The sequence below is a fragment of the Aeromonas sp. s9 genome (assembly GCF_040907765.1).
Taxonomy (GTDB): Bacteria; Pseudomonadota; Gammaproteobacteria; order Enterobacterales; family Aeromonadaceae; genus Aeromonas; species Aeromonas caviae.
In genome coordinates, this window is the sequence record NZ_JBFOCK010000012.1 from 1 (window position 1) to 56,746 (window position 56,746).

At 61.9% G+C, this 56,746-nt stretch carries 47 protein-coding genes, 4 tRNA genes and 3 pseudogenes (1 of these 54 cut by a window edge); 33 read left to right on the forward strand and 21 right to left on the reverse strand.

Translation table 11 applies throughout. The features are described from left to right. Both AB5Y54_RS01190 and AB5Y54_RS01195 read left to right on the forward strand, forming a co-directional pair. Positions 1-757, forward strand: a pseudogene (locus tag AB5Y54_RS01190) (hypothetical protein); the annotation flags it as partial. Positions 758-771: 14 nt separating this feature from the next. Continuing rightward, a complete protein-coding gene (locus AB5Y54_RS01195) occupies positions 772-1,446 on the forward strand; it encodes a fimbria/pilus periplasmic chaperone (protein ID WP_233759738.1) in 675 nt (224 codons plus the stop codon). Between the two features lie 34 nt (positions 1,447-1,480). On the opposite strand, the gene leuE is transcribed toward AB5Y54_RS01195, so the two are convergent. Continuing rightward, on the reverse strand, positions 1,481-2,119 hold the full coding sequence (leuE, locus tag AB5Y54_RS01200; RefSeq protein WP_010672336.1) for a leucine efflux protein LeuE: 639 nt from the start codon (positions 2,117-2,119) through the stop codon (positions 1,481-1,483). Between the two features lie 211 nt (positions 2,120-2,330). Between leuE and AB5Y54_RS01205 the strand changes: the two genes are divergently transcribed. Next, on the forward strand, positions 2,331-3,551 hold the full coding sequence (locus AB5Y54_RS01205; protein WP_053287976.1) for an MFS transporter: 1,221 nt from the start codon (positions 2,331-2,333) through the stop codon (positions 3,549-3,551). A 225-nt stretch (positions 3,552-3,776) separates the two neighbouring features. On the opposite strand, the gene AB5Y54_RS01210 is transcribed toward AB5Y54_RS01205, so the two are convergent. Continuing rightward, positions 3,777-4,961, reverse strand: coding sequence for an NAD(P)/FAD-dependent oxidoreductase (locus AB5Y54_RS01210; RefSeq protein ID WP_368153124.1), 1,185 nt, complete (start codon positions 4,959-4,961; stop codon positions 3,777-3,779). Positions 4,962-5,123: 162 nt separating this feature from the next. Beyond that, positions 5,124-5,648, reverse strand: a complete 525-nt coding sequence (gene ftnA / locus AB5Y54_RS01215; protein WP_010672333.1) for a non-heme ferritin — start codon at positions 5,646-5,648, stop codon at positions 5,124-5,126. A 209-nt stretch (positions 5,649-5,857) separates the two neighbouring features. On the opposite strand from ftnA, the gene AB5Y54_RS01220 reads away from it, so the two are divergent. After that, positions 5,858-7,642 (forward strand): diguanylate cyclase, encoded by a 1,785-nt coding sequence (locus AB5Y54_RS01220; protein WP_368153142.1) that lies wholly within the window; start codon positions 5,858-5,860, stop codon positions 7,640-7,642. 18 nt (positions 7,643-7,660) lie between these two features. Here AB5Y54_RS01220 and fabV read toward each other — a convergent pair whose 3' ends face one another. Continuing rightward, positions 7,661-8,848 carry an enoyl-ACP reductase FabV gene (gene fabV / locus AB5Y54_RS01225; protein WP_368153125.1) on the reverse strand — a complete coding sequence of 396 codons (1,188 nt, stop codon included), beginning with the start codon at positions 8,846-8,848 and terminating at the stop codon, positions 7,661-7,663. A 452-nt stretch (positions 8,849-9,300) separates the two neighbouring features. On the opposite strand from fabV, the gene AB5Y54_RS01230 reads away from it, so the two are divergent. Continuing rightward, positions 9,301-9,735 carry a universal stress protein gene (locus tag AB5Y54_RS01230; protein WP_010672329.1) on the forward strand — a complete coding sequence of 145 codons (435 nt, stop codon included), beginning with the start codon at positions 9,301-9,303 and terminating at the stop codon, positions 9,733-9,735. A 191-nt stretch (positions 9,736-9,926) separates the two neighbouring features. Next, positions 9,927-10,940 (forward strand): tryptophan--tRNA ligase, encoded by a 1,014-nt coding sequence (gene trpS, locus AB5Y54_RS01235; protein ID WP_053287972.1) that lies wholly within the window; start codon positions 9,927-9,929, stop codon positions 10,938-10,940. Here the strand turns inward: trpS and AB5Y54_RS01240 are convergent. Then, positions 10,919-11,893 (reverse strand): LysR family transcriptional regulator, encoded by a 975-nt coding sequence (locus tag AB5Y54_RS01240; protein WP_039040672.1) that lies wholly within the window; start codon positions 11,891-11,893, stop codon positions 10,919-10,921. The two genes, trpS and AB5Y54_RS01240, sit on opposite strands and share 22 nt — an antisense overlap. A 91-nt stretch (positions 11,894-11,984) precedes the next feature. Here AB5Y54_RS01240 and AB5Y54_RS01245 point away from each other — a divergent pair, with 91 nt between their 5' ends. Beyond that, positions 11,985-12,884, forward strand: a complete 900-nt coding sequence (locus tag AB5Y54_RS01245; protein ID WP_042882104.1) for a DMT family transporter — start codon at positions 11,985-11,987, stop codon at positions 12,882-12,884. Next, a complete protein-coding gene (locus AB5Y54_RS01250; RefSeq protein ID WP_010672325.1) occupies positions 12,869-13,030 on the forward strand; it encodes a hypothetical protein in 162 nt (53 codons plus the stop codon). Before AB5Y54_RS01245 ends, AB5Y54_RS01250 begins: the two co-directional genes overlap by 16 nt. Positions 13,031-13,135: 105 nt before the next feature. On the opposite strand, the gene AB5Y54_RS01255 is transcribed toward AB5Y54_RS01250, so the two are convergent. After that, positions 13,136-13,606 carry a DUF6314 family protein gene (locus tag AB5Y54_RS01255; RefSeq protein WP_039040696.1) on the reverse strand — a complete coding sequence of 157 codons (471 nt, stop codon included), beginning with the start codon at positions 13,604-13,606 and terminating at the stop codon, positions 13,136-13,138. A gap of 42 nt (positions 13,607-13,648) precedes the next feature. On the opposite strand from AB5Y54_RS01255, the gene AB5Y54_RS01260 reads away from it, so the two are divergent. Continuing rightward, positions 13,649-14,503, forward strand: a complete 855-nt coding sequence (locus AB5Y54_RS01260; protein ID WP_053287971.1) for a carboxylate/amino acid/amine transporter — start codon at positions 13,649-13,651, stop codon at positions 14,501-14,503. Between the two features lie 63 nt (positions 14,504-14,566). Here the strand turns inward: AB5Y54_RS01260 and AB5Y54_RS01265 are convergent, their stop codons facing one another. Next, positions 14,567-15,430 carry a sensor domain-containing diguanylate cyclase gene (locus AB5Y54_RS01265; protein WP_053287970.1) on the reverse strand — a complete coding sequence of 288 codons (864 nt, stop codon included), beginning with the start codon at positions 15,428-15,430 and terminating at the stop codon, positions 14,567-14,569. 169 nt (positions 15,431-15,599) lie between these two features. After that, the gene (locus AB5Y54_RS01270) at positions 15,600-16,313 is read right to left on the reverse strand and encodes a 3-deoxy-D-manno-octulosonic acid kinase (RefSeq protein ID WP_010672321.1); all 714 of its coding nucleotides are present in this window, start codon (positions 16,311-16,313) and stop codon (positions 15,600-15,602) included. A 138-nt stretch (positions 16,314-16,451) separates the two neighbouring features. Here AB5Y54_RS01270 and AB5Y54_RS01275 point away from each other — a divergent pair, with 138 nt between their 5' ends. The 7 genes from AB5Y54_RS01275 to AB5Y54_RS01305 all read left to right on the forward strand — a co-directional run bounded on the left by AB5Y54_RS01275 (position 16,452) and on the right by AB5Y54_RS01305 (position 23,831). Beyond that, positions 16,452-17,552 (forward strand): glycosyltransferase family 9 protein, encoded by a 1,101-nt coding sequence (locus AB5Y54_RS01275; protein ID WP_102949269.1) that lies wholly within the window; start codon positions 16,452-16,454, stop codon positions 17,550-17,552. Between the two features lie 256 nt (positions 17,553-17,808). After that, entirely contained in the window at positions 17,809-18,435 is a 627-nt protein-coding gene (gmk, locus tag AB5Y54_RS01280; protein ID WP_039040668.1) for a guanylate kinase, read from the forward strand. A gap of 79 nt (positions 18,436-18,514) precedes the next feature. Then, a complete protein-coding gene (gene rpoZ / locus AB5Y54_RS01285; protein ID WP_005307060.1) occupies positions 18,515-18,790 on the forward strand; it encodes a DNA-directed RNA polymerase subunit omega in 276 nt (91 codons plus the stop codon). A gap of 135 nt (positions 18,791-18,925) precedes the next feature. Then, a complete protein-coding gene (gene spoT / locus AB5Y54_RS01290; RefSeq protein WP_053287968.1) occupies positions 18,926-21,043 on the forward strand; it encodes a bifunctional GTP diphosphokinase/guanosine-3',5'-bis pyrophosphate 3'-pyrophosphohydrolase in 2,118 nt (705 codons plus the stop codon). Positions 21,044-21,150: 107 nt separating this feature from the next. Continuing rightward, positions 21,151-21,894, forward strand: coding sequence for a tRNA (guanosine(18)-2'-O)-methyltransferase TrmH (gene trmH / locus AB5Y54_RS01295; RefSeq protein ID WP_053287967.1), 744 nt, complete (start codon positions 21,151-21,153; stop codon positions 21,892-21,894). Further along, on the forward strand, positions 21,884-22,924 hold the full coding sequence (locus AB5Y54_RS01300; RefSeq protein WP_368153126.1) for an alpha/beta fold hydrolase: 1,041 nt from the start codon (positions 21,884-21,886) through the stop codon (positions 22,922-22,924). Before trmH ends, AB5Y54_RS01300 begins: the two co-directional genes overlap by 11 nt. A gap of 103 nt (positions 22,925-23,027) precedes the next feature. Next, a complete protein-coding gene (locus AB5Y54_RS01305; RefSeq protein ID WP_049637091.1) occupies positions 23,028-23,831 on the forward strand; it encodes a Cof-type HAD-IIB family hydrolase in 804 nt (267 codons plus the stop codon). Between the two features lie 70 nt (positions 23,832-23,901). Here the strand turns inward: AB5Y54_RS01305 and AB5Y54_RS01310 are convergent, their stop codons facing one another. The 5 genes from AB5Y54_RS01310 to AB5Y54_RS01330 form a co-directional block, all read right to left on the reverse strand. Then, positions 23,902-24,420 carry a ricin-type beta-trefoil lectin domain protein gene (locus AB5Y54_RS01310; protein WP_053287965.1) on the reverse strand — a complete coding sequence of 173 codons (519 nt, stop codon included), beginning with the start codon at positions 24,418-24,420 and terminating at the stop codon, positions 23,902-23,904. Positions 24,421-24,591: 171 nt separating this feature from the next. Further along, positions 24,592-24,668, reverse strand: a tRNA-Pro gene (locus tag AB5Y54_RS01315). 58 nt (positions 24,669-24,726) lie between these two features. Continuing rightward, a tRNA-Leu gene (locus AB5Y54_RS01320) sits at positions 24,727-24,812 on the reverse strand. 20 nt (positions 24,813-24,832) lie between these two features. Continuing rightward, positions 24,833-24,908 (reverse strand) — tRNA-His (locus tag AB5Y54_RS01325). 50 nt (positions 24,909-24,958) lie between these two features. Further along, a tRNA-Arg gene (locus AB5Y54_RS01330) sits at positions 24,959-25,035 on the reverse strand. Between the two features lie 263 nt (positions 25,036-25,298). Between AB5Y54_RS01330 and AB5Y54_RS01335 the strand changes: the two genes are divergently transcribed. The 10 genes and pseudogenes from AB5Y54_RS01335 to AB5Y54_RS01380 all read left to right on the forward strand — a co-directional run bounded on the left by AB5Y54_RS01335 (position 25,299) and on the right by AB5Y54_RS01380 (position 41,729). Next, entirely contained in the window at positions 25,299-25,889 is a 591-nt protein-coding gene (locus AB5Y54_RS01335; RefSeq protein ID WP_128296627.1) for a TetR/AcrR family transcriptional regulator, read from the forward strand. Continuing rightward, on the forward strand, positions 25,886-26,992 hold the full coding sequence (locus AB5Y54_RS01340) for an efflux RND transporter periplasmic adaptor subunit (protein WP_041212081.1): 1,107 nt from the start codon (positions 25,886-25,888) through the stop codon (positions 26,990-26,992). The genes AB5Y54_RS01335 and AB5Y54_RS01340 overlap by 4 nt, the downstream gene beginning before the upstream one ends. Before the next feature lie 15 nt (positions 26,993-27,007). After that, a complete protein-coding gene (locus tag AB5Y54_RS01345) occupies positions 27,008-30,088 on the forward strand; it encodes a multidrug efflux RND transporter permease subunit (protein ID WP_039040660.1) in 3,081 nt (1,026 codons plus the stop codon). 120 nt (positions 30,089-30,208) lie between these two features. Continuing rightward, the gene (locus tag AB5Y54_RS01350; RefSeq protein WP_039040659.1) at positions 30,209-32,167 is read left to right on the forward strand and encodes an ATP-binding protein; all 1,959 of its coding nucleotides are present in this window, start codon (positions 30,209-30,211) and stop codon (positions 32,165-32,167) included. A 76-nt stretch (positions 32,168-32,243) separates the two neighbouring features. Then, the gene (gorA, locus tag AB5Y54_RS01355) at positions 32,244-33,593 is read left to right on the forward strand and encodes a glutathione-disulfide reductase (RefSeq protein ID WP_368153127.1); all 1,350 of its coding nucleotides are present in this window, start codon (positions 32,244-32,246) and stop codon (positions 33,591-33,593) included. Positions 33,594-33,942: 349 nt separating this feature from the next. Further along, positions 33,943-35,625, forward strand: a complete 1,683-nt coding sequence (gene kdpA / locus AB5Y54_RS01360; protein ID WP_368153128.1) for a potassium-transporting ATPase subunit KdpA — start codon at positions 33,943-33,945, stop codon at positions 35,623-35,625. 55 nt (positions 35,626-35,680) lie between these two features. Then, positions 35,681-37,737 (forward strand): annotated as a pseudogene (gene kdpB, locus AB5Y54_RS01365) (potassium-transporting ATPase subunit KdpB). A 58-nt stretch (positions 37,738-37,795) separates the two neighbouring features. After that, positions 37,796-38,323, forward strand: coding sequence for a potassium-transporting ATPase subunit C (locus AB5Y54_RS01370; protein WP_368153129.1), 528 nt, complete (start codon positions 37,796-37,798; stop codon positions 38,321-38,323). A 102-nt stretch (positions 38,324-38,425) separates the two neighbouring features. Beyond that, positions 38,426-41,015 (forward strand): annotated as a pseudogene (locus AB5Y54_RS01375) (DUF4118 domain-containing protein). A gap of 30 nt (positions 41,016-41,045) precedes the next feature. Then, on the forward strand, positions 41,046-41,729 hold the full coding sequence (locus AB5Y54_RS01380) for a response regulator (RefSeq protein ID WP_368153130.1): 684 nt from the start codon (positions 41,046-41,048) through the stop codon (positions 41,727-41,729). 4 nt (positions 41,730-41,733) lie between these two features. Here the strand turns inward: AB5Y54_RS01380 and AB5Y54_RS01385 are convergent, their stop codons facing one another. After that, on the reverse strand, positions 41,734-42,861 hold the full coding sequence (locus AB5Y54_RS01385; RefSeq protein ID WP_048209386.1) for an MFS transporter: 1,128 nt from the start codon (positions 42,859-42,861) through the stop codon (positions 41,734-41,736). 92 nt (positions 42,862-42,953) lie between these two features. Here AB5Y54_RS01385 and AB5Y54_RS01390 point away from each other — a divergent pair, with 92 nt between their 5' ends. Further along, entirely contained in the window at positions 42,954-43,778 is an 825-nt protein-coding gene (locus AB5Y54_RS01390) for a helix-turn-helix transcriptional regulator (protein WP_368153131.1), read from the forward strand. Here the strand turns inward: AB5Y54_RS01390 and AB5Y54_RS01395 are convergent. Continuing rightward, a complete protein-coding gene (locus AB5Y54_RS01395; RefSeq protein WP_041214189.1) occupies positions 43,708-43,941 on the reverse strand; it encodes a hypothetical protein in 234 nt (77 codons plus the stop codon). The genes AB5Y54_RS01390 and AB5Y54_RS01395 overlap by 71 nt on opposite strands. Positions 43,942-44,224: 283 nt before the next feature. Between AB5Y54_RS01395 and AB5Y54_RS01400 the strand changes: the two genes are divergently transcribed. Beyond that, the gene (locus AB5Y54_RS01400) at positions 44,225-45,475 is read left to right on the forward strand and encodes a valine--pyruvate transaminase (protein WP_041214188.1); all 1,251 of its coding nucleotides are present in this window, start codon (positions 44,225-44,227) and stop codon (positions 45,473-45,475) included. 73 nt (positions 45,476-45,548) lie between these two features. Here the strand turns inward: AB5Y54_RS01400 and AB5Y54_RS01405 are convergent, their stop codons facing one another. Continuing rightward, complete coding sequence (locus AB5Y54_RS01405) at positions 45,549-45,989, reverse strand: Hsp20 family protein (RefSeq protein ID WP_201997302.1); 441 nt, start codon at positions 45,987-45,989, stop codon at positions 45,549-45,551. A gap of 93 nt (positions 45,990-46,082) precedes the next feature. After that, positions 46,083-46,496: an Hsp20 family protein gene (locus AB5Y54_RS01410; RefSeq protein ID WP_043808971.1), complete on the reverse strand. Its 414-nt coding sequence runs from the start codon at positions 46,494-46,496 to the stop codon at positions 46,083-46,085. A gap of 256 nt (positions 46,497-46,752) precedes the next feature. Here AB5Y54_RS01410 and AB5Y54_RS01415 point away from each other — a divergent pair, with 256 nt between their 5' ends. Next, positions 46,753-47,523: an MBL fold metallo-hydrolase gene (locus tag AB5Y54_RS01415; protein WP_053287952.1), complete on the forward strand. Its 771-nt coding sequence runs from the start codon at positions 46,753-46,755 to the stop codon at positions 47,521-47,523. Between the two features lie 85 nt (positions 47,524-47,608). Then, positions 47,609-48,574 (forward strand): GlxA family transcriptional regulator, encoded by a 966-nt coding sequence (locus AB5Y54_RS01420; RefSeq protein WP_201922084.1) that lies wholly within the window; start codon positions 47,609-47,611, stop codon positions 48,572-48,574. Between the two features lie 98 nt (positions 48,575-48,672). Here the strand turns inward: AB5Y54_RS01420 and gyrB are convergent, their stop codons facing one another. The 4 genes from gyrB to dnaA all read right to left on the reverse strand — a co-directional run bounded on the left by gyrB (position 48,673) and on the right by dnaA (position 54,744). Beyond that, positions 48,673-51,084 (reverse strand): DNA topoisomerase (ATP-hydrolyzing) subunit B, encoded by a 2,412-nt coding sequence (gene gyrB, locus AB5Y54_RS01425; RefSeq protein ID WP_053287950.1) that lies wholly within the window; start codon positions 51,082-51,084, stop codon positions 48,673-48,675. Then, positions 51,081-52,184, reverse strand: coding sequence for a DNA replication/repair protein RecF (gene recF / locus AB5Y54_RS01430; RefSeq protein ID WP_010672287.1), 1,104 nt, complete (start codon positions 52,182-52,184; stop codon positions 51,081-51,083). The genes gyrB and recF overlap by 4 nt, the downstream gene beginning before the upstream one ends. Before the next feature lie 2 nt (positions 52,185-52,186). Then, the gene (dnaN, locus tag AB5Y54_RS01435; RefSeq protein WP_039040646.1) at positions 52,187-53,290 is read right to left on the reverse strand and encodes a DNA polymerase III subunit beta; all 1,104 of its coding nucleotides are present in this window, start codon (positions 53,288-53,290) and stop codon (positions 52,187-52,189) included. An 83-nt stretch (positions 53,291-53,373) separates the two neighbouring features. After that, positions 53,374-54,744 (reverse strand): chromosomal replication initiator protein DnaA, encoded by a 1,371-nt coding sequence (gene dnaA, locus AB5Y54_RS01440; RefSeq protein WP_010672285.1) that lies wholly within the window; start codon positions 54,742-54,744, stop codon positions 53,374-53,376. A 310-nt stretch (positions 54,745-55,054) separates the two neighbouring features. Here dnaA and AB5Y54_RS01445 point away from each other — a divergent pair, with 310 nt between their 5' ends. The 3 genes in view from AB5Y54_RS01445 to AB5Y54_RS01455 are tightly spaced (at most 12 nt apart) and all read left to right on the forward strand, a layout consistent with a single transcriptional unit that may run on beyond the window. Further along, positions 55,055-55,813 carry an amino acid ABC transporter substrate-binding protein gene (locus tag AB5Y54_RS01445; protein WP_039040644.1) on the forward strand — a complete coding sequence of 253 codons (759 nt, stop codon included), beginning with the start codon at positions 55,055-55,057 and terminating at the stop codon, positions 55,811-55,813. Then, positions 55,814-56,482 (forward strand): amino acid ABC transporter permease, encoded by a 669-nt coding sequence (locus AB5Y54_RS01450; protein WP_081843996.1) that lies wholly within the window; start codon positions 55,814-55,816, stop codon positions 56,480-56,482. Between the two features lie 12 nt (positions 56,483-56,494). Continuing rightward, positions 56,495-56,746 carry the start of an amino acid ABC transporter ATP-binding protein gene (locus tag AB5Y54_RS01455; protein WP_368153132.1) on the forward strand. Its footprint extends 483 nt past the window's final position, so only the first 252 of its 735 coding nucleotides appear in the window; it begins with the start codon at positions 56,495-56,497; its stop codon lies off the right edge, out of view.

Genomic DNA, 56,746 nt, shown 5'->3' on the forward strand with positions numbered 1-56,746 from the left:
CGGCGAAGGTAAGTTGATGACTCATGATGAACCCTGTTCCATGGCTCCAGATGACAAACATGATCTCATATCAGGGACTTGTTCGCACCTTCCCTTGTCCAGCAATTTCTTCAAACAAGTTGTAAGGCTGGGACTGCAAGATCAACTGACTCGCAGTCTGATCAACTTCAATATGAAGAATGGATATGCTCCCGAGAGTGGATACTATGAATTCAGCGGCACAACCGAAATTCATATAAAGCCACGGGACTTCAGCGTATCCATCTTGTCTTCGGAGGGCGTCAGCAATCCTTACAGGGAGGGGCAGGTCGGAAAAGACATTCTGAGCTTCTCATACAATATCTCTGATAGCGGCCCCATCAGTGCCGATATGCTGGAAATTTCTATTTCACAGGACAGGGGGTCGCCTTATCGGGGATATTGCACTTTCTATCCGGCAGGCACCTTCGCACCTGAACAGGCCGTCCCCATCCCTACCAGGCTGGTATTCGATTCGGTGGCTCATGGAGCGGGTTCACGGCACGCCATTCGCTGCGATCGCACACCGGTGGATATTCGCACCCTCGGAATACAGGACAATCAACCACCACAGGAGTGGAATGATCCCGTCAACGGCCAGGGCATCACCCGGTTTTACAAGCTGGCGCTGGAATTCGACCTGACCGATCCCATGGTGCAGCGCACCATGGGCGACGAGATGTGGGAAGGCGAGGTGGAACAAAGCGGCACCATCACCATCAAGGGGACCTGGCGCTGACCATGGAGTACAACATGCATCGTCTACTTTGGCCCTTGCTGGGCGGCTTGCTGGCCTCACAGGCCGCCGCCCTCGACATCGGCGCCATGACTCTTGCCATGGCGCCAGAGCAGGAGTTCATTACCAGAACCCTGACCAATAACAGTGCTTCACCCAAGCTGTACGACATACAGATGGAAAAAATCAGCGACCCCACGGCCAGAGGCAGGACACTGCCCACCGTCCCCGGTGAGCTGCTGTTTGCCCCCAGGCGCTTCACCCTGCACGCCAGACATGCCCAGAACGTCAAGTTCTACTACAAGGGGCCCGCCGATGACCATGAGCGTTACTACCGCATCACCTTCACCGAGTCACCGGCAGCCCAGGTGGATGAAGGCAGCCAGACGCAGCACCGGGGAACCGTCGAGGTGAAACTGGCCCTGCAGTCCATCCTGGTGGTGCGCCCGCGTCAGTCACGTTTTGCATACCAGCTGGACCCGGTACAGAGCGCCATCACCAATACCGGCAACACCTATTTCGAGTTCATGGTGAAACGGGGCTGCCAGCAGGCGGACAGCGAGGCGGACAGCAAGTACCTGCTGCCCGGGGAGACCTACCACAATCCCGGGATCAATCAACCGGGCAACCAGAAGCTCATCGTCTACCAGTCCCGCTTCATCCCCGTGGGCAAGGATTGCTGGCCAGACTAGGTGCCCGACACGGGACGGTCAGCAATCCCCAGGGTCAGGAGGAGAGCGTCGCCAGCCTGGCCGCAAACCCCATGAAGAAGAGGCCGATAAGGCCGTTGCCAAGACGGGCCGCCGTCTGGCGCTGACGGAAAAAGCGGGCCATCAGGGTACCGCCGAAGATCAGCAGGGTCAGGTAGACGAAGCTCATCGCTTCCAGCATGCCAGCCAGCACCAGGTAGGAGATCCAGGTGTGGGCATAGCTGAAGTCGATGAACTGCACGAAGAAAGAGACGTAGAACAGGATCGCCTTGGGATTGGTGAGGCTCAGGGTGAGGGCCTTGGTAAAATAGCGCTCACCGGGATCCATCTCGGACGCCGGTCCCGCCTTTTTGGCGATGAAGTTCGCGTGCAGGATCTTCACCCCCAGATAAAGCAGGTAGATGGCGCCCAGATAGCGCACCAGGGTAAAGAGCAATGGGGTGGTGCGAATGAGGGACGCGATCCCCAGATAGGCGCAGAAAATGAGAATGGCATCGCCGACGAAGACGCCGAGAGCGGCGCGATAACCCGGGCCTATGCCGCGCACGGCACCGGTTCGCAGCACGTAGAGGGAGTTCGGGCCCGGGGCGATGATGATGAAGAAGAGACCGACCAGATAGGTCCAGACGTTGATGACACCCAGGCTTTCGAACATGTTCCCTCCATGGCGGGTGATGGGCCGGATAACGGCGGCAGGCCTTCTATACTAATCCGCCCTGCGCCAAGCACAAGATCTGACCAGCCATCCACACGCCGTCAGCATGAACGGCCTGCGCGCCACGCGAACGCAATCCGGGCGTTCGCCCACTTTGGTTATGTCCAGATGCGCCGGGATAGGGCATGGTAGAGGGAGTGATACCCCAGCCATGGACAAGACCTTGAGTACCGACACCCCGATCACCGCCCCGCCCGCGGTGGACAACCCGACTACCACCGCTTATCCGGTGATCGCCGCCATCAGCTTCTCGCACCTGTTGAACGACATGATGCAGTCGGTACTGCTGGCCATCTATCCCCTCCTGAAGCTGGGGCTCGATCTGTCGTTCACCCAGATAGGTCTCATCACCCTCACCTACCAGTTCACGGCCTCGCTGCTGCAACCCCTGATCGGCCTCTATACCGACCGCAGACCCATGCCCTACTCCCTGCCTCTGGGCATGGGCTTCACTCTGGTGGGGCTGCTCTACCTGTCGCAGGCAGGCAGCTTTGGCGCCGTGCTGTTGTCGGCCATGCTGATCGGCATGGGCTCCTCCGTCTTCCACCCGGAATCCTCCCGGGTCGCCCGCATGGCGGCCGGCAACCAGCCTGGTCTGGCCCAGTCTCTGTTCCAGATCGGCGGCAATCTGGGATCGGCCATCGGCCCCCTGCTCGCGGCGCTCATCATCGTGCCGAAGGGACAGGGCAGTGCGGCCTGGTTCTCGTTGTTCGCACTCATCGGGGTCATCCTGCTCAGCTTCGTCGGCCGCTGGTCCAGCCACCATGCCGCCAGCTTCCATCGGCGGATGAAGGCCCATGCCGGCACCGGCCTGAGCCGCCGCCAGATTGGCTGGTCACTGGCCATCCTCGGTCTGCTGATGTTCTCCAAGTTCTTCTACATGGCCAGCCTGAGCAGCTATTACACCTTCTACCTGATGGACAAGTTCCACCTGTCGCTGGAGAGCGCCCAGCTCTATCTGTTCGCCTTCCTGTTTGCCGTCGCGGCGGGGACAGTGCTCGGCGGGCCGCTCGGCGATCGCATCGGTCGCAAGCGGGTGATCTGGATCTCCATCCTCGGCGTCGCTCCCTTCACCCTGCTGCTGCCCCACGTCGACCTGTTCTGGACCTCGGTGCTGTCGATCGTCATCGGCTTCATCCTGGCGTCGGCCTTCTCCGCCATCCTGGTCTACGCCCAGGATCTGGTACCCGGCAAGGTCGGCACCATTTCCGGCCTCTTCTTCGGCTTCGCCTTCGGCATGGGAGGGATAGGGGCCGCCCTGCTGGGCAAATTGGCCGATGCCACCAGCATCGAAACCGTCTATCAGGTCTGCGCCTATCTGCCCCTTATTGGCCTGCTGACCGCCTTCCTGCCCAATATCAGGAGAGGCTAGAGGCCAAGCGGCAGCCAGCGACCGACCATAAAAAACGCGGCCTGAGCAGGCCGCGTCTGGTTCCATCACTCGGGCCGCCTGACACGGCCCGATCCGCTCGGACTCATCCGCTGAGCCTCTTTGTCAGCAGTACGGCCTCTCCCCCAGCCCGACGACCGGGCCCACTGGAAGTTGTCACCCGAGAGGCCGCTGACGGGACTATTCACAGCAAGGATGCGGCATCCCTCAGCAGTACTGGCCTGCCACCCAGCCCGACGACCAGGCCCACTGGAAGTTGTAACCACCGAGCCAGCCGGTCACATCGACCACTTCGCCGATGAAGTAGAGGCCGGGCACGGTGCGCGCCTCCATGGTCTTGGAGGAGAGCTCGTTGGTATCCACTCCCCCCAGGGTCACTTCGGCGGTGCGATACCCTTCGGTGCCGTTGGGCAGGATCTGCCAATCCCCCAGCAGGGTGGCCACCGCCTCCAGCTCCCGTTCGTTGTACTGGCGCATCGGCTTGCTCACCAGCCATCCCAGCTCCACCAGCTTGTCGACGAAGCGCTTGGGCAGCTCGCGCCCCAGCACGGTTTTCAGCTCCTGGGCAGGATGGGCCTGGGCCCAGGTCTTGAGGGTCTCTGGAATGTCGAGATCCGGCAGCAGGTTGATGTGAATCTTCTCCCCCGCCAGCCAAAAAGAGGAGATCTGCAGGATGGCGGGGCCGGAGAGGCCGCGATGGGTGAACAGCATGGCCTCCTTGAAGCGGGTGCCGTCCTCGGCGGTCACCGCCACCGGCAGGCTGACCCCCGCCAGATCGGCGAAGGCCTCCTTGTCGGCCTGATGCAGGGTAAAGGGCACCAGCCCGGCGCGAGTCGGCAGCACGGTGAGGCCGAACTGCTCCGCCAGCTTGAAGCCATAAGGGGTAGCACCGAGTTTCGGCATGGAGAGGCCGCCGGTGGCGACCACCAGCGACGAGCAGGCGATCTCCCCCTTGCTGGTGTCGAGCACGAAGCCTTCATCTGTCTTGCTGACGGTGAGGATCTCGGTCTGGAACTGCAGGGTCACGCCAGCCCAGTCGCACTCGGTCAGCAGGATGTCGACGATCTCCTTGGCGCTGTCGTCGCAGAAGAGCTGGCCCAGCGTCTTCTCGTGGTAGTTCAGGCCATGCCTGTCCACCAGATCGATGAAATCCTGCTGGGTATAGCGCGCCAGCGCCGATTTGCAGAAGTGGGGGTTGGCCGAAAGGAAGGCATGGGGACCCGCCTGATGATTGGTGAAGTTGCAGCGACCGCCGCCGCTGATGAGGATCTTGCGGCCCGGCTTCTTGGCGTTGTCGAGCACCAGCACGGAGCGACCCCGGTAGCCAGCCTGGGCCGCACACATCAATCCGGCCGCCCCGGCACCGATCACCACCACATCCACCTGTTTCATCGTCACTCACCCATCAAAAGAAAAACGGCCCCTTTACCTTAAAGGACCGTCATTGTACCCGGCAGACACCAGCACAGCGGTACAAGGACACCTGCAAATAGAAAACGGCCCCTTTACAAGGGGCCGTCATTGTACTGACTGAACACTAAGTGTCCACGACTATCAGGCGTTGCCGTCCATGATGCTGGCCGGGGCGCCCTTGGCCAGCTCGGCCAGCTCCTTGTCGATGAAATAGAGGCCCTTGCCATCCTCGCCCACCAGGCTCAGACGGTCGACGATGCTCTTGAACAGCTTCTCCTCTTCGTGCTGCTCGGCCACGTACCACTGCAGGAAGTTGAAGGTGGAGTAATCCTGGGTGGTGAAGGCGACGTGGGCCAGACCGTTGATGCACTTGGTGATGTGATACTCGTGCTCCAGGGTGGTGCGGAAGATGTCACCCAGGGACTTGAATTCGTGGGGAGGCGCTTCGATGGCCCCCAGCACCGGCATGGCGCCGGTCTCGCTCACGTAGGTGAACAGGCGCTCCATGTGCTGGCGCTCCTCGACCGCATGCTGGCGCAGGAAGGTGGCGGCCCCCTCGAAGCCCTTGTCCTCGCACCAGGCGCTCATCTGCAGGTAGAGGTTGGAGGAATAGAATTCAAGATTAATCTGCTCGTTCAACTTCTCGATCATGGCTTTGGCCAACATGATGATTCTCCACTGTGATTTGCCCACGATTGTCGCCACTGTTGCATCCTGACGCAACCAGAGACAACCGACGCACCCCGCAGTTGCGACGACTTTTCACCTCATCCTCTCCCCCATACGGTTATAGAGAAGCAAAGAAACATGGTGTAGGTGACATCAGCCATTATGATGGCGCCATTGGTCGGGGAAAGGATTCAATGAGATTCATAATGGCACTGGCGCTGCTCTGGATGACCCAGTTGCAGGCAGCTCCCTACTTGCTGAAAGAGGCTGAATTGCAGGCGGCGCGCGATCCCGTCGGCTATCTGCAGCGCCTCGACGCCAGTCCCCAGCAGGATATGGAACTGTTCTACGCCAGGTCCCTGGCCCAGGCAGCCCTTGGCCGCTATCCCCAGGCACAGCGCGACAATGCCCGCGCCCGCGGTCTGGCCAATGCCCAGCAGGAGACCCTTCGCCTGCTCGACTTCCGGTTGCAGCAGATTGCCCTGACCCTGGATGCCGATACGCCGGATCAGGCGCTCGAGCTGCTCACCCAGCTCTGGCCAGCGGTCCGGCATCACCCCAGGCAGGTCTCGGAGTGGCATGCCCTCAACGGGCTCGCCCTCTACCGTACCCAGCAGATGAAAGAGGCGATCCTCGAGCTCAAGACCGCCTATCACCTCAAGCAGAAAGAGCCGGGTTCCATCCTCTCCACCTTGCAGTGCGGCCGTCTGCTGATGACCCTCGGCAACCTCTATGCGGACCTCAATCTCTACCGTGAGGCCGAGACCTACTATCAGGATGCCCTCGGCCAGATGGTGCAGCTCAACGAACCCAACAGCCAGGCCATCATCCGGGCCAACATGGCCAGGCTCTACATCGACATGGGCCAGCCTGCCAGAGCCAGCCAGTTGCTCGATACCCTGCTGGCCACGCCGAGCCTGTCACCCCACTATCGCGCCATCGTCCTCGGCTACCAGGCCATGGTGTTCAACGCACGGGCGGACTGGCACGCCGCCTGGCGCAGCCTGGAGGAGGCACAAGCCATCTATGACAGGCTGGATAGCCCGCAGGCGGCCTCCCGTCTGACCGAGATCAGGGCAAGAACCCTGCTGGGTCGTGGCGAGAAGCAGCTGGCCCTGCAACTGCTGATGGAGCACACCGCCCCTCTCTCCATGGATGGTCGGGCGATGCAGGCCAGGTTACTGGCCGATCTGGGCCGCTACCCCGAGGCCTACGGGGCCATGACCCGCTACATGCAGTACTACAAGCAGCACTTCAACCAGACCCTGAGCCAGCACGCGGCCGCCTTCCAGGTCGAGATGGATCTGGCTCGCAGCGAGGCCAGCAATCGCGCGTTGCAGCAGGAGAACGAGAGCAAGCGCCAGCAACTGCTCTACCAGCAGAGTGCCCGCTACTACCAATTGCTGCTGCTGGTGCTGCTGGCCGTCGCCCTGATCCTGCTCGGGCTCACCACCCGCAGGCTCCACCGCAGCTCGCGCCACCTCTACAAGCTCGCCACCTTCGATCAGCTGACCGGGCTGCCCAACCGGCGCGCCCTGCTGGAGAGACTGGGTCAGCAATGGCTGCACGAAACGCCCCTGACCCTGCTCATCATCGACATCGATCACTTCAAGCAGATCAACGACAGGCACGGTCACCAGGCCGGGGACCAGGCCATCCGGCAGTTGGCCAGGGAGCTCAAGAGCTGGGCGCCGGACCAGCAGTTGATCGGGCGCTGGGGCGGGGAAGAATTTCTGGTGGCCATGACCCAGGACGGGGCCACCTGCTGGCGGCTGGCGGAGCAGCTGAGAAGCCGGATCGCCTACCTGGCCGCCCCCCACATGACCATCAGCATCGGGGTGGCGGAACGCTCGACGCAGGATGACAGCCTGAGCCAGCTCATCCATCGGGCCGACATGGCCATGTATCAGGCGAAGCGCCAGGGGCGCAACCAGACCGTGCTGGCCCAGTCTCTCCACCTTTCCCCTGAACTGGCCTGCAACGTCGCCTGATGCCCCCTCGTGCGGGTGTCAGGGCGTCAGCTCAGTGAGTGACGCCACGTTCACCGGCGCACCGTAATCCACCCCCGGCAGCTCAAAGCCGTTGAGCTGCATGAACTCCTGGCGCAACCCGGCAAAATCCCCCAGGATGCGGAAGTTCTCCGGCGTCACCTTGGGCCAGAGTGCCGAGACGGCGGCCTGCACCGCTGGCTCAAGCTCGTGGTCATCCATCCGGATCAGCCGGTTGCCATCGGCGACGACTCCTCTGGGCCCGTACATCTTGTCGGCAAACAGCCGCTGCATCTGCTCGATGCAGCCCTCGTGGACACCACGCTCCTTCATCACCCCCATCAACAGGCCCAGATAGACAGGCAGCACCGGAATAAACACGCTCGCCTTGGTCACCAGCGCCTTGCAGACCGACACCCAGGCATGACCGCCAATCCCGGCAAGTTGCAGGTTGATGGTCTCGGCGGTGGCGTGCAGGTGCTCCTTGGCATAGCCGATGGTGCCGTCCCGATAGAGGGGATAGGTGGACTCGGGGCCGATATAGGAGTAGGCAACGGTCCGGGCGCCGGGGGCCAGGCAATCCGCCTGCTGCAATGCCTGCATCCAGCGCTGCCAGTCCTCGCCCCCCATCACGGTGACGGTGTCGCGGATCTCCTCCGGGGTGGCTGGCACCAGCGACTGCTGCACCAGCGCATCGTGCTCCAGATCCAGCCCCCAGCCTTGCAGCGGCTGGCCTGTGGTCTTGAGCACCGAGCGTACCTGTGTGCCATCCGGCATCACCCTGACTCCGCTCGCCAGCGAATAGACCACCAGATCCACCTGCCCGAGTCGCTGGCGGATGACGTCGATGGCCTGCTGGCGCATGGTGTCGGAGAAGGCATCCCCGATCAGGTTGGCGGCGATGCGACCGGCTTGCTCCGCCGCCTGACGAAACCAGATGTTGTTGTACCAGCCAGCACTGCCGAGCCCCTTGTCGGAGGGACCCCGCTCGAACGAGACGCCCAGGGTATCGGCCCCGGCGCCGAAGGTGAGCGCGATCCGGGACGCCAGCCCGAAACCGGACGATGCCCCCAGCACCAGCACCCGTTTCGGCCCGTTGAACGGCCCCGCCGCCCGCACCTGTTCGATCTGTTGCAGCACGGCGGCGCGACAACCCATGGGGTGGCAATTGCGGGCAACACAACCCTGGATCTGGGGATGAATGATCATGAAGGACTCTCCGGTGCATCGGTGGGACATGAGAAACGGCCATGACAGCGTCACCCGGTTGCAGGTGAGGAGCCCTGGCCGTTTTGCCAAGGGAACTGGCTACAGCATAACCAAGGGGGGCGGGATTACCTTGATGTCGGACGGGATATGGGCTGGAAGAGGGCAGAAAAACAAAAGGGAGCGCGAGGCTCCCCAAAGCGGTATTCAGATGCTTTTTGTTGTTTTGTGTTCATTGCGAAGCACGGGCACATCCTATTCCCCCACCTTCCCGGGGGCAATAGCACGCCTGTGACCGGCGTCAAACTCCTGTTCAAAATATGCACTCCCCGGCCACCTGCACCTCTACGCCTTCCGGTTCGGGGTCAGGCAAATCCTGAAACTGTGGCGACGATGCCGTTTTAGTTTCAGCAGACATTGGTATAGTGGACCCAGGATCAGTGAGGAGAACTCCCATGAATGGAACCTATTACAAACACGTACTGGCCGCGATCGACCTGTCGGAAGACAACCGCAAGGTGATCGAGAAGGCGGTCGACCGGGCCCGCTCCAACGGCGCCAAGCTGTCGGTGATCCATGTGGATGTGGACCTCAAGGATCTCTACACCGAGATGATCGACATCGACATCGACAACGTGCAGGACCAGGTGATCGCCGAAGCGAAGGAGAAGCTGGAAGCCTTCCTCGCCTCGGTGGACTACCCCATCGAGAAGAAATTGGTGATCTGCGGCGATCTGAGCGAGCGGGTCAACCAGGCGGTCAAGGACTACCAGATCGACCTGCTGGTGTGCGGCCATCGCCAGAGCTTCTGGAGCCTGCTCACCTCGAGCGCACGCCAGCTGATGAATACCGTGCCCTGCGACATGCTGGTCGTGCCCTTGCAGAAGTGATCGAACTGGCGTAGTGTGATTTGCCATGAATATGACCTCATTCAATCACAACTACTGGTGGTGCTGCTTCTAAACAGGCGGCACTGCTTTTCTATGTAAAATTTCCCAAAGAAAACACCGTGACCGCCGAGAGGCGGTCATTGTTTTCATCCCTTTGTCGCCTCCCGGCTCACCCAACTGGAGAGAGTGACATGCACAACCCCGTGATCCTGACCGGCGACCGCCCCACCGGCAAACTGCACATCGGCCACTACGTCGGCTCCCTGCTCCAGCGCGTGGCCGCCCAGCACCATTACCGCCAGTTCGTCATGATCGCCGATCTGCAGGCGCTGACCGACAACGGCCACAACCCGGCCAAGGTGACCGATCACGTGCTGGAGGTAATGGCCGACTACCTGGCCGCCGGCCTCGACCCGGCCAAGACCACCTTCTGCCTGCAGAGCGCCCTGCCCGCCCTCGCCGAACTCACGACCTACTACCTCAACCTGGTCAGCGTCGCACGGCTGGAGCGCAACCCCACCGTCAAGGCCGAAATCCAGCAGAAAGGGTTCGAGCGCAGCCTGCCCGCCGGCTTCCTCGTCTATCCGGTCAGCCAGGCCGCCGACATCACCGCCTTTCGTGCCACTCACGTGCCGGTGGGCGAGGATCAGCTGCCCATGCTGGAGCAGACCAACGAGATAGTGCGCCGCTTCAACACCCTGGTGGGCAAAGAGGTGCTGACCGAGTGCCAGCCCATCCTGAGCGACACCGGCCGCCTGCCCGGCATCGACGGCAAGGCCAAGATGTCAAAGTCCCTTGGCAACACCATCGAACTCGGCATGTCGAGCGGCGAGATCAAGCAGGCGGTGTTCGCCATGTATACCGACCCCAATCACCTCAAGGTGAGCGATCCGGGTCAGGTGGAGGGCAATACGGTGTTCGCCTATCTGGATGCCTTCCACCCCGACAAGGCACTGGTGGCCGAGATGAAGGCCCATTACCAGCGCGGTGGTCTGGGGGACATGCGCTGCAAGCAGGTACTCAACGACTGCCTGCAGACCCTGCTCGCTCCGATGCGGGAGCGGCGCGAGGCAGCCATCGCCGACAAGCGCCAGCTGCTGCGCCTGTTGCAGCAGGGCACCGAGCAGGCCCGGGCCCTCACCGACGAGGTGCTGGCCGAGGTGAAGGGTGCGATGGGGCTGGACTACTTCTCCGGATTGGCGTGATCTGCCCCCTGCGGCGCGGGATGGCCGAGCGCATCCGCGCCGTAGCGCTCCCTCGCCAGCCGGTGCAACAACCCCTTGAACCAACCGATCGCCTCGTCATGGGCACTGAGCGGGTGGCCCGCCATCAGGTAGACGATGGGGATGGCGGGTTCCAGCTGGTGCAGGCGCAACGGATAGTGGCGACAGAAGTGGCGCCCGATCATCTCGGGCACCACCACCAGGTAGCGGCCGGTCGCCATCAGCGGCGGTACCGCCATAAAGCTCGGCAGCCTGACCCCCAGCTCCCGCTCTACCCCGAAACGGGCCAGCCAGAGATCCACCATGGCCTGGCTGTGGCCCCAGCTGGAGGTGTGGATATGGGGGCGGCTGACCAGTTCTCCCGGCCCCAGCATGTCGGGCAGAGCGCTGCCGAGGGGCGACAAACAGACCAGCGGATTGCTGAACCACTCCTCGCGCCACAACCGGGGCGAGAGATGGTTGGCACCGGCAAACCCGATCACCAGATCCAGTTCCCCCTTCTCCAGCTCCCGCTCGTAGTCGCTGTCCGCCAGCTCGCACACTTCCAGTCGGCAATGGGGAGCCTGCTGCACCATCCACTCCACCAGCACCGGCACCAGGCCGTGCTCCACCGAGCCCGGGGTGGCGATGCGAAAGATCCGCCGGGCACTTGCCGGGTCGAATCCCTTGGCCTGACGCAGCCCCTGCTCCAGCATGGCCAGCGCCTGGCGCACCGGGCTCGCCAGCGCCTTGGCCCGTTCGGTCGGCATCATCTCGCGCCGACTCATCACGAACAGGGGGTCGTCAAGCGCCGTTCGCAGCCGCCCCAGCGCATGGCTGACGGTGGACTGGGAGAGGTGCAGCCGTTCGGCGGCACGGGTGACGTTGCGCTCCTGCATCAGCATGTCGAACACGGTGAGCAGGTTGAGGTCGAGGCGGGAGAGGGGCAGTTCCATCGATATTGGCCATAGTTGAATGACGACAATTCATTTTTGGCATAGTAGCAGATTGCATAGAATGCGCAGGCGAATTACATCGGAGATTCAAATGCGTAGCTATCTGTTGTTGCTGGCGATCGGCCTGTTGTGGGGCTCCCAGTTCATTTTCATGCACCAGGCCGTGGCTGAACTGCCCCCCATCATGGTGGCCGCCGGACGCGCCCTGTGCGGCAGCCTGACCCTGGGTCTGCTCTGCCTGTTCATGCGCCTCAAGAGTGAACACACACCCTGGCGAACCTATATGCTGATCGCCCTGCTCGACGCCACCATCCCCTTCATCATGGTGGCCTGGGGACAACAGTATGTGGACAGCGCCATCGCGGCCGTGGTCATGGGTTGTATCCCCTTTGTGACCATTCTGGCGGCTCCCTTGTTTATTTCTGGTGAAAGAATCACCAAGGGCGGCCTCGTCTCCGTGATCATCGGCTTCGTCGGCGTGCTGGTACTGTTCTGGCCCAAGCTGACCAGCGGCATGAATGCCGGCCTGCTCGGTGCCATGGCCATCCTGTTCGGTGCCAGCTGCTTCGCCATCGGCCTGCTGATGATCAAGCGCTTCGCCAAGGACCATCCTGTGGTCGTGGCCCGCAACATCCTGATCTCCTCGGCCATCCAGCTGCTGCTGGCCGCGCCCTTCGTGGCCGACCTGAGCACCCTCACCCTGCCGAGCCAGCAGGCCATGGGCGCCGTCGCCATGCTGGGGATCTTCTGTACCGGCCTGGTCTACTTCCTCTACATGGCGCTGATCCAGAAGGCGGGCCCGACCTTCGCCTCCTTCAGCAACTACCTGGTGCCGCTGTTCGGCGTCATGCTGGGAGCCCTGTTCCTCGGCGAGCAGATCCAGTCCACCACGGGCGTGGCGCTGGCCCTGATCCTGGGTTCGGTCGCCCTCAACCAGTGGGCACAGCAGCGCCGCCAACAGCGGGAGGCTGCCCTATGTCAGGCATCCTGACCACCCTCTGCGGCGGTCTGGTACTGATAGCCGGCTGGCAGTATCGCCACCGGCTGGCCGGGGTGCTGGGTCTGCTGATGGTGCTGCTGCCCTGGTTCTTCGACAGCAAGCTGCAAGCCATGCTGAACTATGCACTGAATGCCTGAAGACCCTCTCTGCGTGTGTGACGAGAGTGTATCTCTCCTGTTTTTGGGACCGTTTTAACAAAACCTCCGATTTGTCCCCTCTACCGGCGCCCTGCGCCGGTTTTTTTATCTCTGCGCCTCTGGTCCGTAGCGATAACTCAACCGCTCGTTCTTGCGCGGCCCCGTTATCTGCCAGGCGAGCAGGAAACCCTCGCCGGTTTCGGTCAGCTCGGCGCTGTAGTGATCCTGCCCGCACAGGTGAGGCTCGGCCGTGACCCAGTGCCCGTCCCCCCGGGGCAACAGCTCGAACAGCATCACCGGCTGCTCGTAGCGCAGGTGGGAGAGCATGATCCCCCGTGCGGTGCGCTGCCACCAGAAGCGGTTGTGCATGGTCAGCTCCCGGCCATGGGGCGTGGTGTAGCGACCCGTCTCGGCATACAGCCACCCCCCATGGTGATCGGTCACCACCACGGCACCCTCCCCGCGACCGCACCAGTCGGTGGCGGATCCGACCCCGTTGCTCGCCTCGAAGGCAAATGCTCCGATCTGTGACAACCCTTCCCATAAACGCTGGATCGCGCCTTCCAACTCGGCCATCATAGCGCCCTCCAAATTGACAACTGACGACAATTCAATCACATGAACTACTTGATAGGGGTTACCCTGCTCTGGTCCTTCTCCTTCAGCCTGATCGGGGTCTACCTTGCCGGTCAGGTGGATGCCTACTTCTCGGTACTGACCCGCATCGTGCTCGCCAGCCTGGTGTTTCTGCCCTTCCTGCGCCGTCGCTGGCTGCGCCCCGATCTGGTGGCCAAGCTGATGGCCCTCGGTGCCATCCAGCTCGGCATCATGTATCTCTTCTACTACCACTCCTTCTTGCTCTTGACGGTACCGGAAGTGCTGGTGTTCACCATCTTCACCCCCATCTATGTCACCCTGATCCACGACCTGCTGGAAGGGCGCTTCAAGCCTGTCTATCTGTGGGGGGCCCTGCTGGCGGTGCTGGGGGCGGCCGTCATCCGTTTCGACGGCCTGACCGAAAACTATGTACTGGGATTCCTGGTGGTGCAGGGCGCCAACGTCTGCTTCGCTCTGGGCCAGGTAGGCTACAAGGTGCTGCTGGCCCGGGAGGCTGAGCAGCCGCCCCAGCTGGCGGTGTTCGGCTGCTTCTATCTGGGCGCCCTGGTGATCGCCCTGCCCGCCTGGTGGCTGCTGGGCAAACCTCAATATCCCGCCAGCTCCCTGCAATGGGGCATCCTCTTCTGGCTGGGGGTCGGGGCATCCGGGCTCGGCTACTTCCTGTGGAACAAGGGGGCGACCCTGGTCAGCAGCGGCGTGCTGGCCATCATGAACAACGCCTTGATCCCCGCGGGTCTGCTGGTCAATCTGGTGCTCTGGGGAAAGGATACCGACCTGCTCAGGCTCGGTCTGGGCGCCCTGCTGATGCTGGCTTCTCTCTGGGTCTGCCAGCGTCAGCAGGTCAGTGAGCGCTGACTGAAAACCATTGACGCTGATGGGTCCATCGGCGTCAATGGGTACGCGGACAGTGACTGGCCGTCAGCCGACCACGGCGTTGTGTTCCCGCTTCGCCTGACCGTGGCAGGAGGCCAACCGGGCCAGCAGGTGATCGAGCTGCTCGGCACTCTGGCTCTGCACCAGGCCGATGCTCACGGTCACCGGACGCTGGGGCAGCAGGCTGGCGTCGGCGATCTCGAGACGCAGCCGCTCGGCAATCTCCAGGCCACTCAGCCGATCGGTCTGGGAGAGCATCAGGATGAAGCCGTCTTCGTCCCAACGGGCGAAGGGATCTTCCCGGCGCAGCTCGCGGCGCACGATGCGGGCCAGCTTGGCCAGCATGGCGTCGCAGGCCGCCTCCCCGAACAACTGCAGGATCTTGCTGCGGTGATCCACGCTGAACTGCAGCAGACAGAAACTGCCGCTTTCGCTGGCCAGCCGTTCATCCAGCAACAGCTCGAAGTGGCTGCGGCTCTCGAGGCCGGTGAGGGGATCCGTGTCGTGGCGATCCTCCAGGGGCGCCATGGCGGCATCCAGATGGCGAACCACCCCCAGCAGTTGACCCCCTTCGTCGCGACGGACCCGCTCCTCCAGCCGGATGTAATGGCCCTGATGGTGCAGGATGCGGTACTCGAGTCGAAGCCCGTTACTGCGCCCATGCTGGCAGGCCTCCAGGGCCTCTGCCAGACGGGGAGCATCATCCGGATGTACCCGATCCAGCCAGCCGAGATCCCCCAACTCGCCCCCCTCCAGACCCAGCAGTTGCAGACAGGAAGGGTCCCGCCTCAGACCCTGCCCGGCCGACCAGGTCCAGATCCCGGCCTCCAACATCGCCATGGCCTGTGCCATCAGCGTCACCTCAAGGGGAGTGGTGACCTCAACCCCGGGAGTCTCATACCTTTCCATCACGCGCCTCGAAACCGGATCTGAATATCTGTCCAAGCAATCACACTCAATAAGTAACATTGGTGCTGGCGCCGAGCAACCGCGCCAGCATCGCTGGCCTCGCACCTCTCGCCCCCGGTGGTCCACCATCAGGGCCTGCCAGCCTCCAGCTACGAAGTGGAACCCGACGTCACGCCACCTTGCCCTGATAGCCTGCCATCAGGGCCTGCCAGTTCTCCGGCACGAAGTGGAAGCTGGTGTGCAGTTGCGACTCCTTGTTGAAGGAGCGCAGCAACCGCTCCAGGTTGGCCTGCTGCCAGTTGCCGGGGGAGCGGATGGCTCCTTTGTCGAAGTCGATCACCCACACCTTGCCCTCCTTGTCGAGCAGCAGGTTGTGGCTGTTGAGATCCGCATGATAGACCCCTGCATCGTGCAACTGGCGCACCGTTTTGCCTATCTTGTGCCACACCTCACCGGCGATCGGCCCCTGCTTGAGCAGGGCCACCAGATCCTTGGCGCCGCGAATGCGCTCGATCAGGATGTCGGCCCGATAGAAGGGCCCCTGCTTGACCATGCGGGCCGCAAAGGGGCGCGGCACCGGCAGCCCCTGTTCACTCAGGGTCGCCAGCAGACGATATTCAGCCATGGCCCGGCTGCTCTCCACCCCTTCAAACCAGAACCGGTCACGCACCAGCTTGCCCACCATGCCGCCACGGTAGTAGTGACGCAGCACCAAGTGACGGGACTCATCCTTCACGAACCAGGTCACCCCGCGGCCGATGGAAGAGCCCACCACCTGGCGATGGGTCTGCCACCAGACAGGATCGAACAAGGCAGGGGAAGGATCGCGGAAGACTCCGTCGGCATACCAGCAGACCTGGTTGTGGGTGGTGTGTGTCAGCATGATGAGAATTCCGGTCGATAGTGGGGGCAGGGCATCCATTCAGAAAGCCGTGCCGGTCGGGCAACCGGCGCAATTTTACAATCCACAGGGGAGTTTGCATAATGCCATCCATCCATTTTGCCATCGTTGCGCCACATCATGCCGCTGTTCCAAACGCCGCCCTCCTCCATCTGCATCCTGCGGCTCTCCGCCATCGGAGATTGCTGCCACGCGCTGGCGCTGGTGCGCGTCATCCAGCGGGAGTGGCCCCAGACCCGCATCACCTGGATCACCGGCAAGATTGAGGCGACCCTGTTCGCCGATCTGCCGGGGGTCGAGGTCATTCCCTTCGACAAGAGCAAGGGGTGGCGCGGCTATCGCGATCTCTGGCAGACCCTCAAGGGGCGCAGGTTCGATGCCCTGCTCCACCTGCAGGCCGCCATGCGCGCCAGCATCGCCACCCTCGGCATCAAGGCCAAGGTCAAACTCGGGTTTGATCGGGAGCGCGCCAGCGACGGTCAGTGGTTGTTCACCAACCATCGGGTCCCCTCACCCGCCTCCCCCCACGTGCTGGACGGCTTTCTCGCCTTCGCCAAAGAGCTCGGGATAAAGGATCTGACCCCGGACTGGCAACTGCCCATCAGCGCCGAGCACCAGGCCTGGGCGAAGGAGAAAATTGGCGGCAAGCCGACCCTGCTCATCTGCGCCGCTGCCAGCAAGGCATTCAAGAATTGGACTGCCGCCGGCTATGCCGCGCTGGCGGATCACGCCGCAGACAAGGGCTTTCAGGTCTATCTGTGCGGCGGACCGGCCAAGCTGGAGCGGGATCTCGCCGCCGAGATCCAGCGCCTCAGCCAGAGCAAGCCGGCAGATTTGGTGGGGCAGACCAGCCTCAAGCAATTGCTGGCGCTGATTGGCGAGGCGAGCCTGGTGCTGGCCCCGGATACCGGCCCTGCCCACATGGCCACCCTGGTGGGAACACCCGTGATCGGCCTCTACGCCCACCACAACCCCGCCCGTACCGGCCCCTATCTGTGCCGGGATTATCTGGTCAGCGTCTATCAGGAACTGATTGAGCAGGAGACCGGCAAGCCGCTGGCCGAGCTCGGCTGGCGCACCCGCCTCAAGGATCCGGACGCCATGGCCAAGATAAGCCGCGAGCGGGTCATCGCCGCCTTCGACCGCCTCTGTACCGACAAGCATCTTCTACCGACCCAGGGCAACTCGGAAATTCCGAGCCCTGGCGCAGGGATAATCTGATGGCCCGGCCCCGGCTCCGTGGGCAGAATGGCCCTCTATGCGGGTAACGCCCGCACAGCAAGCTACGGATATTTTGATCGGCTGGAATATGATTCCGGCCGTTTTTTTATCCGCCCCCATCTGCTAACATTCGCCGCCTTTACATCCTCCTGACTCTGATTCCTCCGCGCATTGCGAGCAACCGTCTCCCTTATCGGGCACAAGACGGCGGCCTCTGCTACAACCAAAGCGCGGATCATCGCTTAAAGGTACAGACATGGCGCAACAAGGCACTCTCTATATCATCTCTTCCCCGAGCGGGGCCGGTAAGTCCAGCCTGCTCAATGCCTTGCTGACCCAGCACAACGCCGCCGGCAAGATGCAGCTGTCGGTCTCCCATACCACCCGCGCCACCCGTCCCGGTGAAGAGCACGGGGTGCACTACCACTTCGTCAAGGTGGAAGAGTTCAAGGCGCTGATCGAGCGCGGTGACTTTCTGGAGTGGGCAGAAGTCTTCGGCAACTACTACGGCACTTCCCGCGCCGCCATCGAGGCCTGTCTGGCGCAGGGCATCGACGTCTTCCTCGACATCGACTGGCAGGGTGCCCGCCAGATCCGCGAACAGATGCCGACCAAGTCCATCTTCATCCTGCCTCCCAGCCGCGAGGAGCTGGAGCGCCGCCTGATCGGCCGCGGCCAGGACAGCGCCGAGGTGATCAAGGGCCGGATGGAGAAAGCCATTGCCGAAATGGTGCACTATGACGAGTATGACTATGTCATCATCAATGAAGACTTTGAGCTGGCACTGTTCCAACTCAGGGCCGTCATCGAGTGCCAGCGCCTGGAAATGCGTCAGCAACAGCAGGCCCAGCAAAACTTGCTGAAACAGCTACTGGCAGAGTAAGCCAAAAACAAGTAAACTTTTGCGTCATTTTTAAACACTGCTTTTTCAATCACAGAAAGCCCAAACACTGGAGTCCCGCATGGCCCGCGTTACTGTAGAAGATGCTGTAAAACAGGTAGGTAACCGTTTTGACCTGGTGCTGGTCGCCGCGCGCCGCGCTCGTCAAATCGCGGTACAAGGCAAGGATCCCCTGGTCGACGAAGAGAACGACAAGCCGACCGTGATCGCCCTGCGCGAGATCGAACTGGGTCTGGTCAACAACCAGGTGATGGATACTCAGGACCGCTACGAGCAGCAAGAGCAGGAAGCCGCCGAGCTGGCTGCCGTTGCTGCCATCGCAGAAGGTCGCGGCTAAGTCAGTCGCTTCCCATAGTCGGCGCCCGCCCGGGTGCCGGCTGTTCTCCCCATTTACAACCGCTCGAAAACCTCGCAAACTCGAGGGCATACCCTCAATTTCACGGATTGCCGTTTAACCGCTGCGGGGACTGTCTTGTATTTATTTGAAAATCTTAAAGAAATAGCCAGTTCCTACCTGCCACCCGAGCAGGTTGAGAAGCTCAGGCAAGCCTATGTGGTAGCCCGCGATGCTCACCAGGGACAGATGCGTTCCAGTGGTGAACCCTACATCACTCATCCCGTTGCCGTGGCCCGCATCCTGGGCGACATGCGCCTCGATCACGAGACCCTGATGGCTGCCGTGCTGCACGACGTCATCGAAGATACCCCTGTCACCAAGGACGATCTTGCCGAGCAGTTTGGCAACGCCGTCGCCGAGCTGGTCTCCGGTGTCTCCAAGCTCGACAAGCTGAAGTTCCGCGATCGCAAGGAAGCGCAGGTCGAGAACTTCCGCAAGATGATGATGGCCATGACCCAGGACATCCGGGTCATCCTCATCAAGCTGGCCGACCGCACTCACAACATGCGTACCCTCGGCTCCTTGCGACCGGACAAGCGCCGCCGCATCGCCCGGGAAACCCTCGAGATTTTCGCCCCCATCGCCAACCGCCTCGGTATTCACACCATGAAGAACGAGCTGGAAGAGCTCGGTTTCGAGGCGCTCTACCCCATGCGCTCCCGGGTACTGCGGGAATCGGTGCGCCGCGCCCGTGGCAACCGGCGCGAGATCATCGACTCCATCCAGAGCGAGATTGAGGGACGTCTGCGGGAAGCCGGTATCGATGCCCAGGTAAGTGGACGCGAGAAGAACCTGTTCTCCATCTACAACAAGATGGAGAAGAAAGAACTGCAATTCCACGAAGTGATGGATATCTATGCTTTCAGAGTGAGAGTGAAAGACATAGACACCTGCTACCGGGTGCTTGGGCAGATGCACAGCCTCTACAAGCCGCGCCCCGGTCGCTTCAAGGACTACATCGCCATCCCCAAGACCAACGGCTACCAGTCCCTGCACACCTCCCTGGTGGGCCCCCACGGGGTACCGGTGGAGGTGCAGATCCGCACCGAGTTCATGGACCAGATGGCCGACAAGGGCGTCGCCGCCCACTGGGCCTACAAGCAGGATGGGGACAGCTCGGGCACCACGGCCCAGATCCGCGCCCAGCGCTGGATGCAGAGCCTGCTGGAGCTGCAACAGAGCGCCGGCAGCTCCTTCGAGTTCATCGAGGGAGTCAAGACCGACCTCTTCCCCGACGAGATCTACGTCTTCACACCGGAGGGCCGCATCATGGAGCTGCCCGCCGGCGCCACCCCGGTGGACTTCGCCTACACGGTGCACACAGACATCGGTCATGCCTGTGTCGGTTCCCGGGTCGACCGCCACCCCTATCCGCTGAGCAGCCCGCTGCACTCCGGTCAGACGGTGGAGATCATCACGGCCCCCGGCGCCCGCCCGAACGCGGCCTGGCTCAACTTCGTGGTGACCACCAAGGCGCGCTCCAAGATACGTCAGTTCCTCAAGAACCTGCGCACCGAAGAGTCCGTGGTGCTGGGCCGCCGCCTGCTCAACCATGCCCTCGGCGCCAAGAACATCGAAGACATCCCGGAAGCCCGCGTCAAGCAGGTGCTGGCCGATACCAAACACGAGAACCTGCAGGGGCTGCTGGCCGACGTGGGCCTTGGCAACGCCATGAGCGTCATGGTGGCACGCCGCATGCTGGGAGATGAACTGCCGCTGGAAGAGCAGCCCAAATCCACCAGCAAGAAGATGCCGATCAAGGGGGCCGACGGCATGCTGGTCACCTTCGCCAACTGCTGCCGCCCCATCCCGGGGGACGCCATCATTGCCCACATCAGCCCGGGCAAGGGACTGGTGATCCACCAGGAGTCCTGCCGCAACATCAAGGGCTACAGCCGCGAACCGGACAAATACCTGCCGGTGCAGTGGGAGGTGGACAAGGAGCAGGAGCAGGAATTCCGCACCGGCATCAGCATCGAGATCGTCAACCACCAGGGCGCCCTGGCGGAGCTGGCCAACGTGATTGCCGCCACCGGCGCCAACATCCACGCCATCAGCACCGAGGAGAAGGATGGCCGGGTCTATGTGGTCACCCTGCTCATCACCACCAAGAGCCGGATCCACCTCGCCAACATCATGCGCAAGATCCGGGTCATGCCCAACGTGCTCAGGGTGAGCCGACAGAAAAACTGAACACAGGCGGCGCAAGCCGCCTGCTGCTTTTCAAGAGATACCCAGGGCCCCATGCCGCAGGCCACCAGCCTTGTTGCATGCACCGGCCTCACGACATAGAAACCGACATGACTCCTGAACGCTTCAAACGCATTTCCGACATGCTGGCCATGCGCCAGCTCGACCTGACCGTCTGCATGGAAGAGGTTCATAAACCTCACAACCTGGCCGCCATCGTGCGCACCGCCGATGCCATCGGCATCCACCGGGTGCACGCGGTCTGGCCCAAGAGCTGGATCCACAAGCGCAAGGGCACTGCCCGCGGCAGCCAGAACTGGGTGGACGTGAAGCTGCACCCGGACATCGGCAGCGCGGTGGCCGAACTCAAGGCCTCCGGCATGCAGATCCTGGCGACCCACCTCTCCGACAGCTCCGTGGACTTTCGTGCCATCGACTACACCAGACCCACCGCCATCCTGGTGGGCCAGGAGAAGCACGGCATCGGCGAAGAGGCGCTGGCCCTGGCCGATCACCATATCGTCATCCCCATGGTAGGCATGGTGCAGTCCCTCAACGTCTCGGTGGCCGCCGCCGCCATCCTTTACGAGGCCCAGCGCCAGCGCGAACTGGCCGGCTGTTATCAGCGCGGCTGTCCACTCAGCCTGGAAGAGCAGAACACCATCTTGTTCGAGGGGGGCTATCCCGTCTATGCCCAGCTCTGCAAGGAGAAAGAGATGCACTACCCCCAGCTCGGTCCGGCCGGCGAGATCCTGGCGGACGAACGCTGGTGGCAGCAGATGCAGCTGACCCGCAAAGGATGGGCCGCCCAACAATCGGATGATCCTTCGGAAGAGTACACTGATGAAGCTTAACCACCTGCCCCTGCTGGCCCTGACCCTGTTTTCTGCCGGAGCCCTTGCCGTGAGCAATCCTTACCAGCTGACCACTGAAGCCGACATCCCCGCCCTCTATCAGCAGACCCTGCCCGATTTCTGGCGCCAGCATGCCGTCGAGGGGGAGTTCAAGGGCAAGGACGGGGTCACCCTCCGCTATGCCGCCCTGCGCCAGCCCAAGATCGATCGCGCCATCCTCATCGTCAACGGCCGGGTCGAGAGCTACCTCAAGTATCAGGAGCTGGCCTGGGATCTCTGGCGTCAGGGTTACAGCCTCTACCTCATCGATCATCGCGGCCAGGGAATGTCAGACCGCATGCTGGCCGACAAGGAGAAGGGGTATGTCGACCAGTTCGACGACTATGTCGCCGATCTCAAACAGTTTCATGACGAAGTGATCGCCCAGGACCAACCCGCCAAGCTGTTCCTGCTGGCCCACTCCATGGGGGGGGCCATCTCGGCCCGCTATCTGGAACGCTGGCCGAACGACATCCAGGCGGCGGTGCTCTCCTCCCCCATGATGGGCATCAACCTCGGCGGCCTGCCCAAGTGGCTGGCCAAGGGGTTGGCGGCCACCATCGGCACGGTCGGCGGCTGGGTGGGCGAGCCCCCCTACGGCCCGGGTCAGGGATCCTATGAGGATCACGGCTTTGCCGACAACGAGCTGACCCACAGCACGGCGCGTTATCAGGCCTTCCGCCAGATCTACGAACAGCATCCCCAGGTCAGGCTGGGGGGCGCCACCGCCCACTGGATCCATCAGGCCATCACAGGATCGGACGCGGCCGTGGCCGACGCCGGCGCCATCAAGACGCCGCTGCTGCTGCTGCAGGCTGGCGAGGACAGCGTGGTGGACAACGCCGCCCAGGAGGCCTTCTGCGCCAAGGCCCAATGTGAAGGGAGCAAGCCGCTGCGTATCGAAGGGGCCTGGCACGAGCTCTTCATCGAGGCGGATCCCCAGCGCCACGCCGCGCTCAATGCAACCCTGGCCTTCTTCGCGCGCTACTGACGCGACCAGAAGGGGCTGGTTATTTTTTGGATCCCTAAATAAATGGGGTGACGGCAGACGCTGGGGTACACTCCCCCGGCGTTCAATTGAAGTCGAGGTAATGATGTTCAAGGTAGTTGTGTCCGATCTCGATGGTACCCTGCTCAACGGGCAGCACCAGATCTCCTCCCGCACCCGGGATACCCTGCACCGCCTGGTCGACCAGGGCGTCAAGTTCGTGGTCGCCACCGGCCGTCACCATGTGGATGTGCGCAGCATCCGCGATGCACTGGGGCTGGATATCTACCTCATTACCTCCAACGGCGCCGTGGTACACGACAAGCAGGATCAACTGGTCTACAACCAGGCGCTACCGAGCACGGTGGCGGCCGAGCTGATCGCCATGGAACGCGACCCGTCCATCCACATCAACGTCTACTACGGCGACGAGTGGCTGGTGGAAGAGGAGCTGCCCTGGTTGCTGAAGTTCCATCACGACTCCGGCTTCAGCTACCGTCTGGCGGATCTCGCCAGCCACCCGAAGGACAGGGTCAACAAGGTGTTCTACATCGGCGACCACGACAAGCTGCTGAAGATAGAGGCGCACCTCAACCAGCAATATGGTGATCGACTCAACGTCACCTTCTCCCTGCCTGACTGCCTCGAGGTGATGCATGCCGGTGTGCACAAGGGTAATGCCGTGCGCGCCGTGCTGGAGCAGCACGGCCTGGAGATGTCCCAGGCCGTGGCCTTCGGCGATGGCATGAACGACTTCGAGATGCTGAGCATGGTGGGCCGTGGCGTGGTCATGGGCAACGCCCACGATCGCCTCAAACTGGCCCTGCCAGAGCACGAACAGACCCTCACTTCCGATGAAGATGGCGTTGCCGTCTATCTGGAGAAACTGTTCGCCTCCCAGACCCGCTGATACGGTACCCCCGTCGCGGATCGAAAAAGGGTGGCCACATGGGCCACCCTTTTTGCTTCTCGCCCTCTTGTCACCACACCAGAGCCGGGTGCATCAGACGGTTCAACAGCGTGCCGGAGGGCGTCCACTCAAAGCTCTGGTTGGCGCCGCCATAGCATTCGGCGAGGCGCAGGGGGACGGCCGGCTTGTGACGGCGACCCGCCACATCCAGGCACAGCGACACCTGCCGATTGAACAGACGATCCCCCTGCCACTGCCATTGATGGCTCTCCTCCCGGCACGCCTCCATCCCCAGACCATCCTCCCCTTTGGCGACCAGGCAATCCCCGGCCAGTTGCAGGGCACCGACATCCCAGCTGAATGATTGGTTCGATTGCTGATCACAGGGCTGAGTCAGCAGACGGCCCTGCTCGCTCAGGGTCACGCAGAAGCCACCACTGGTCACCAAGGTGGCCTCGAGTTCGGCCTTTGGCTTGGGGGCGGCGCCCATCAGAAGATCTTCCGGTTTTGGCTGCAGGGCGCAGCCGCCCAGCAGCAGTGCGGCCATGGCCAGCACGGAGAGTTGAAGAGAAGTGATATGGTGATGCATAGGCCTTGTATCTGGTCCGTGCCCGAGCGTCCCCTGTCTCGCGGCTCCGGGCCCCAGCATAGCGAACTCGTGGCGAACAGGCGCCTGAAGAAGTGTAAAAAGACGTGACAGGAAAAAGCGAAAGAGAAATGCCAAAAAGCAAAAACCCCGCCTGAGCGGGGTTTTCAAATGTGGTCGGTGATAAAGGATTCGAACCTTTGACCCTCTGGTCCCAAACCAGATGCGCTACCGGGCTGCGCTAATCACCGAGGGGTATTCTAAAAACACAAAGATGACCATCTGGTCATCCTCGTCATACAGCAAGTATGGTGCGAAGAGAGGGACTCGAACCCTCACACCCGGGGGGCACTAACACCTGAAGCTAGCGCGTCTACCAATTCCGCCACCTTCGCGTACCTGACAAGCTGTAAAATGGGGTGGCTGATGGGGCTCGAACCCACGACAACCGGAATCACAATCCGGGACTCTACCAACTGAGCTACAGCCACCACAGCTGTTTTCGTTCTTCAACACGCCCGTTTAACCGGCGCACTTTTGATGGTGCGCCCGACAGGATTCGAACCTGTGACCTCTGCCTCCGGAGGGCAGCGCTCTATCCAGCTGAGCTACGGGCGCTACGCTGTCGAACGGGGCGCATTATTGATGATGATGCCGACCTTGTCTACTCTTTTTTTGACACAAAGAATCAAGTGCCTGTTTTTCAATCACTTCCGACCCTTTTCAACTATTTTTGTTTTGTTCAGGCTGGATCCAGCAATTCCCCACTACTTTTTGAATCCCTCACCCCATAGGGTCAGAGATGATGGGCAATGCTTGACTTGCCTTTGCGCCCACCTAGAATGAATGAACGTTCATTCAGTCGTTGACCTCTGATAACCATGGATAAGAAAGAACGCATTTTCGAAGCAGCTCACGAGATCCTCGGCGAGCAGGGCTTCTACGGCCTTTCCATTGCCGTGGTCGCCAAGAAAGCCAAGGTGGCGGCAGGCACCATCTATCGCTATTTCAGCGACAAGGATGACCTGATCCGCCAGCTCTATCAGCACACTATCCTCAAGTGTCATCCCCTGGTCATGGAAGGTGTGCAGATAGAAGAGGTGTCCTATAAGCAGTATCGACGCCTCTGGCTCAACATCGATGCCATCTTCACCAGCTACCCCAATGCACTCAAGTGCAAATTGCAGTACGAAAGTTCTCCATTGGGGGCTGAATTGGAGCAGGATCCGGTCATAATGGCGACGTGGGCGCCACTTGAGCGCTTCTTTGAGCAAGGACGCCAACAGGGACTCTTCATCGATCTCCCCATTCTGGTGTTGCAAGCATTGAGTCTGGATTGCGTGGCCAACCTGGCACAGCAGCGCCGGGTTCACGATTTCGAATTGACGCAGGAACAGCTGGAGACGGTCATCCGGGCCAGCTGGAATGCCATTTTAAACCCTAATGTTTCCATCACAGGAGCCTGTTCATGAAAAAGTGGATGGCCATCATGTTGCTGATAGCACTCGCCCTGTTTGGCAGTGTCATCGGCTTCAATATGTTCAAGCAGAAGAAGATTGCAGAGTTCATGGCCAATCGGCCCGAGCCCGAGTTCCCGGTCACCGCCATGGTCACCAAGGCGCAGGACTGGGTCCCCACCATTGAAGCCATCGGTTTCATCGAGCCGAACCAGGGGGTCACCCTCTCCAGCGAGCTGTCAGGCACCATCGACAGCATCCGGTTCGAATCCGGGGCACATGTCAAAGCGGATCAACTGCTGCTGAGCCTGGACTCCAGTGTGGAAAAAGCCAATCTGAACTCTTCCCAGGCCAGGCTGCCGGCAGCCAGGGCCAAGTTCGAGCGCTACAAGAACCTCTATCAGAAGAACTCCATCTCCCGGGACCAGCTGGATGATGCCGAGGCAAGCTACCGCTCCCTCGAGGCGGACATAGACAGTCTGAAGGCCACCATCGCCCGTCGTGAGGTGCGTGCCCCCTTCAGCGGCGCCGTGGGCCTGCGCAACGTCTTCCTCGGCCAGTATCTGGAGCCCGGTACCGAGATCGTGCGCCTGGAAGACACCAGCGTGATGCGCCTGCGCTTCACCGTGCCCCAGACCGACATCTCCAAAATCACCCTGGGACAGACCATCAAGATCAACGTGGATGCCTATCCCCAGACCCAGTTTGACGGCCAGATCACGGCCATCGAGCCCGCGGTCAACTATCAGAGCGGCCTGATCCAGGTGCAGGCAGACATTCCGAACAACGACGGCCAGCTCCGTTCCGGCATGTTCGCCCGCGCCAGCATCATACTGCCCACGGTGAAAGACCAGATCGTGATCCCGCAGTCCGCCATCTCCTTCACCCTCTATGGCGAGAACGTCTACGTCATTCACGAGGCTGACGGCGTGAAACGCGCCAAGCAGGTGGTGGTCAAGGCAGGTGAGCGTCGTGGCAACGATGTCCATGTGCTGTCCGGCATCAAGGCTGGCGATCAAATCGTGCTGTCGGGTCAGGTTCGCCTGAGCAACGATACCAAGGTGCACGTGGTCGAGAACGATGCCCTTGCCGTTCCGGCACAAACCCCGATGCTGTAAGCGCGGAGAGCTGCGATGCGATTTACTGACATATTCATAAAACGGCCTGTGCTGGCGATCTCACTCAGCTTCCTGATAGCCCTGCTGGGCTTCCAGGCCATCTTCAAGATGCAGGTGCGTGAATACCCCGAGGTGATCAACACCGTCATCACGGTCAACACCAGCTACTATGGCGCCAGTGCGGACCTGATCCAGGGCTTCATCACCCAGCCCCTGGAGCAGGCGGTCGCCCAGGCCGACAACATCGACTTCATGACCTCCTCGAGCCAATTGGGCAGTTCCACGGTGACGGCGTACATGAAGCTCAACACCGATCCGAACGCCGCGCTGTCCGACATCCTGGCCAAGGTCAACTCGGTGCGTTCCCAGTTGCCCAAAGAGGCGGAAGACCCTTCAGTCACCTCCTCCACCGGCTCCACCACGGCGGTGCTCTACATGGGCTTCACCAGCCCGGAGCTCAACTCCAGCCAGATCACCGACTACCTGGAGCGGGTCATCAAGCCCCAGCTGTTTACCGTGGGCGGGGTCTCCAAGGTGGATCTGTATGGCGGTGTCGAATTCGCCCTGCGGGTGTGGCTGGATCCGGCCAAGATGGCCGCCTTTGACCTGACCTCAAGCGACGTGATGACGGTGCTCAACAGCAACAACTATCAGTCCGCGACCGGCCAGGCCACCGGCTATTTCACCCTGTTCAACGGCAACGCCGAGACCCAGGTCGGCAACATCGAAGAGCTCAAGCGTCTGGTGGTCGCCACCCGCGACAGCAAGGTGATCCGTCTCTCCGACATCGCCAAGGTCTCCCTGGAGAAGAGCCACGACATCTATCGCGCCAGCGCCAACGGCCGCGAGGCCGTAGTTCTGGCCATCAACGCAGCCCCGACAGCCAACCCCATCAACATCGCCCACGATGTGCTGGAGCTGCTGCCGAGCCTGAAGCGCAACATGCCGAGCACCATGCAGGTGAACGTCCTGTATGACTCCACCATCGCCATCAACGAATCCATCCACGAGGTCATCAAGACCATACTGGAGGCGGCCGCCATCGTACTGGTGGTGATCACCCTGTTCCTCGGTTCGTTCCGGGCGGTCATCATCCCCATCATCACCATTCCCCTGAGCCTCATCGGCGTGGTGATGATGATGGACATGTTCGGCTTCTCCATAAACCTCATGACTCTGCTGGCGATGGTGCTTGCCATCGGTCTGGTGGTGGATGACGCCATCGTGGTGCTGGAGAACGTCGACCGTCACATCAAGGAAGGGGAAGAGCCGTTCCGGGCCGCCATCATAGGTACCCGGGAGATCGCCGTGCCCGTCATCGCCATGACGGTCACCCTGGCGGCGGTGTATGCGCCCATCGCCCTGATGGGGGGCATCACCGGCTCCCTGTTCAAGGAGTTCGCGCTGACCCTGGCGGGCGCCGTGTTCGTCTCGGGCATCATCGCCCTGACCCTGTCGCCCATGATGTGCGCCAAGATGCTCAGGGCCAACGAGGAGCCCGGCAAGTTCGAGCGTACCGTACACGATCTGCTGGACCGGATGACGGCCCGCTACGACGCCATGCTCCATGCCGTGATGCAAAAGCGCATCGTGGTCATCCTGTTTGCCGTCATCGTGTTCGCCAGCCTGCCGCTGCTGTTCAAGTTCATTCCGAGCGAGCTGGCCCCGTCCGAGGACAAAGGCGTCATGGCGGTGCTGGGGACGGCCCCTTCCAACGCCAACCTGGACTACATCGAAAACACCATGGCGGACGTGAACAAAGTCCTGGACGACCAGCCGGAGATCGCTTACTCCCAGGTCTTCTCGGGGGTGTTCAACTCCAATCAGGCGTTCGGTATCGCCTCCATGGTGCCCTGGAGCCAGCGTGAAGCGAGCCAGAAAGAGGTGCTGGACCGGGTCGCCGGTCTGGTGAAGGACATCCCCGGGATGGCCATCACCACCTTCCAGTTCCCGGAACTGCCGGGGGCGTCGAGCGGTTTGCCCATCCAGTTCGTTATCACCACCCCGAACAGCTTCGAGAGCCTGTTCCTGATCGCGGGTGAGATGCTGGCGGCAACCCAGGCCAACGGCCAGTTCGTTTATTCGGATCTCGATCTGAACTACGACTCGGCCACCATGAAGATCAGCATCGACAAGGACAAGGCAGGTGCCTACGGCATCACCATGCAAGACATCGGCATCACCATGGGCACCATGATGGCGGACGGTTACGTCAACCGTATCGACCTGGATGGCCGCTCCTACGAGGTGATCCCGCAGGTGGAGCGCAAGTTCCGTCTCAACCCCGAGTCCATCAAGGGGTACTACGTGCGTGCCGCCGACGGCAAGTCGATCCCGCTGGGCAGCCTGATCAAGATTGAAGTGAAGGGAGAGCCCCGTGCCCTGCCCCACTTCAACCAGCTGAACTCCGCCACCATCGGCGCCGTGCCGGCACCGGGCGTGGCCATGGGGGATGCGATCAACTGGTTCAAGGCGACCGCGGAAGAGAAGCTGCCCCAAGGCTATCGTTACGACTTCATGGGTGAAGCCCGCCAGTTCGTGACCGAAGGGAATGCGCTCTACGCCACCTTCGCCCTGGCCCTGGCCATCATCTTCCTGGTGCTGGCGATCCAGTTCGAATCCGTGCGTGACCCGCTGGTCATCATGGTGTCAGTGCCGCTGGCCATCAGTGGCGCGCTGATCGCCCTGGCGTGGGGCATGGCCACCATGAACATCTACTCCCAGGTCGGTCTCATCACCCTCGTCGGTCTGATTACCAAGCACGGTATTCTGATCTGCGAGGTGGCGAAGGAGGAGCAACTGCTCCATGGTCTGAACCGGATGCAAGCCGTGATGCAGGCTGCCAAGGTCCGTCTACGCCCCATCCTGATGACCACGGCGGCGATGATCGCAGGCCTCATCCCGCTGCTCTATGCCTCGGGTGCGGGGGCGGCACAGCGCTTCAGCATCGGCATCGTCATCGTGGCGGGTCTGGCCATCGGCACCCTGTTCACCCTGTTCGTGCTGCCGGTCATCTACACCTTCCTGGCATCCGAGCACAAGCCGCTGCCGGAATTCGACGAATCCATCCCGGCAAAAGCCAAGGGCGGTCACTGATCCCAGCCCACACAAAAAAGGCCCCGAAAGGGGCCTTATTTTTATCCATTGGATGACACACGACATAAGTCCATGAAGCAGTTAAACTAAACCGCACTCAATCCAGACCGCAAGGACGCCATGTCAGGAATCTTCTCCAAAGCCGTCGGCCTTAACGGACTCTCTTATCGTCTGCTTTCCTACATTCTGATCTGCAGTACGGTGCTGGCACTGCTCATCACCGTGCTTCAGCTCGCCTGGGACTACAACAAGGATGTGACCGTCATCGAGGCCAGCATCGGCCAGATCGAGGCCTCCTTCCTGCAACCCATCTCGGCCAGTCTCTGGAATCTGGATGAAGAGCAGGTGAAGGTGCAGATCGAGGGCATCATGAACCTCCCCAACATGCAGTTCGTCATGGTCAAGGAGATGCTGGGCAATTCGGAAGTGCCCCTGCTCACCCAGGGGGTGGAGCAGCCCCAATACGACATCTCCCGCGAGTTCACCCTGAGCTATCAGGGGGAAGTGGTCGGCAAGCTTTTCGTCGCCGCCTCCCTGGAGCAGGTCTACCAGCGCCTCATCGAGAAATCCGTGCTGATCCTGGTCAGCCAGACCATCAAGACACTGGTCGTCTCGTTCTGCATCCTGGTCATCATTTACTATCTGGTGATCCGTCACATCAACCGCATCGTCAGCTATGCCCAGAAACTGAGCCTGGATCGCCTCGCGGTGGAGCTGACCCTGGAAGGTCGCCCCCTGCCCCGCAAGTCCCCTGACGAATTCGATACCCTGGCCGCCACCCTCAACCAGATGCGCACCCGGCTGAACGACGAGTTCACGGCCCGCCATCAGGCCGCCGATCAGCTCCAGCAGGAGCGGGACTTCTCCGCCACCCTGATCAACTCCGCCAACATGGTCATCTGCTGCATGGAGCCGGATCTCAACATCGCCAGCATCAACCCGGCGGCCATCCTGCTGACCGGCTATCACCACCAGGAGCTGTTGCAGCACAACTGGCTGGATCTCTTCGTCAGCAAGGAGCAGCGTGACGAGCTGGCCGCCACCCTGGCCGAGCAGGGCGCTCTGGAGGACAGGGAGATCACCATGCACGATCAGCAGGGCAACGAGCTGGTACTGCAGTGGACCTTCGCTCCCTTCTACGAGGGGCCCAACCTCAAGTACCTGATTGGCTTTGGTTATGACATCACCCCCCTCAAAAAGGTGGAGCGGGAGATCACCCTGTTCAACGAGCAGCTGGAAGGCAAGGTGGCGGAACGCACCCGCAGCCTGAGCGATGCCAACGACCAGCTGGGCAAGGCCTATGACGATCTCAAGCAGGCCCAGCAGACCCTGGTGGAGTCGGAGAAAATGGCCTCCCTCGGTTCCCTGGTTGCCGGCGTGGCCCACGAGATCAACACCCCCATCGGCATCAGCGTCACCGCCTCCTCCTACCTGCAGGAGCGGGTGGCCGACTTCAAGCAGCATATCGAGGCCAAGCAGCTCTCCCGCACCTACCTCAACGAATTCACCCAGAATCTCGACGAGTCGATGCAACTGCTGCAAGGTAACCTGAGACGCGCCTCCGAGCTCATCGCCAGCTTCAAGCAGGTGGCAGTGGATCAGTCCTCCGAGGCCCGCTACAACTTCAGCCTCGCCGACAACCTGCATCAGGTGGTGGTCTCCCTCGGCTACAAGCTCAAGAAGGCCCAGTGCGAGGTGGACATCCAGTGCGATCCCAAGCTGAGCATCTACTCCTTCCCGGGCAGCTTCACCCAGATCTATTCCAACCTGATCCTCAACTCCATCCATCACGGTTTCGATGGCTGGGACAGGCCCAGAAAGATCACCATCCAGGTGGCGCAGCAGGGAGACGAGCTGGTCATCGACTACAGTGACAACGGCCGCGGCATCCCCCCGGAGATATTGCCGCGCATCTTCGATCCCTTCGTCACCTCCAAGCGGGGCCAGGGTGGCAGCGGGCTCGGCACTCACATCATCTACAACCTGGTGGTCCAGCTGCTGCGCGGCCGCATCCACTGTGCCAGCGAACCGGGCCAGGGCGCCCAGTTCCACATTCGCCTGCCCATCCAGCAGAACTGAGCACCGGCTCTTGTGGGCCGGCCGCTTTGTCCCCATCATGCTGTGACTGCATTCTTAACGAGCGGAGAACCTCGCAATGGCACAGCATTTTGACTACATCGCCATCGGTGGCGGCAGCGGCGGCATCGCCTCGGCCAACCGGGCAGCCATGTACGGCAAGAAAGTCGCCCTGATCGAAGCCAAAGAGCTGGGTGGCACCTGCGTCAACGTCGGCTGCGTACCGAAGAAGGCCATGTGGTATGCAGGCCAGATCGCCGATGCACTGAAATATGGCGCCGACTACGGCTTCGACACCACGCTCAACCACTTCAGCTGGGCCAGACTGGTCGAATCCCGTCAGGCCTATATCGGGCGCATTCACCAGTCGTACCAGAACGTGCTGGGCAAGAACCAGATCACTGTCATCAAGGGCTTCGCCCGCTTCGTCGACAGCCATACCGTCGAGGTGAACGGTGAGCAGTACAGCGCCGATCACATCCTGATTGCCACCGGCGGCCGCCCCGAGGTCCCGACCATTCCGGGCGCCGAACTGGGTATCGACTCCGACGGTTTCTTCGACCTGCAAAGCCAGCCCAAACGGGTTGCCGTGGTGGGTGCCGGCTATATCGCCGTGGAGATCGCAGGCGTGATGCAGGCTCTTGGCTCCGAGACCCATCTGGTGGTGCGCAAGCATGCGCCGCTGCGCAACTTCGACCCCATGATCCACGAGACCCTGGTGGAGATCATGGCGCAGGAAGGGCCCAAGCTGCACACCCACGCCATTCCCAAGGCCGTCATCAAGAACGCCGACGACAGCCTGACCCTGCAACTGGAAGATGGTCGCCACCTCACCGTCGACTGCCTCATCTGGGCCATCGGTCGCGTGCCCGCCACCGACAACCTCAATCTGGCTGTCACCGGCATCACCCTGGACGAAAAGGGCTTCATCCCCACCGACAAGTTCCAGAACACCGCCGTCGCCAACCTCTATGCCGTCGGTGACAACACCGGCCGCATCCAGCTCACCCCGGTGGCTGTCGCGGCAGGCCGCCGCCTCTCGGAGCGGCTGTTCAACAACAAGCCGGGCGAGCACCTCAACTACGATCTGGTGCCGACCGTGGTGTTCAGCCACCCGCCCATCGGCACCATCGGCCTGACCGAGCCGGAAGCCGTTGCCGAATACGGGGAAGATCAGGTGAAGGTCTACCGCAGCCAGTTCACCGCCATGTACTCGGCCCTGACCCAGCATCGCCAGCCCACCCGGATGAAACTGGTCTGCGTTGGGCCGGAAGAGAAGGTTGTCGGCCTGCACGGCATCGGCTTCGCCATGGACGAAATTCTGCAAGGCTTCGGCGTCGCCATGAAGATGGGCGCCACCAAGGCGGACTTCGACAACTGCGTTGCCATCCATCCCACCAGCGCGGAAGAGTTTGTGACCATGCGATAAGCGGGGTTGAAGCTGGCCTCATCACCATCGGGTCAGCTTCCACCACTTGCTACCAAAACCCGGCTCAGGCCGGGTTTTTTGTGCCTTGCCCGTCCACCAGCCAACAAAACCTGCCTTCTTTACGCCGATTTTACGCCAGCCAAATTGGGCTTTATGGCGCCTTTACGCCCGTTTTACATACCCTTTCAGCGTCAATGAGACCCATGGGATCGACACGGATATGCATCGATCCCTGACGCTAATTACCTCAACGGAGTCGTTATGAATTGGCTATATCTGCTGCTGGTCCTCGCCCTCGCGGGTTATCTGCTGCGCGCCCTCGCGCGTACCCATGAGTGAGGAACCGGATATGTGGCAAGAGATCATCTATCCCGTCGCGTTCGTGCTGCTGGTGCTGCTGCCGGCGCCTCTGCTTGGCAACTACCTGTATCGGGTGTTTGAAGGCAAGAGTCGCTGGCTGGCCCCGCTTGAGCGCGCCACCCTGGCCTGCTGCGGCACGGACGGGCGCGAGCAGGACTGGAAGTCCTACGCCCTCAGCCTGCTGGCTTTCAACGGCGCCGGTTTCGGCCTGCTGTTCCTGATCCTGATGGCGCAGGGGCTGCTGCCCCTCAACCCGCAGCAACTGCCAGGGTTGAACTGGCAACTCGCCTTCAACACCGCGGTCAGCTTCATGACCAACACCAACTGGCAGGCCTACTCCGGCGAAGCCAGCCTCTCCTACTTCAGCCAGATGGTGGGGCTCACCACCCAGAACTTCGTCTCCGCCGCCACCGGCGCCGCCGTCGCCATCGCCCTGTTTCGCGGCATCGCCCGCCAGCAGACCACCCACCTCGGCAACTTCTGGCAGGATCTGGTGCGTTTCTGTCTCTACGTGCTGCTGCCGATGGCGCTGATCCTGGCGCTGCTGCTGGTATGGCAGGGGGTGCCCCAGAGCCTGTCGGCCTACCTGCCGTTCCACGCGCTGGAAGGCCAGGAGCAGCTGCTGCCGCTCGGCCCGGCCGCCTCCCAGATCGCCATCAAGCAGCTCGGCTCCAACGGTGGCGGCTTCTTCGGCATCAACTCGGCCCATCCGTTCGAGAACCCGACCGCCCTCTCCAACTGGCTGGAGATGGTCGCCCTGCTGACGCTGACCGCCGCCATGGTCTGCACCCTGGGTCGCTACGTGAAGGATCTGGCTCACAGCCGCGCCATCCTCATCGCCATGACCATCATGCTGGTACTGGGGCTCTGCCTCGCCATCGGCCAGGAGCTGCAGCCGGATCCCGCCCTCGCCCACCTCACCAGCGAAGCCGGCAACTGGGAAGGCAAGGAGAGCCGCTTCGGCCCCGTGCTCTCCAGCATCTGGGAAGTGGCCACTACCGCCGCCTCCAACGGCTCGGTCAACGCCATGCACGACAGCTTCACCCCCCTCGGCGGCATGGTCGGCATGATCAATATGCTGCTGGGTGAAGTGGTGTTCGGCGGCGTGGGCGCTGGCATCTACGGCATAATGCTGTTCGTGCTGCTCACCGTGTTCCTGTGCGGCCTGATGGTGGGGCGCACCCCGACCTATCTCGGCAAACGGCTCGGCATCACCGAGATGAAGTGGGTGGTCGCCAGCATGCTGGTGATGCCGGTCGGGGTATTGGTGATCGGCGGCATTACCCTGCTGATGCCAGACTCCGCCACCGTCATCGGTCACGATGGCCCCCACGGTCTGTCACGGCTGATCTATGCCTACGCCTCGGCCGCCGGCAACAACGGCTCCGCCTTCGCCGGCTTTGCCGCCGCCGACAGCTGGCAGTGCATCGCCATCGGGCTGGCCATGCTGCTCGGTCGCTTCGGCTACATCATCCCCGTGCTGGCCATCGCCGGCCAGCTGGCCCGCGCCCCTCGTCAGGAGCGAAGTGAAGGGGACTTCCCCGTCAGCGGCCCGCTCTTCATCACCCTGCTGATCGTCACAGTGCTGCTGATGGGGGGTCTCTCCTTCCTGCCGGTGCTGGCGCTGGGCCCGGTGGCGGAACACCTGAGCCTGCTGGGAGGTGCCTTCTGATGCTGCACACCCGACTGATCTGCGTGACCAACTATTCGATGCTGGGAGCTTTCCAATGAGCAAGTCCGCTTCAATGAGCACCGACACCCTCAAGGTGAAGGGCAAGAAACAGAAATCACAGATCCTGCAGGCCATGGTGGAAGCCCTCTATCGCTTCAACCCCAGGGCACTGCTGGGCAGCCCCATCCTGTTCACTCTCTGGCTGGCGGCCGTGATGTCGACCCTGGAGTCGCTGCTGGGGCAGCCGCTCTCCGGCGTCGCTCCTTCGCTGGTCTGGCAGCTGACCGCCTGGCTCTGGCTGACCCTCTGGTTTGCGAACTTCGCCGAGACCCTGGCCGAAGGTCGCGGCAAGGCGCGGGCCGACAGCCTGAAGGCGGGCATGAGCCAGCTCAAGGCTCGTCGTGTCACAGACCCCAGGGATGGGCAAGGGGAATGGGTGCCGGCCACCAGCCTGCTCAAGGGCGATCTGGTGCTGGTACGCAGCGGCGAGATGATCCCGGCAGACGGTGAGGTCATCGCCGGTATCGCCTCGGTCAACGAGGCGGCCATCACCGGGGAATCCGCCCCCGTGATCCGCGAGTCGGGCACCGACCGCAGCGGCGTGACCGGCAACACCACCGTCGTTTCAGACCAGATCTGGGTGCACATCAGCAACAACCCGGGCGAAAGTACCCTGGATCGCATGATTGCCCTGGTGGAAGGGGCCAAGCGGCAGAAGACCCCCAACGAGATGGCGCTGGACGCCCTGCTGGTGGGGCTGACCCTGATCTTCCTGCTGGTGGTGGCCACTCTGCCCTGGTTCCTCGACTACAACGGCACCCAGGTGCCCCGGCTCTATCTGCTGGCGCTGTTCATCACCCTGATCCCGACCACCATCGGCGGTCTGCTCTACGCCATCGGCATCGCCGGTATGGACCGGCTAGTGAAGCTCAACGTGATCGCCAAGTCGGGCCGGGCGGTGGAAGCCGCCGGCGACGTGCGCACCCTGCTGCTGGACAAGACCGGCACCATCACTTTCGGCAACCGGATGGCGGACGAGCTGATCCCGGCCCCCGGCGTGGACCCCTCCCTGCTGGCCCAGGCCGCCATGCTGGCCTCGCTCGGTGACAACACGCCGGAGGGCAAATCCATCCTGACCCTGGCGGGCAAGAGCCACACCAAGCCGAGCCAGCTGGAGAGCGACATCCTCATCCCCTTCAGCGCCGAGACCCGGCTGAGCGGGCTGGATCGCAACGGCCATCACTATCGCAAGGGGGCGGTGGATGCTGTGCTGCGCTACCTCTCGCTCGATCGCAAGGCGGTGCCCGAGCTCATCCTCAAATCGGTGGACAACATCGCCCGCCAGGGCGGTACCCCGCGCTGGTCTGCACCCACGAGAAGCTGCTGGGGGTAGTGTTCCTCAAGGACATCATCAAGCCGGGCATCAAGGCACGCTTCCAGATCCTGCGCCACATGGGGATCCGCACCGTGATGATCACCGGTGACAACCCGCTGACCGCCGCCGCCATCGCCGCCGAGGCTGGGGTGGACGACTTCATCGCCGAGGCGACGCCGGAGAAGAAGCTGGCCTACATCCGTCAGGAGCAGGCCGATGGCCGGCTGGTCGCCATGTGCGGGGACGGCGCCAACGACGCCCCGGCGCTGGCCCAGGCCGACGTGGGCCTGGCCATGAACGAGGGGACTCAGGCCGCCAAGGAGGCGGGCAACCTGGTGGATCTCGACTCCAACCCCACCAAGCTGCTGGACGTGGTGCTGGTGGGCAAGCAGCTGCTGGTGACCCGTGGCGCCCTGACCACCTTCTCCATCGCCAACGACGTGGCCAAGTACTTCGCCATCCTGCCGGCCCTGTTCATCGCCGCCTATCCGCAGCTGGGGGTGCTGAACCTGATGCAGCTACGCAGCCCCGAGAGCGCCATCCTGTCGGCCATCATCTTCAACGCCCTGATCATCGTCGCGCTGGTGCCGCTGGCCCTGCGCGGGGTCAGCCTGCAGGGCTCGGCCGCCAGCCTGCTGCGCCGCAACCTGCTGATCTACGGCGTCGGCGGCCTGATAGTGCCTTTCATAGGTATCAAGCTGATCGACCTGGTCATCACCGGCCTGGGCCTAGTGTGACTACATAGCGGGGTGCAGGCCTGGCTTGTACCCCATCAATCTTTTGGAGCAAAAAATCATGATAGCAATCAGAACCCTGCTGACCCTGACCCTGCTGCTGGGGGTGGCATATCCGCTGGCCGTCACCGGGCTGGCCCAGCTGCTCTTCCCCTGGCAGGCCAACGGCAGCCTGCTCACCAACGCCAAGCAGCAGATGGTCGGCAGCGCCCTGCTAGCCCAGAAATTCGAGCGGGCCGACTACTTCCACTCCCGCCCCTCCGCCAGCGATTTCGCCACCATAGGTGGCGGCGGAAGCAACCTGGGGATGAGCTCGCCGCTACGGGCCGAGTTTGCCGCAGCTGCGGCCAGGGCGCAGCCGGAAGCCAGGGTCCCCGCCCTGCTGACCCGCTCCGCCTCCGGCCTCGATCCCCATCTGCCCCTCGATGCAGCGCTGGCCCAGGTGGATAGGGTCGCCGGGCAACGGGGGCTGGATCCCGTTCAGTTGACGGAGCAGGTCAAGTCGGCGGCACAAGCTGGTATCCTTGGCCCGCAGGTGGTCAACATTCTCCAGTTGAACCTGCAACTCGATCATCAAAAGGGCGCCTGAGGGCGCTCCTTGCCGTTCGGGAAGGCTCCCTTTCGACAACGGGGACAAGCATGAGCAATGAGGTCACGGCCGCAGTTCGGCCGATGCAACGGGAGCACGGGGATGCGTGATGAAGTGAGGGCAGACGCCCTGCTGGCGAGCCTGGAGCAGGAGCACAGGGGCAAGCTGAAGGTGTTTCTCGGCGCGGCCCCCGGCGTCGGCAAGACCTACGCCATGCTGCAGGCGGTGCGGGAGCAGGCCAGGGAGGGAGTCGACATCCTGATCGGGGTGGTGGAGACCCACGGCCGTCAGGAGACCCTGGCCCTGCTCGACAAGCTCGCCATCCAGCCGCACACACTGCACCTGCACCGCCAGCAGCGGCTGGAGGAGATGGACTTGGACGGCCTGCTGGCCCGCAAGCCCGCCATCGCCGTGGTGGACGAGCTGGCCCACAGCAACGCCCCCGGCAGCCGCCACGAGAAGCGCTGGCAGGATGTGGAGGAGCTGCTGGGCGCCGGCATCGACGTCTACACCACCCTCAACGTGCAGCACCTGGAGAGCCTCAACGATCTGGTGTGGCAGCTGACCGGGGTCAGGGTCAAGGAGACCCTGCCGGATCAGGTGCTGCTGGAGGCCGACAGCCTGGTGTTGATCGACCTCCCCCCCCAAAGAGCTGCTCGGCCGTCTCAAGGAGGGCAAGGTCTATGTGCCCCATCAGGCCAAGGCCGCCCTGCAATCCTTCTTCTCCCTCAACAACCTGACCGCCCTGCGCGAGCTGGCGATGCAGACCGCCGCCAGCCATGTGGAGGGGGATCTGCAGCTGCAGTGGCAGGCCGCCGGCAAGACCACCTTGCCGCTGCGGGGCAAGCTGATGGTCTGCATCGGAGATGAGCACGGCGCCGCCCTGGTGCGTTACGGCCACCGCTTCGCCCAGCGCCGCCAGCTACCCTGGCTGGTGGTGCACATCGACAGCAAGGGGCAGCGCTCGGTCGAGCTGGAGCAGGCGCTGGCGCTCGCTTCCCAGCTGGGGGCCAAGGTGCTGACCCTCTCCAGTCCGGCGGTGGCCGACACCCTGCTGGAGACCGCCGAGCAGCAGCAGGTATCGCAACTGCTGCTGGGCAAACCCCACAAGGCCCCCTGGCGTCGCTCGCTGGTGCAACACCTGCTCAAGCAAGCGCAAGGACTCGAGATCACGCTGGTGGATACCGAGAAGCGCAAGCCCAGCCTGGGCTTGCAGCCGCTCCACCCCAAGGACATTCGCCAGAGCCTGCTGGCGGTAGCCATCATGGGGACCACCTCAGCCGCCGTCTGGGGCCTCTCCCACTGGCTGCCGCCCGCCTCCCTGCCCATGCTGTTCGTGCTGGGGGTGCTGGCCACCGCGCTCACCACCAGCCTGATGCCCGCCATCCTGGCCGCCGTGCTGGGCTTTGTCGGCCACAATCTGCTGTTCACCGCCCCCTACTTCTCTTTGAGCGTGGCCAGCCACAGCGATCTGCTCACCCTGTTCGTGCTGCTGATCGTCGGCATCACGGCCGGGCGGCTTGCCTCCCGTCAGCGCCAACAGCTGATCGGCCTGCGCGAGACCCAGCAGTTGGGCAACGCCCTGCTGTCGCTGAGCCAGGGGCTGGCCACCGCCAGCAGCTCGGAAGAGGTGCTCAGACAGGGATCCCAGGCCATCTCGCTGGCGCTGGGCCAGCCGGTGTTCGCCCTCGATCAGCACTATCAGCACAGGGCCGGCTCGACCCAGCACAAGCCGGGGCAGACCGACAAGGCCGCCATCGACTGGTGTCTGGCCCAGAAGCAGAGCGCCGGCGCCCACACCGCCACCCTCAACGCGGCCGAGGCCCAGTACCACCACCTCAGCGATGAACTGGTACTGGGGATAGTGCTGGCCAATCCGCTCGCTTCTTCGGCCGAGCATCAGCTGCAGGCCCTGCTCACCGATATCCGCGCCGCACTGGCCCGGATCGATCTCAACGAACGGCTGGCCGACAGCCAGCTGCAGGCGGAGACCGACCGGATGCGCGCCGCCCTGCTCTCCTCGGTCTCCCACGATCTGAAGACGCCGCTGGCCACCATCATGGGGGCCGGCAGCACTCTGCTGGAATATGGTGACCGGATCAGCAGCGAGGATCGCAGCGAGCTGCTGCACTCGGTGCAGGACGAGGCGCGCCGCCTGCACAGCTATGTGCAGAACCTGCTGGACATGACCCGCATCGGCTCACCGGATTTCCAGCTCAAACGGGACTGGGTCGACCTGGCGGATCTGGTGGAGAACGCCCGCCGCCGGCTCGACTCCTCCTGGCGCCAGCACAAGCTGCTGGTGCACTTCGATCAGCAGATCCCCCGCCTCTATGTGCATGGCGCCCTGATCGAGCAGGTGCTGGTCAACATTCTCGACAACGCCTCCCGCTATTCGCCGGCCGGCACCCCCATCGAGTTCAAGGTGATGCTGGCGGACCCCGATCTCATCCTCGACATCATCGACATCGGGGTCGGCATCGCCGAGTCGGATCGGGACAAGATCTTCAATCTGTTCTACACCCAGCCGGTCGGCGACTGCGGCAGCCGCGGCACCGGACTTGGCCTCGCCATTTCCCGCGCTATGATAGAGGCCCACGGCGGCCGCATCTGGGCATTTTCCGGCCCCAACGGCAACGGCACCTGCATGCGCATCTCCCTGCCGCTGGCGCTCAATGCAGCCGCGGCCTGAACCTTTTTACTCTATCCAGCTGGAGGCTGAATGGCTCACATACTGGTCATCGACGACGAGGCGGCCATCCGCCGTTTTTTGCGGATCAGCCTGATCGCCGAGGGGCATCAGGTGAGCGAGGCGGTCGGCGTCAACGAGGGGCTGGCGCAGTATCGCCACCTCAATCCCGATCTGGTGATCCTGGACCTCGGCCTGCCGGACGGTGATGGCATCCAAATCCTGCACGCCATCCGCGAGCACCACGCCAATCCCGTGCTGGTGCTCTCGGCGCGGGACTCAGAGCAGGAGAAGGTGCGGCTGCTGGATGCGGGGGCCAACGACTACATGAGCAAGCCGTTCGGCGTCGGGGAGATGATGGCCCGTATCCGGGTGCTGCTGCGCCAGCGAGTCGGCGCCACCAGCGGCGAGTGTCGACACATCCCCCACTGTGGCCTGACCCTGGACAGCAGCAGCCACAAGGTGACCCTGCAGGGCGAGGAGATCCCCCTCTCCCGCAAGGAGTTCGCCCTGTTGCAGGCGCTGGTGTGCCACCCCGGCAAGCTGGTGCAACAGACCCAGCTGCTCATCGACATCTGGGGGCCGAGCCACAAGGAAGATACCCACTACCTGCGCATCGTCATCGCCAGTCTGCGCAAGAAGCTGGGAGATAACCCCCAGCAACCCACGCTGATCGAGACCGAATCCGGCATCGGCTACCGTTTTATCGGCAGCTGATGTTTCACGTGGAACGACGCCAGCAACAACAGAGTGCCAACAGACCGCATCCCCCGAGCAGCAGTCCGAGATCCTGCAAGCTGGCTGCAACCGCCAACCCCAGGCTGAGTAGCAGGTAGTAGCCAAGCCCGAACAGGGCCCCGGCACTGCCCGCCACCTCCCGATAGGCCAGCAGCGCCTGGCTCAGCACATTGGGGATAGCCAGCCCGAACGCGATCACCACTCCCGTCATGGGCAGCAGAAACCAGAGCGATGCCTGACTGGCCCACACCAGCCAACCCGAACCCAACGCCAGCACGGCGGCGAGCCGTATTAACGAGGCAGGCGTCCAGCCACGGCCCAGCAGGCGCTTGTTGAGCAGGCTGCCCACCAGGGTCGCCAGCGCCAGCACGATGCCGGAATAACCAAATTCCCCCGCGCTCAGCCCCAGACTGGCAAACAGAAACGGCGCCAGGCTGTAGTAGCCGAACAGCATGGTGTTGAACAGCGCCACCAGGGCGGCGCTGCGCCACAAGCCGGTATCACGCACCATCCGGCAGGCCAGCGGCCAGAGTGCGACCCTCTGAGTGATGGCCGGGCGGGTTTCCGGCAGTTGCCAGCAAGTGACCAGCAGCAATCCAACTGCCAATACCAGCAGGGCGCCAAATACCCCGAGATAGCCGAACCCGCTCGCCAGCTGGCCGCCGCTCACCAGCCCCAGCACCGGACTGAGGGAGAGCGCGATGCCCATCACCGAAAAGACCCGCGCCAGATCGCTGCCCTGATAGCTGTCGCGCAGCATGGTCTGGGTCACCACGGAACCCACGGCGGCACCGAAGGCCGCGATGACCCGTGCCAGCAGCAGGGTTTCAAATTGAGCGGCCAGCAACGCCAGCAGAGTGCCGGCGCCATAGGTCAGCAGCCCCGCCAGCATGGCGGGACGCCGCCCGATGAGATCGCACAACCTGCCCCAGCAGACCACGCCCGCCGCAAACGCCAGAAAATAGACCGACAGGGTCTGGGACGCCTGCCCCTCGCTCACCCGAAACTCCGTGGCGATATGGGTCAGCACCGGGCTGTAGGTGGTCTCCACTATCTGGGGAAACATCATCAATCCGACCACCAGCCAGCGCGGTGGCAACCTGTTGTTCATGACACACCTCCTTCACAAGAGGTCGCCATTCTAGAGAGGGATAACTTGTCCGATTACAATAAGGCGGACTATAAACAGCAAGAATCGGACACATGGCCTTTATTCTTCCCGATCACCCCTTTGATCCGGACCAGCACGACGGCAGCGCCATCGGTATTGCCGCCGCCCTCGGCTGGCACGACTCCGGCCGCCATCAGCACCAGCGCCACCAGCTGCTGTTCGCCCAGGCAGGCTGCATGACCATAGAGCTGGACGATCAGGTCTGCCTGCTGCCGCCGACGCGAGCGGCCTGGTTGCCAGCAGGCCTGCCCCACCGGGTGTTGATGCGCGGGGTAGTGGCCTATCGCTCCCTCTACTTCCAGCCGGAGCCCGCATTGCCAAACGAGATGGCGGTGCTGGCGGTCAACCCGCTGCTGCGGGAGATCATCGAGCGGATGGCGCTCTGGCCGTGGGACAAGCCGGCGGCGGAGCAGCATTGCACGCTGGCGTTGTTGCAGGAGGAGCTGGCGCAAGCGCCGCGGGAATCCTGGCAGTTGCCGCTGCCGTCAGACGGGCGTCTGACCGGCTGGCTGCAGGAGATAAAGCGGGGTGACACCCTGCCCGATCGGCTCAACCGGCTGGCCGAACGGGTGGGTGCCAGTGACAAGACCATAGGCCGCATCTTCATGCGAGAGACCGGCATGAGCTACCAGGCCTGGCGCCAGCAGTGGCGACTGCTGCGGGCCATGGAACTGCTGGCCGAAGCCGAGCCCATCAGCCGGGTGGCCGCTGCCCTGGAGTTCGCCAGCGACAGCGCCTTCATCGCCTTCTTCAGGCAACACACGGGGCAGACCCCCTTGCGCTACCTCAACTCTCGGGATGAGTCGCATCGGCAGAACTCGCCTCCACCACCAGGGTCTCCAGGGCCAGCGGCTTGAGGTTGTGGATGGCCTCTGCCACCACGTCATGGGAGGCCTGCTGCTGCAAGGCCAGCATCTCCTGTTGCAGGGCGGCGCTGTCCAGCTCGGGTCTGGGGTTCTCGGCGGCCATGGCATTCAGGCTCAGGCTGCTGGCAATCAGGGTAGCGATCAGGATCTTCATCTGGCGTGCTCCGGTGTGGTTGAGATGACCACATAACTATTCCAATAGTTGTGCCAGATTTATAACAGCATGATTTTATTGATATAAATAATTTTTTGATGCTGCCACCCCCCTTCCTGAATCGAATGTTGGTTATTTTAAAACCTATAAATGGTTTTTTTTACCACCACCATCATGGCAACCCTGTTCCACGTGAAACGCCCCGTTTTTTTGATCGACACCCGCTTTTGAAGTGAGCTATGGTGCTAGCTCCCCCCTTAACTGACTCTGGATTTGCCACCGAATGGAATTCTCCTTGTTCGGCGAGAAGTTCACTCGCCACGCCGGTATTACCCAACTCATGGACGACCTCAATCAAGGGCTGCTGAATCCCGACGCCATCATGCTGGGAGGCGGCAATCCGGCCCCCATCCCCGCCATGCTGGAACGCTTTCAGGCCGAGGCCAATACCCTGCTCGACAACGGCGAACTGATCAAGGCCATGGCCAACTACGATGGCCCCCAGGGCAAGGACAGGTTCACCAGGGCGCTGGCCGCCCTGCTCAGCAAGGAGCTGGGCTGGGAGATCTCCGCCCGCAACATCGCCCTGACCAACGGCAGCCAGAACGCCTTCTTCTATCTGTTCAACCTGCTGGCCGGCGAGTTCGCCGACGGTCGCAAGAAGAAGGTGCTGTTCCCGCTCGCCCCCGAGTACATCGGCTATGCCGACTCGGCCCTCTCGGACGATCATTTCGTCGCCTACAAGCCCACCATCGAGAAGCTGCCCGACGGCCAGTTCAAATACCACGTGGATTTCGAGAGCCTGCAGGTGGGCGACGACATCGGGGTGATCTGTGTCTCCCGGCCGACCAACCCCACCGGCAACGTGCTCACCGACGAGGAGATCGAGCACCTCGATCAGATCGCCCGTGACAAGGGGATCCCGCTCCTCATCGACAATGCCTACGGCGTGCCCTTCCCCGGCATCATCTTCAGCGACGCCAAGCCGTTCTGGAACGCCAACACCATCCTCTGCATGAGCCTCTCCAAGCTCGGCCTGCCTGGCACCCGTTGCGGCATCGTCATCGCCGACGAGAAGATCATCCGGGCCATCACCAACCTGAGCGGCATCATCAATCTGGCGCCGGGCAGCCTGGGTCCGGCCATCACCATTCCGATGATCGAGAGCGGTGACATCATCACCCTGAGCGAGCAGGTGGTGAAACCCTTCTACCAGCAGAAAGCCACCTTCGCGGTCCAGCTGCTGCGCGAGGCCATTCCGGATCCGCGCTTCCACATCCACAAGCCGGAGGGTGCCCTCTTCCTCTGGCTCTGGTTCGAAGACCTGCCGATCCACTGCCAGGAGCTGTATGAGCGACTGAAGGCGAAGAACCTGCTGATCGTGCCCGGCCACTACTTCTTCCCCGGCATCGACGACCCCGAGTGGCGCCACAGCCAGGAGTGCATCCGCCTCAACTATGCCCAGAGCGAAGATCTGGTGCGTCGTGGCATCGCCATCCTGGCCGACGAGATCAACGCCCTCTACGCCGGTTGATTCCCCCTTCGGCATGAAAAAAAGAGGCCTGCAGATGCAGGCCTCTTTTCTATCAGGTGGTCAGCGATGTTGTTTAACCGGGCAGTGCCAGCTGATCGGGTTTGCCGATGGGGATGGCGCGGGGCTTGAGCGCTTCCGGCAGCTCGCGGGCCAGCTCTATGGTCAGCAGGCCATGCTCCAGCTTGGCGCCCTGCACCTCTACATGCTGGCTCAGCTTGAAGGCGAGCTCGAAGTCCCGCTCGGCGATCCCCTGATGGAGGAACTGGCGCTCGCCCATGGAGGCGACCTTGCGCCCCTTCACCTTGAGGGTGCCGTTTTCGGTCTCCAGCTCCAGCTCATTGCGCTCGAAACCAGCCACGGCAACCGTGATGAGGTAGCTGTCGTGGTCGCGCTTTTCAATGTTGTACGGGGGGTAGGCCGAGGTCTTCTGATCGAACAGGCCTTCCAGCTCACGGGCCATCCGCTCGAAGCCGACGGCATTGGAATAGAGATGAGAAAAATCGAGGTTACGCATGATCCTATCCTTCTATAAAGCAACAGGGTTTACTCTCCACGGGCCCGTCAATCGGCACCCGGGAAACATCAATAATGCAACGAGGTCAGGCGGTCAGCCGTTGATCTCGATCTTGCGGGGTTTCATCGCCTCGGGCACTTCGCGCACCAGGTCGATGTGCAACAGACCGTTCTTAAGATCGGCGCCCTTCACCCGCACATAGTCGGCCAGCTGGAAGCGACGCTCGAAGCCGCGTTCGGCTATGCCTTGATAGAGGTAGTTACGCTCGGTATCGGCCTGCTTGTTGCCCTTCACCGTCAGCAGATTTTCCTGGAAACTCAGCTCCAGCTCTTCCTGGGTAAAGCCCGCCACCGCCATACTGATGCGGTAGTCGCTGTCACCCAGCTGCTCGATGTTGTAGGGGGGATAACCGGCATTGCCATTGCTGGCGGCAGATTCGATGAGAGTGGCCAGACGATCGAAACCGATGGCAGAACGATAGAGCGGAGAAAAGTCGATAGAACGCATAGTATTATCCTCTTTTGAGCGATAACGGATTGTTTGCCCTCCTGATGGACGGGCGCCTGGTCGAAACCTCTGTCGAGCGTTCCGGCCTTGTTATCTATATAGGGGCCAGCATTTGGCTTTCAAGGGGTAAAAACAAAAGAAATGCAGGCCATCAAGAATGGCCCGATTAGATCGATAATAGGCCTGCGGGCCACTCATGATCCGTCCCTCATCCCTCCATACTGGCCGTGTCCCCAACGAGAAACCGGAGCACGCCATGAAGATTACCCAGGTTCGCAACGCCACCCTGCTCATCCACTACGCAGGAACCCGCTTCCTCATCGACCCCATGCTGGCCCCCAAGGGGAGCTACCCCGGCTTCGAAGGCATGGCCAACAGCCATCTTCGCAACCCCCTGGTCGATCTGCCGCTGCCCATGGCGACCCTGCTGGAGGTGGATGCGGTGATTGTCACCCATGACCATCTGGATCACTGGGACGATGTCGCGAAAGCGAAGATCCCCAAGCACCTTCCCCTGTTCGTGCAGCATCAAAAAGATGCCGACACCATGAGGGGATGCGGCTTCGAGGATGTGCGCCTGCTGGGCGAGGTCGGCGAGTTCGCCGGCATCTGCCTGCAACAGACGGAAGGCCGACACGGCAGCGATACCATCATGGCCCTGCTGGGGGATCGCCTTGGCGAGGTCAGCGGAGTGGTCTTCTCCCATCCCGCCGAAAAGACCCTCTATCTGGCCGGCGACACCGTCTGGAATGCCCAGGTTGAACAAGCGCTGCACCGGCACCAACCCGAGGTTGTCGTCCTCAACTGCGGTGATGCCCAGGTGACGGGTCTGGGCGCCATCATCATGGGCAAGGAGGATGTGGCCGCCGTCTATCAGGCCGCCCCGCAGGCCACCCTGATCGCCAGCCACATGGAGGCGGTCAATCATGCCCTGCTGTCCCGGCGGGAGCTGCGCGACTATCTGGACAGCCAGGGGATGGCCGCCCGGGTAAGGGTGCCCGAGGATGGCGACACCATGGTGCTCTGAGCGAGGGGCCGGGCACCACATGGCTCTTCGGCTTTCTGTTGCTGCCCCGTATGATGGGGATCCGAGTGCAAAGGAGTTTGCCACCATGCCCCGTCCCCTCATCGTCGCCGTCATCACCTTCGATAGCTTCAGCCCCTTTCACTGCTCGGTGCCCTGCCTCATCTTTGGCGACAAGATGATGCCGGGCCAGTCGTTGTTCGAGCTGAGACTCTGCGCCGGGGATAACACGCGGCAACCCGCCTCCTCCCAGGGCTTTCGCATGGAGGCCGACTATGGCCTGGAGGGTCTGCTGGAGGCGGATATCATCATCATCCCCTTCTGGCGCGATCCGGCCGAGCGCCCCGCCCAACCCCTGCTCGATGCCCTGGTTGCCGCCCGGATCAGGGGAGCCCAGATCGTGGGGCTCTGTCTCGGCACCTATGTGCTGGCCTATGCCGGCCTGCTGGACGGGCGCGGTGCAGCCACCCACTGGGAATTTGAACAGGAGTTCGTCCAGCGCTTCCCCCGGGTGCGGCTCGATACCAATGCCCTCTACGTCGACGACGACGGGCTCATCACCTCGGCTGGCACCGCCGCCAGCCTGGACTGCTGCCTCTATCTGGTTCGCCAGCATCACGGCAGCCAGATTGCCAACAAGCTGGCCAGGCGGCTGGTGGTGCCTCCCCACCGGGAGGGTGGCCAGGCCCAGTTCATCGAGCAGCCGGTGCCCGCCACCACCCGGGATGCCAGGATCAACCAGCTGTTCGATCACCTGCGCCTGCACCTGGCCGCGCCCCACACCCTGGATAGCCTGGCGGAACATTGCATGATGAGCCGACGCACCTTTAGCCGCCGCTTCCAGCTTGCCACCGGTCTCTCCCTCGGGGAGTGGCTGATGGCGGAGCGCCTGCGCCGCAGCCAGACGCTGCTGGAGTCCAGCGCCCACACAGTGGAACGCATCGCCGAACTGGTGGGGCTCGGGTCTGCCACCATATTGCGCAAGCACTTTCGCGCCCGCTTCGGGGTGTCGCCGCGGGAGTGGCGCCGCACCTTTCGCGGTGACAGAGTCTAGGTCCCTCATGTTTCACGTGGAACGCGCCCTCTTCCTTGCCCCAGAAAACAAAAAGCCGCTCACGAGGAGCGGCTTTTGATGGTTGTCGGACCGTCTGATCAGACGTCGAGGTTGGCAACCCGCAGGGCGTTGGTCTCGATAAAGTCGCGACGGGGCTCTACGGCATCCCCCATCAGGGTGGAGAAGAGCTGGTCGGCGCCGACCGCGTCGTCTATGGTGACGCGCAGCATGCGACGAGCTTCCGGATCCATGGTGGTCTCCCACAGCTGCTCCGGGTTCATCTCCCCCAGCCCTTTATAGCGCTGGATGTAGATGCCGCGCTTGCCTTCACCCATCAGCCACTCGACCGCTTCCACGAAGTTCGCGACCGGTTTGACCTTCTCGCCACGCTTGATGTAACCGCCTTCCTCGATCAGGTTGGCGATCTCCTTGCCCAGAGAGACCAGCTGACGGTACTCGGCGGACTGCAGGAAGTCGTAGCTGAGCGGGTATTCACGGTCGACCCCGTGCTGGCGTACCACGGCGTGCGGCACGAACAGGCTGCGCTCTTCGTCGCGGCGTACCTGCATCTGGTACTGGATGCCGTGGTTGCTCTCGTTGAGCACGGCTTCCATGCTCTGGCACCAGGCCTGCAGCTCGCTCTCGCTGGCCAGCAGGGTTTCGTTCAGCTCGGGCTGATAGATCAGCTGGGTCAGCACGGCTTCCGGCGCACGGCGGGACATGCGGGTGATGAGGTGAGAGACGGCACGGTGCTGGTTGACCAGACGCTCCAGCGCCTCGCCACCGATGGCCGGGGCAGACTCGTTGACGTGCAGGGTCGCACCGTCCAACGCCATGGCGGTCTGGTACTGCAACAATGCGTCTTCGTCTTTCAGGTACTGCTCCTGCTTGCCCTTCTTCACCTTGTAGAGCGGCGGCTGGGCAATGAAGACATAGCCACGCTCGATGATTTCCGGCATCTGACGATAGAAGAAGGTCAGCAGCAGGGTTCGGATGTGCGCACCATCGACGTCCGCATCCGTCATGATGATGATGTTGTGATAGCGCAGCTTGTCCGGGTTGTACTCGTCGCGACCGATGCCGCAGCCCAGGGCGGTGATCAGGGTGCCCACCTCCTGGGAAGAGATCATCTTGTCGAAGCGGGCCTTCTCCACGTTCAGGATCTTGCCCTTGAGCGGCAGAATGGCCTGGTTCTTCCGGTTGCGACCCTGCTTGGCGGAGCCGCCAGCAGAGTCCCCTTCCACTATGTAGAGTTCGGAGAGGGCCGGGTCTTTCTCCTGGCAGTCCGCCAGCTTGCCGGGCAGACCGGCGATGTCCAGCGCCCCCTTGCGGCGGGTCAATTCGCGGGCCTTGCGGGCCGCCTCGCGGGCACGGGCCGCATCGATGATCTTGTTGACCACGATCTTGGCGTCGCCCGGGTTTTCCAGCAGGAAGTCGGCCAGCTTCTCACCCATGGCCTGTTCCACGGCGGTCTTCACTTCGGAAGAGACCAGCTTGTCCTTGGTCTGGGAGGAGAACTTAGGGTCAGGCACCTTGACGGAGATAACGGCAATCAGACCTTCACGGACGTCGTCACCACTGGCGGCGGACTTGGCCTTCTTGCTGTAGTCCTCCTTGTCCATGTAGTTGTTCAGCGTCCGGGTCAGCGCGGTACGGAAGCCCACCAGGTGGGTACCACCATCCCGCTGCGGAATGTTGTTGGTGAAGCAGTAGACCCCTTCCTGATAGGCGTCGTTCCACTGCATGGCGACTTCGACACCGATTCCGTCCTGCTCGGTGGTGAAGTGGAACACCTTGGGGTGGATCGGGGTCTTGTTCTGGTTCAGGTACTCGACGAAGGCCTTGATGCCCCCTTCGTAGCAGAAGTGCGCCTCGCGGCCATCACGCTCGTCCATCAGACGGATGGAGACGCCGGAGTTGAGGAAGGAGAGCTCGCGCAGACGCTTGGCCAGGATCTCGTAGTGGAACAGGGTGTCACTGAAGATGGTCGGGCTCGGCCAGAAGCGAACTTCGGTCCCGGTGCCGGTGCTGTCACCAATCTGCTTGAGGGGTGCCTGCGGCTCGCCCAGGTGATAGGTCTGCTCGTAGACATGACCGTTGCGGCGGATGGTCAGCAGCAGCTTGTCGGAAAGCGCGTTCACCACGGAAACGCCCACACCGTGCAGACCGCCGGACACCTTGTAGGAGTTGTCATCGAATTTGCCGCCGGCGTGCAGCACGGTCATGATGACTTCGGCGGCCGAACGACCCTCTTCCGGGTGGATGTCCACCGGAATGCCGCGACCGTTGTCGCGCACGGAGACGGAGCCGTCGGAATGGATCTTGACCTGGATATCGGAGCAGTAGCCAGCCAGAGCCTCGTCGATGGAGTTGTCGACGACCTCGAACACCATGTGGTGCAGGCCCGATCCATCGTCCGTATCGCCGATATACATCCCCGGGCGCTTGCGGACCGCATCCAGGCCCTTGAGCACCTTGATATTCGAGGAGTCGTAAGTATTTTCACTCATAGCTTACTCTCTGCCTTCTCTAACGTTTCGGAGATCTTGCCTTGTTCCACGTGGAACAGCTTGCAGTCACTCGCATCCATCATGTCTGCGAGCTGACCGGTATCGATGGCGGTGATGAACACCTGGGACGCGCACTGCTTCAGCCTTGCGGCCAGCAGACGACGTTTGTCGACATCCAGTTCAGAGGCAAAATCATCAATTAAAAAAATACAGCCGCGGCTGCTATGTTGATTCAAATAGAGCCCTTGGGCCAGCCGCATGGCACAGACCAGCAACTTCAGCTGACCCCTGGACAAAATATCCTGCGCGGGCACGCCGTTCGCCTTGAGCCGCACGTCCGCCTTCTGCGGACCGACCCCAGTGTACCCCAGCGAACGATCCCGTTCGAACCCCGCCTCCAGCAATGCATCGAGGGGAGTGTCTTTTTCCCAGCCTCGATAGAATCCAAGACTGATATCGAACTCCGGCAGAAAATCTGCCGTCATCTCCTTGATCAGGGGCGTAATGGCCTGACAATAACTGGCGCGAAACCCCGCCAGCTCGCCACCCAGTCGCACCAGCTCCTGATCCCAGAATGCCAGTTGACGATACTGGGTGCTCTGGCGCAGCAAGGCATTGCGCTGCTTCAGCAGCCGACGCACCCGCCCCCAGAGGGAGAAGAAGGTCGGCTCCTGATGGAAAACACCCCAGTCGAGCCAGGCCCGGCGAGCCTGGGGCCCACCGGTCAGCAGGCTGAAACCATCGGGGTGGATCAACTGTACCGGCAACAGCTCCGCCAGATCGGCCAGGCGCTGGGCCTGGGCACCGGCGATCTTGAGCTGGGTTTCGCCCCCCTTGTCCTTGGCAAGCCCGATGGGCACCTGACGCCCCTCCAGCTCGCACTGGGCAAACAGGGTAAAGGCCCGCTCGCCCTGGCGGATGACCCGCCCGGTCAAATGGGTACGAAACGAGCGGCCGAGACCAAGGTAATGAATGGCTTCCAGCACGCTGGTCTTGCCGCTGCCGTTGCTCCCGACCAGGATATTGAGGCCGGGAGACAGCGCGAGACTGGCGTGCTGAATGTTGCGAAAGTCGCTGAGCTGGAGTTTGACCAGGGACACGACTAGATCCGCATCGGCATCACCACGTACTGGGCATCTTGGTTCTCAAAATCCTCAATAATGGCGCTGCTGATGGAATCGCTCAGGCTGATCCGGATTTGGTCACATTTTAACGTATTCAACACGTCCAGCACATAGGAGACGTTGAAGCCGATCTCCATCTCGCCAGCGGCGTATTGTACGTCAAGCAGCTCTTCGGCTTCTTCCTGTTCCGGGTTGTTGGCGGTGATGCGCAGCAGGTTTTCCTGCAGATTGAGACGCACCCCACGGAATTTCTCGTTGGAGAGGATGGCGGCACGAGCAAAGGCCTGGCGCAGATCCTCGCGACCGGCGATCAGGGCCTTGTCGCTCCCTCTCGGGATGACGCGGCGCCAGTCCGGGAAACGGCCATCCACCAGCTTGGAGGTGAAGATGAAGCCATCCAGGGCGGCGCGCAGGTTGCTGCGGCCCACTTGCAGCCGTACCGGCTTGTCTTCCGCTTCCAGCAGGCGCACCAGCTCCAGCACCCCTTTGCGCGGCAGGATGACCTGATGATCGGGCAACGATTCCCCCACCACCTCGCGGCGGCAGGTGGCCAGCCGGTGACCGTCCGTCGCCACGGTACGCAGGCCGTGTCCTTCGCTCTCGAACAGCATGCCGTTCAGGTAGTAGCGCACGTCCTGGCTCGCCATGGAGAACTGGGTCGCGTCGATGAGTTTTTTCAGCTCCAGCTGGCTGATGTCGAACTCGAGCACGGATTCCCAATCCTCGATGTTCGGGTATTCGGTCGCCGGCAGGGTCGACAGGTTGAAACGGGAGCGACCGGAACGGATGATGAGGCGCTCTCCCTCGGTGCTGAGGCGGATCTCCGCCCCCTCCGGCAGACCGCGACAGATGTCCAGCAGCTTGCGCGCCGGCACAGTGGTGCGGCCATCCTGGCTGTCGCTGTTGAGATAGACCTGTCCGATCATCTCCACCTCGAGATCGGTCCCGGTCAGCGACAGCAGGCCATTGCTGACATCGAGCAGGACGTTGCCGAGGATGGGCAGGGTCGGCCGGCCACCCAGGGCACCGGACACCAGTTGCAGGGGACGTAACAGGGCCTCACGGCTAATTTCGAGCTGCATCTGTGCTCTCCGTTGTTATTGGGAGGAAAGGATTCGGATCAGGCTGGAACATGCAATCTGCATCTGTGCACTCCGTTCCGTTATCAGGAAGAAAGGGTACGGATCAGGTTGGAATAGTCTTCCTTGATGTCGTGACTCTCTTCCTTCAGCTGCTCGATCTTGCGGCAGGCATGAAGAACCGTGGTGTGGTCACGGCCACCAAAGGCATCCCCTATCTCAGGCAAGCTGTGGTTGGTCAGCTCCTTGGCCAGCGCCATCGCCAGCTGGCGCGGGCGGGCAACGGAACGGGAGCGACGCTTGGAGAGCAGATCCGCCAGCTTGATCTTGTAGTACTCCGCCACCGTCTTCTGGATGTTGTCGATGGTAACCAGCTTCTCCTGCAAGGCCAGGAGATCGCGCAGCGCCTCGCGCACGAAGTCGATGTTGATGGCGCGGCCGGTGAAGTTGGCATTGGCGATCACCCGGTTGAGGGCACCTTCCAGTTCACGGACGTTGGAGCGAAGTCGTTTGGCGATGAAGAAGGCCACTTCGTCCGGCAGATGGATCTGGTTCTCGTCCGCCTTGCGCATCAGGATGGCAACCCGGGTCTCCAGCTCGGGCGGCTCGATCGCCACCGTGAGTCCCCAGCCGAAGCGGGACTTGAGACGATCTTCCACCCCGTTGATCTCTTTCGGATAGCGGTCCGAGGTCAGAATGATCTGCTGGTTGCCTTCAAGCAGGGCATTGAAGGTGTGGAAGAACTCCTCCTGGGAGCGCTCCTTGTTGGCGAAGAACTGGATGTCATCGATGAGCAGGGCATCGACGCTACGGTAATAACGCTTGAACTCTTCAATGGCGTTATTCTGCAGCGCCTTCACCATGTCCTGCACGAACCGTTCGGAGTGCATGTAGATGACTTTGGCGTCTTTCTTGCGATCCTTGATGGCATTGCCAACGGCGTGCAACAGGTGGGTCTTGCCAAGGCCGGTGCCGCCATAGAGGAACAGCGGGTTGTAGGCACCACCCGGATTGTCGGCCACCTGACGGGCGGCCGCACGGGCCAGCTGGTTGGACTTACCCTCGACGAAATTCTCGAAGGTATAGTTCACGTTGGTGTTGCTCTTGTGGTTTGGCTCGGGCTTGTTTTCGGCCTTGTTTTCCCAGCTCTTGGGAGAGTTATTCACAGGATCGACACCACGGGCCGGCACCCTGGCGACCGCGACGGGATGAGGGCGATTGCCGATATCAAAACGCAGGGTGGGAGCGTCGGCTCCGCACAGCTCGTTGATGATGCCGTTGACCCGGAGCAGGTACTTGTCGCGTACCCAGTCCAGAACAAAGCGGTTCGGTGCATACAGGGTCAGAGTATTGTCACTCAACTCCGCTTGAAGCGGCCGGATCCACATGCTGAATTCTGCCGAGGGCAACTCATCTTGCAGCCGGTTAAGGCACTGCTGCCATAGCGAAGCAGTCACTCTAGACTCCCGTCAATTGATTAAGTAAAGACCGGCTATTCTACGTTTTTAGTGGCCGGATCTCCAGTTGCTGCCGCACGGATCCAGCAAATAAGATCCTTGACTTTCAAGGATCCAACGCCCCAGGATCCCATTTCATCCCCAAAGTTACCCACAGCCGGATATCGGCAATGTGGACAGAATGGCGTGCTGCAACCATAGTTATTTTATATAACCAAATATCATTTATTTTTTATATTTTATTCCAATAACATCAGCGCCAACCCGTGAATACAACTAAAAATACAGCACTACAGAGAGAGGAATCCCCATGAAATCCACCATCAAACTGATTTCCGGCGCCGCCATTCTGCTGGCCAGCCTGTCCGGCCAGGCCATCGCCCAGGAAACCATCAAGGTCGGCATGTCCGGCAAATATTTCCCGTTCACCTTCGTCAAGCAGGACAAGCTGCAGGGCTTCGAGGTGGACATGTGGAACCAGATCGGTGAGCGCACCGGCTACAAGGTCGAGTTCGTGACCGCCAGCTTCTCCGGCCTGTTCGGCATGCTGGAAACCGGCCGCGTCGACACCATCTCCAACCAGATCACCATCACCGACGAGCGCAAGGCCAAGTACGCCTTCTCCCAGCCCTATGTCTATGACGGTGCCCAGATCGTGGTCCGCAAGGGCAACAACACCATCCACGGCATCAAAGACCTGGAAGGCAAGAAAGTCGCCGTCAACCTGGGCTCCAACTTCGAAGAGCTGCTGCGCAAGAACGACCCCAACAAGAAGATCGATATCCGTACCTATGACTCCGCCTTCGAGCAGGATGTCGCCCTGGGTCGCATCGACGCCTTCGTGATGGACCGCGTCTCCACCGCCCAGCTGATCAAGGAATCCAAGCTGCCGCTGCAACAGGCAGGTGCACCGTTCGAAACCATCGAGAATGCCCTGCCCTTCCTGAAGACCCCGGAGAAGCAGGCCGTGCTGAAGAAGGTTGACGATGCCCTCACCGCCATGCGCAAAGACGGCACCCTGACCAAAATCTCCGAAAAATGGTTCGCAGCGGACATCACCAGCAAATAAATGATGGAATTTGACCTCGAGTACACGCTAGGGCTGTTTCCCATCCTGCTCAAATACCTGGGCACCACGATGGAAATGGCCCTGTGGGGATTCGTATTGGCACTCGTACTGTCGCTGATCCTGGCGATAGTACGAGTGTTTCGCGTTCCCGCAATTCACTGGCTGGCGATGCTGTATATCTCGTTCTTCCGGGGTACACCGCTGCTCGTCCAGCTGTTCCTGCTCTATTACGGGCTGCCGCAGCTCTTCCCCATCTTCGTGGGGATGGATGCCTTTACCGCCGCCATCATCGGCCTGACCCTGCACTTCGCCGCCTACATGGCCGAGTCGATCCGGGCAGCCATTCTCGGCATCCACAAGAGCCAGATGGAAGCCGCCCTCAGCATCGGCATGAGCCGGCTGCAGGCGATGCAGCGGATCATCCTGCCCCAGGCGGCCCGCATCGCGACACCATCGCTGATGAACTACTTCATCGACATGATCAAGAGCACCTCTCTGGCGTTTACCCTGGGAGTGGCGGAGATCATGGGCAAGGCCCAGATGGAAGCGGCCTCCTCCTTCAAGTTCTTCGAGAGCTTCATGGCGGTGGCGCTGATCTACTGGGTGGTGGTCATCTTCTTCACCCGCTTGCAGCATCTGCTGGAAGTGCGGCTGAACCGTGCTTATTAAAGGAGGCCTGTCATGATCAACCTAACGGGTCTCTCCAAGGCCTATGACGGAAATCAGGTGCTCAACGGTATCGATCTTGAGGTAAAGAAGGGGGAGATTGTCGTCATCATCGGCCCCTCCGGTACCGGCAAGTCGACTCTGCTGCGCTGCCTCAACCTGCTGGAAACCCCGGATGCAGGGCGGCTCGTCATCGATGACCTTGCCGTGGATCTGGCCAAGGCCAGTGACCAGCAGGCCATCGAACTGCGCAAACGCGCCTCTTTC

What these genes read in the sequence shown, in the direction of transcription:
- AB5Y54_RS01195 (WP_233759738.1), top strand. Translation starts at nt 772, where the DNA reads ATGCATCGTCTACTTTGGCCCTTGCTGGGCGGCTTGCTGGCCTCACAG.
- leuE (WP_010672336.1), bottom strand. Translation starts at nt 2,119, where the DNA reads ATGTTCGAAAGCCTGGGTGTCATCAACGTCTGGACCTATCTGGTCGGT.
- AB5Y54_RS01205 (WP_053287976.1), top strand. Translation starts at nt 2,331, where the DNA reads ATGGACAAGACCTTGAGTACCGACACCCCGATCACCGCCCCGCCCGCG.
- AB5Y54_RS01210 (WP_368153124.1), bottom strand. Translation starts at nt 4,961, where the DNA reads ATGAAACAGGTGGATGTGGTGGTGATCGGTGCCGGGGCGGCCGGATTG.
- ftnA (WP_010672333.1), bottom strand. Translation starts at nt 5,648, where the DNA reads ATGTTGGCCAAAGCCATGATCGAGAAGTTGAACGAGCAGATTAATCTT.
- AB5Y54_RS01220 (WP_368153142.1), top strand. Translation starts at nt 5,858, where the DNA reads ATGGCACTGGCGCTGCTCTGGATGACCCAGTTGCAGGCAGCTCCCTAC.
- fabV (WP_368153125.1), bottom strand. Translation starts at nt 8,848, where the DNA reads ATGATCATTCATCCCCAGATCCAGGGTTGTGTTGCCCGCAATTGCCAC.
- AB5Y54_RS01230 (WP_010672329.1), top strand. Translation starts at nt 9,301, where the DNA reads ATGAATGGAACCTATTACAAACACGTACTGGCCGCGATCGACCTGTCG.
- trpS (WP_053287972.1), top strand. Translation starts at nt 9,927, where the DNA reads ATGCACAACCCCGTGATCCTGACCGGCGACCGCCCCACCGGCAAACTG.
- AB5Y54_RS01240 (WP_039040672.1), bottom strand. Translation starts at nt 11,893, where the DNA reads ATGGAACTGCCCCTCTCCCGCCTCGACCTCAACCTGCTCACCGTGTTC.
- AB5Y54_RS01245 (WP_042882104.1), top strand. Translation starts at nt 11,985, where the DNA reads ATGCGTAGCTATCTGTTGTTGCTGGCGATCGGCCTGTTGTGGGGCTCC.
- AB5Y54_RS01250 (WP_010672325.1), top strand. Translation starts at nt 12,869, where the DNA reads ATGTCAGGCATCCTGACCACCCTCTGCGGCGGTCTGGTACTGATAGCC.
- AB5Y54_RS01255 (WP_039040696.1), bottom strand. Translation starts at nt 13,606, where the DNA reads ATGGCCGAGTTGGAAGGCGCGATCCAGCGTTTATGGGAAGGGTTGTCA.
- AB5Y54_RS01260 (WP_053287971.1), top strand. Translation starts at nt 13,649, where the DNA reads ATGAACTACTTGATAGGGGTTACCCTGCTCTGGTCCTTCTCCTTCAGC.
- AB5Y54_RS01265 (WP_053287970.1), bottom strand. Translation starts at nt 15,430, where the DNA reads ATGGAAAGGTATGAGACTCCCGGGGTTGAGGTCACCACTCCCCTTGAG.
- AB5Y54_RS01270 (WP_010672321.1), bottom strand. Translation starts at nt 16,313, where the DNA reads ATGCTGACACACACCACCCACAACCAGGTCTGCTGGTATGCCGACGGA.
- AB5Y54_RS01275 (WP_102949269.1), top strand. Translation starts at nt 16,452, where the DNA reads ATGCCGCTGTTCCAAACGCCGCCCTCCTCCATCTGCATCCTGCGGCTC.
- gmk (WP_039040668.1), top strand. Translation starts at nt 17,809, where the DNA reads ATGGCGCAACAAGGCACTCTCTATATCATCTCTTCCCCGAGCGGGGCC.
- rpoZ (WP_005307060.1), top strand. Translation starts at nt 18,515, where the DNA reads ATGGCCCGCGTTACTGTAGAAGATGCTGTAAAACAGGTAGGTAACCGT.
- trmH (WP_053287967.1), top strand. Translation starts at nt 21,151, where the DNA reads ATGACTCCTGAACGCTTCAAACGCATTTCCGACATGCTGGCCATGCGC.
- AB5Y54_RS01300 (WP_368153126.1), top strand. Translation starts at nt 21,884, where the DNA reads ATGAAGCTTAACCACCTGCCCCTGCTGGCCCTGACCCTGTTTTCTGCC.
- AB5Y54_RS01305 (WP_049637091.1), top strand. Translation starts at nt 23,028, where the DNA reads ATGTTCAAGGTAGTTGTGTCCGATCTCGATGGTACCCTGCTCAACGGG.
- AB5Y54_RS01310 (WP_053287965.1), bottom strand. Translation starts at nt 24,420, where the DNA reads ATGCATCACCATATCACTTCTCTTCAACTCTCCGTGCTGGCCATGGCC.
- AB5Y54_RS01335 (WP_128296627.1), top strand. Translation starts at nt 25,299, where the DNA reads ATGGATAAGAAAGAACGCATTTTCGAAGCAGCTCACGAGATCCTCGGC.
- AB5Y54_RS01340 (WP_041212081.1), top strand. Translation starts at nt 25,886, where the DNA reads ATGAAAAAGTGGATGGCCATCATGTTGCTGATAGCACTCGCCCTGTTT.
- AB5Y54_RS01345 (WP_039040660.1), top strand. Translation starts at nt 27,008, where the DNA reads ATGCGATTTACTGACATATTCATAAAACGGCCTGTGCTGGCGATCTCA.
- AB5Y54_RS01350 (WP_039040659.1), top strand. Translation starts at nt 30,209, where the DNA reads ATGTCAGGAATCTTCTCCAAAGCCGTCGGCCTTAACGGACTCTCTTAT.
- gorA (WP_368153127.1), top strand. Translation starts at nt 32,244, where the DNA reads ATGGCACAGCATTTTGACTACATCGCCATCGGTGGCGGCAGCGGCGGC.
- kdpA (WP_368153128.1), top strand. Translation starts at nt 33,943, where the DNA reads ATGTGGCAAGAGATCATCTATCCCGTCGCGTTCGTGCTGCTGGTGCTG.
- AB5Y54_RS01370 (WP_368153129.1), top strand. Translation starts at nt 37,796, where the DNA reads ATGATAGCAATCAGAACCCTGCTGACCCTGACCCTGCTGCTGGGGGTG.
- AB5Y54_RS01380 (WP_368153130.1), top strand. Translation starts at nt 41,046, where the DNA reads ATGGCTCACATACTGGTCATCGACGACGAGGCGGCCATCCGCCGTTTT.
- AB5Y54_RS01385 (WP_048209386.1), bottom strand. Translation starts at nt 42,861, where the DNA reads ATGAACAACAGGTTGCCACCGCGCTGGCTGGTGGTCGGATTGATGATG.
- AB5Y54_RS01390 (WP_368153131.1), top strand. Translation starts at nt 42,954, where the DNA reads ATGGCCTTTATTCTTCCCGATCACCCCTTTGATCCGGACCAGCACGAC.
- AB5Y54_RS01395 (WP_041214189.1), bottom strand. Translation starts at nt 43,941, where the DNA reads ATGAAGATCCTGATCGCTACCCTGATTGCCAGCAGCCTGAGCCTGAAT.
- AB5Y54_RS01400 (WP_041214188.1), top strand. Translation starts at nt 44,225, where the DNA reads ATGGAATTCTCCTTGTTCGGCGAGAAGTTCACTCGCCACGCCGGTATT.
- AB5Y54_RS01405 (WP_201997302.1), bottom strand. Translation starts at nt 45,989, where the DNA reads ATGCGTAACCTCGATTTTTCTCATCTCTATTCCAATGCCGTCGGCTTC.
- AB5Y54_RS01410 (WP_043808971.1), bottom strand. Translation starts at nt 46,496, where the DNA reads ATGCGTTCTATCGACTTTTCTCCGCTCTATCGTTCTGCCATCGGTTTC.
- AB5Y54_RS01415 (WP_053287952.1), top strand. Translation starts at nt 46,753, where the DNA reads ATGAAGATTACCCAGGTTCGCAACGCCACCCTGCTCATCCACTACGCA.
- AB5Y54_RS01420 (WP_201922084.1), top strand. Translation starts at nt 47,609, where the DNA reads ATGCCCCGTCCCCTCATCGTCGCCGTCATCACCTTCGATAGCTTCAGC.
- gyrB (WP_053287950.1), bottom strand. Translation starts at nt 51,084, where the DNA reads ATGAGTGAAAATACTTACGACTCCTCGAATATCAAGGTGCTCAAGGGC.
- dnaN (WP_039040646.1), bottom strand. Translation starts at nt 53,290, where the DNA reads ATGCAGCTCGAAATTAGCCGTGAGGCCCTGTTACGTCCCCTGCAACTG.
- AB5Y54_RS01445 (WP_039040644.1), top strand. Translation starts at nt 55,055, where the DNA reads ATGAAATCCACCATCAAACTGATTTCCGGCGCCGCCATTCTGCTGGCC.
- AB5Y54_RS01450 (WP_081843996.1), top strand. Translation starts at nt 55,814, where the DNA reads ATGATGGAATTTGACCTCGAGTACACGCTAGGGCTGTTTCCCATCCTG.